The sequence below is a fragment of the Pseudoalteromonas sp. NBT06-2 genome, assembly GCF_002276045.1.
Lineage (GTDB): Bacteria > Pseudomonadota > Gammaproteobacteria > Enterobacterales > Alteromonadaceae > Pseudoalteromonas.
Genome location: NZ_NQMR01000070.1, coordinates 1 through 45,909 on the forward strand (window position 1 = coordinate 1; position 45,909 = coordinate 45,909).

Annotated in this window: 39 protein-coding genes and 1 tRNA gene; 13 read left to right on the top strand and 27 right to left on the bottom strand. The window is 34.2% G+C overall.

The window, feature by feature from the left end; genetic code table 11:
* Positions 1-183 precede the first annotated feature (183 nt).
* From CJF42_RS14175 to CJF42_RS14205, 7 genes are all read right to left on the bottom strand, one after another.
* On the bottom strand, positions 184-522 hold the full coding sequence (locus CJF42_RS14175; protein ID WP_095367321.1) for a DUF2149 domain-containing protein: 339 nt from the start codon (positions 520-522) through the stop codon (positions 184-186).
* A complete protein-coding gene (locus tag CJF42_RS14180) occupies positions 519-1,106 on the bottom strand; it encodes a MotA/TolQ/ExbB proton channel family protein (protein ID WP_095367322.1) in 588 nt (195 codons plus the stop codon). Before CJF42_RS14180 ends, CJF42_RS14175 begins: the two co-directional genes overlap by 4 nt.
* 117 nt (positions 1,107-1,223) lie before the next feature.
* Positions 1,224-1,847 carry a hypothetical protein gene (locus CJF42_RS14185; protein ID WP_095367323.1) on the bottom strand — a complete coding sequence of 208 codons (624 nt, stop codon included), beginning with the start codon at positions 1,845-1,847 and terminating at the stop codon, positions 1,224-1,226.
* Positions 1,834-5,940 (bottom strand): cobaltochelatase subunit CobN, encoded by a 4,107-nt coding sequence (locus CJF42_RS14190; RefSeq protein WP_095367324.1) that lies wholly within the window; start codon positions 5,938-5,940, stop codon positions 1,834-1,836. Before CJF42_RS14190 ends, CJF42_RS14185 begins: the two co-directional genes overlap by 14 nt.
* A gap of 50 nt (positions 5,941-5,990) precedes the next feature.
* Positions 5,991-8,240, bottom strand: coding sequence for a TonB-dependent hemoglobin/transferrin/lactoferrin family receptor (locus tag CJF42_RS14195; protein ID WP_095367325.1), 2,250 nt, complete (start codon positions 8,238-8,240; stop codon positions 5,991-5,993).
* 319 nt (positions 8,241-8,559) lie between these two features.
* Positions 8,560-11,601: an efflux RND transporter permease subunit gene (locus tag CJF42_RS14200; protein WP_095367326.1), complete on the bottom strand. Its 3,042-nt coding sequence runs from the start codon at positions 11,599-11,601 to the stop codon at positions 8,560-8,562.
* A 1-nt stretch (position 11,602) separates the two neighbouring features.
* Entirely contained in the window at positions 11,603-12,649 is a 1,047-nt protein-coding gene (locus CJF42_RS14205) for an efflux RND transporter periplasmic adaptor subunit (RefSeq protein ID WP_170940616.1), read from the bottom strand.
* Between the two features lie 169 nt (positions 12,650-12,818).
* Here CJF42_RS14205 and CJF42_RS14210 point away from each other — a divergent pair, with 169 nt between their 5' ends.
* Complete coding sequence (locus tag CJF42_RS14210; RefSeq protein WP_170940617.1) at positions 12,819-13,388, top strand: TetR/AcrR family transcriptional regulator; 570 nt, start codon at positions 12,819-12,821, stop codon at positions 13,386-13,388.
* Positions 13,389-13,834: 446 nt separating this feature from the next.
* On the top strand, positions 13,835-14,005 hold the full coding sequence (locus CJF42_RS14215) for a hypothetical protein (protein ID WP_252097616.1): 171 nt from the start codon (positions 13,835-13,837) through the stop codon (positions 14,003-14,005).
* A gap of 220 nt (positions 14,006-14,225) precedes the next feature.
* On the opposite strand, the gene CJF42_RS29325 is transcribed toward CJF42_RS14215, so the two are convergent.
* Together CJF42_RS29325 and CJF42_RS14225 are read right to left on the bottom strand one after the other, a co-directional pair.
* A complete protein-coding gene (locus CJF42_RS29325) occupies positions 14,226-14,534 on the bottom strand; it encodes a transposase zinc-binding domain-containing protein (protein ID WP_095367329.1) in 309 nt (102 codons plus the stop codon).
* A gap of 164 nt (positions 14,535-14,698) precedes the next feature.
* Positions 14,699-14,789: transfer RNA gene (locus CJF42_RS14225), tRNA-Ser, on the bottom strand.
* 288 nt (positions 14,790-15,077) lie between these two features.
* Between CJF42_RS14225 and CJF42_RS14230 the strand changes: the two genes are divergently transcribed.
* The 5 genes from CJF42_RS14230 (at position 15,078) to CJF42_RS14250 (ending at position 17,170) form a co-directional block, all read left to right on the top strand.
* Positions 15,078-15,743, top strand: coding sequence for a Bax inhibitor-1/YccA family protein (locus tag CJF42_RS14230; RefSeq protein WP_095367330.1), 666 nt, complete (start codon positions 15,078-15,080; stop codon positions 15,741-15,743).
* Positions 15,744-15,831: 88 nt separating this feature from the next.
* Positions 15,832-16,188 carry a sulfurtransferase complex subunit TusD gene (gene tusD / locus CJF42_RS14235; RefSeq protein WP_095367331.1) on the top strand — a complete coding sequence of 119 codons (357 nt, stop codon included), beginning with the start codon at positions 15,832-15,834 and terminating at the stop codon, positions 16,186-16,188.
* A 10-nt stretch (positions 16,189-16,198) separates the two neighbouring features.
* Positions 16,199-16,555 (top strand): sulfurtransferase complex subunit TusC, encoded by a 357-nt coding sequence (gene tusC, locus CJF42_RS14240; protein WP_095367355.1) that lies wholly within the window; start codon positions 16,199-16,201, stop codon positions 16,553-16,555.
* Positions 16,555-16,839: a DsrH/TusB family sulfur metabolism protein gene (locus CJF42_RS14245; RefSeq protein WP_095367332.1), complete on the top strand. Its 285-nt coding sequence runs from the start codon at positions 16,555-16,557 to the stop codon at positions 16,837-16,839. Before tusC ends, CJF42_RS14245 begins: the two co-directional genes overlap by 1 nt.
* Before the next feature lies 1 nt (position 16,840).
* Complete coding sequence (locus CJF42_RS14250; RefSeq protein WP_095367333.1) at positions 16,841-17,170, top strand: TusE/DsrC/DsvC family sulfur relay protein; 330 nt, start codon at positions 16,841-16,843, stop codon at positions 17,168-17,170.
* A gap of 129 nt (positions 17,171-17,299) precedes the next feature.
* Here CJF42_RS14250 and CJF42_RS27530 read toward each other — a convergent pair whose 3' ends face one another.
* From CJF42_RS27530 to lrp, 7 genes are all read right to left on the bottom strand, one after another.
* A complete protein-coding gene (locus CJF42_RS27530) occupies positions 17,300-17,455 on the bottom strand; it encodes a hypothetical protein (protein WP_170940618.1) in 156 nt (51 codons plus the stop codon).
* A gap of 445 nt (positions 17,456-17,900) precedes the next feature.
* Positions 17,901-19,193: a serine--tRNA ligase gene (gene serS, locus CJF42_RS14255; protein WP_095367334.1), complete on the bottom strand. Its 1,293-nt coding sequence runs from the start codon at positions 19,191-19,193 to the stop codon at positions 17,901-17,903.
* A 33-nt stretch (positions 19,194-19,226) separates the two neighbouring features.
* Complete coding sequence (gene crcB / locus CJF42_RS14260) at positions 19,227-19,619, bottom strand: fluoride efflux transporter CrcB (RefSeq protein ID WP_170940619.1); 393 nt, start codon at positions 19,617-19,619, stop codon at positions 19,227-19,229.
* Between the two features lie 6 nt (positions 19,620-19,625).
* Complete coding sequence (locus CJF42_RS14265) at positions 19,626-20,909, bottom strand: replication-associated recombination protein A (RefSeq protein ID WP_502694793.1); 1,284 nt, start codon at positions 20,907-20,909, stop codon at positions 19,626-19,628.
* 60 nt (positions 20,910-20,969) lie between these two features.
* Complete coding sequence (gene lolA, locus CJF42_RS14270; RefSeq protein ID WP_095367336.1) at positions 20,970-21,578, bottom strand: outer membrane lipoprotein periplasmic chaperone LolA; 609 nt, start codon at positions 21,576-21,578, stop codon at positions 20,970-20,972.
* 92 nt (positions 21,579-21,670) lie between these two features.
* Positions 21,671-24,310, bottom strand: a complete 2,640-nt coding sequence (locus tag CJF42_RS14275) for a DNA translocase FtsK (RefSeq protein WP_095367337.1) — start codon at positions 24,308-24,310, stop codon at positions 21,671-21,673.
* A 314-nt stretch (positions 24,311-24,624) separates the two neighbouring features.
* Entirely contained in the window at positions 24,625-25,116 is a 492-nt protein-coding gene (gene lrp / locus CJF42_RS14280; RefSeq protein WP_095367338.1) for a leucine-responsive transcriptional regulator Lrp, read from the bottom strand.
* 128 nt (positions 25,117-25,244) lie between these two features.
* On the opposite strand from lrp, the gene ald reads away from it, so the two are divergent.
* Complete coding sequence (gene ald, locus CJF42_RS14285; protein WP_095367339.1) at positions 25,245-26,363, top strand: alanine dehydrogenase; 1,119 nt, start codon at positions 25,245-25,247, stop codon at positions 26,361-26,363.
* 101 nt (positions 26,364-26,464) lie between these two features.
* On the opposite strand, the gene pssA is transcribed toward ald, so the two are convergent.
* The 3 genes from pssA to CJF42_RS14300 form a co-directional block, all read right to left on the bottom strand.
* Entirely contained in the window at positions 26,465-27,796 is a 1,332-nt protein-coding gene (pssA, locus tag CJF42_RS14290) for a CDP-diacylglycerol--serine O-phosphatidyltransferase (RefSeq protein ID WP_095367340.1), read from the bottom strand.
* 220 nt (positions 27,797-28,016) lie between these two features.
* Entirely contained in the window at positions 28,017-28,604 is a 588-nt protein-coding gene (locus CJF42_RS14295) for a YceI family protein (protein WP_095367341.1), read from the bottom strand.
* A 44-nt stretch (positions 28,605-28,648) separates the two neighbouring features.
* Positions 28,649-29,197: a cytochrome b gene (locus tag CJF42_RS14300; protein ID WP_095367342.1), complete on the bottom strand. Its 549-nt coding sequence runs from the start codon at positions 29,195-29,197 to the stop codon at positions 28,649-28,651.
* A gap of 106 nt (positions 29,198-29,303) precedes the next feature.
* On the opposite strand from CJF42_RS14300, the gene CJF42_RS14305 reads away from it, so the two are divergent.
* The 5 genes from CJF42_RS14305 to CJF42_RS14330 all read left to right on the top strand — a co-directional run bounded on the left by CJF42_RS14305 (position 29,304) and on the right by CJF42_RS14330 (position 36,236).
* Positions 29,304-30,182, top strand: a complete 879-nt coding sequence (locus tag CJF42_RS14305; RefSeq protein WP_095367343.1) for a LysR family transcriptional regulator — start codon at positions 29,304-29,306, stop codon at positions 30,180-30,182.
* Positions 30,183-30,700: 518 nt separating this feature from the next.
* Positions 30,701-31,972 carry an NnrS family protein gene (locus CJF42_RS14315; protein WP_095367345.1) on the top strand — a complete coding sequence of 424 codons (1,272 nt, stop codon included), beginning with the start codon at positions 30,701-30,703 and terminating at the stop codon, positions 31,970-31,972.
* Between the two features lie 25 nt (positions 31,973-31,997).
* Entirely contained in the window at positions 31,998-33,185 is a 1,188-nt protein-coding gene (hmpA, locus tag CJF42_RS14320; protein ID WP_095367346.1) for an NO-inducible flavohemoprotein, read from the top strand.
* Between the two features lie 141 nt (positions 33,186-33,326).
* On the top strand, positions 33,327-34,586 hold the full coding sequence (locus CJF42_RS14325; protein ID WP_095367357.1) for an MFS transporter: 1,260 nt from the start codon (positions 33,327-33,329) through the stop codon (positions 34,584-34,586).
* Between the two features lie 114 nt (positions 34,587-34,700).
* The gene (locus tag CJF42_RS14330) at positions 34,701-36,236 is read left to right on the top strand and encodes an FG-GAP repeat domain-containing protein (RefSeq protein ID WP_095367347.1); all 1,536 of its coding nucleotides are present in this window, start codon (positions 34,701-34,703) and stop codon (positions 36,234-36,236) included.
* Here CJF42_RS14330 and CJF42_RS14335 read toward each other — a convergent pair.
* From CJF42_RS14335 to CJF42_RS14370, 8 genes are all read right to left on the bottom strand, one after another.
* Complete coding sequence (locus tag CJF42_RS14335) at positions 36,225-37,265, bottom strand: sensor histidine kinase (protein WP_212668824.1); 1,041 nt, start codon at positions 37,263-37,265, stop codon at positions 36,225-36,227. The two genes, CJF42_RS14330 and CJF42_RS14335, sit on opposite strands and share 12 nt — an antisense overlap.
* A 214-nt stretch (positions 37,266-37,479) precedes the next feature.
* Positions 37,480-38,913 (bottom strand): sigma-54-dependent transcriptional regulator, encoded by a 1,434-nt coding sequence (locus tag CJF42_RS14340; RefSeq protein WP_095367349.1) that lies wholly within the window; start codon positions 38,911-38,913, stop codon positions 37,480-37,482.
* Complete coding sequence (locus tag CJF42_RS14345; RefSeq protein ID WP_095367350.1) at positions 38,914-41,325, bottom strand: ABC transporter permease; 2,412 nt, start codon at positions 41,323-41,325, stop codon at positions 38,914-38,916. It abuts the gene before it with no gap.
* Between the two features lies 1 nt (position 41,326).
* On the bottom strand, positions 41,327-42,046 hold the full coding sequence (locus CJF42_RS14350; protein ID WP_095367351.1) for an ABC transporter ATP-binding protein: 720 nt from the start codon (positions 42,044-42,046) through the stop codon (positions 41,327-41,329).
* 21 nt (positions 42,047-42,067) lie between these two features.
* Positions 42,068-43,318, bottom strand: a complete 1,251-nt coding sequence (locus CJF42_RS14355) for an efflux RND transporter periplasmic adaptor subunit (RefSeq protein ID WP_095367352.1) — start codon at positions 43,316-43,318, stop codon at positions 42,068-42,070.
* A 450-nt stretch (positions 43,319-43,768) separates the two neighbouring features.
* Positions 43,769-44,683: a sterol desaturase family protein gene (locus CJF42_RS14360; protein WP_095367353.1), complete on the bottom strand. Its 915-nt coding sequence runs from the start codon at positions 44,681-44,683 to the stop codon at positions 43,769-43,771.
* Positions 44,684-44,715: 32 nt separating this feature from the next.
* Positions 44,716-45,123 (bottom strand): MerR family transcriptional regulator, encoded by a 408-nt coding sequence (locus CJF42_RS14365; RefSeq protein ID WP_095367354.1) that lies wholly within the window; start codon positions 45,121-45,123, stop codon positions 44,716-44,718.
* 412 nt (positions 45,124-45,535) lie between these two features.
* On the bottom strand, positions 45,536-45,909 hold a 374-nt coding region (locus CJF42_RS14370; protein WP_141235563.1), incomplete at its 5' end, for an Hpt domain-containing protein.

Consider the following 45,909-nt stretch of genomic DNA (forward strand, 5'->3'; position numbering starts at 1 on the left):
CGATAAGCCGCAATCAAAATTTCTGAAAATCATTTTTTGTAGTACTTTCTTAAACCAAGCGGAATAATTCTGCTATACCTTTTAATGATTGGGATGGGATTAATGTTTTTTGACTCTATTTATTCATTCTTATGAACACATATAGTTATGACGACTTATAAAAAAGCCGTCATAACTTCTTTTTTATTCAGGTATATAGATTATTTCTCCATTATCTAATTGATAAGCCGCTCCCACGCGTTTACCTTTTCCCTGAGCACTTGTGGTAGATTCTTGTGCTTGATAACGCACAATCTTACCATTTTCTTTTGTTATTATTTGCATATCATCTTTACCAGGGTTTTTAACCATAGTGAAGCTGTCGTTAAATAGCATATCAGCAACATCAAGGTAACTTACTAAAGCGACCATCAAAGCAACAGAAAATACCATTGCTACATCGAACAGGTTTCCAACACTGTTCATTGGATTTAAATCATCATTATCACCAATCAGTCGGCGTCTTACTCTTTTATCTCTCATTGCTTTGACGCCTTAAAATCCAACAAATAATCGAGCAATGCTAATTCCTTAATTACTTGCCTTTTATTAATTTGATATAAAATAAATCCGATAGCACCAATAATTAAACCAATAACCGTTGTGGTGAAAGCGATTTGCATTTGTGATGCCAGTTGTTCAATATTTCCCTCTGCAAGTCCCTGTAAAGCAGGGCCCATAGGAATTAACGTGCCCATCAAACCAGTGATCGGTCCTAATTTTGCCAAATTGCTATACCGACACATCATCTTGTCGCTTTTAGTTTCAAATTGAGTGATTAAGTAACTACCATAAGCAATATCCGTTAAATCTAATAACGCTTTCACACTGTTTATGCACTGAAGTTGTAAGCAGCTAGGCGAAAAAGGAAAATCTGTCGAATTTACATTCATATTAGTACGCAATTTATCTGTTAAATGATCTATCGTACTATGATGATTTTTTTCGACTAAAATCTGACGGCCTAGCGCCATCACACTTTGTATAAACATGAATAATAAAAAGGCAATACAAGGGATAAGTAAACCCGATGTAAGCCAATATAATGAGTCTTGCAATAAATTCATTGTTGTTCCTAAGTAAATTATTTAAATTTCCAAAACATCTTTTCAATGTCACCTAAAATGAGTCAACGTTAGCTAAAACGCAATAATGATATGTTGCCCATTTAATCGATGATGTGCTTATACACGCTTTCGTTGATTGTATAAGTTATAAAGATATGTCAATGAGTACCCTACACATAACAATACCAATACAGTGATTGAACAATACACCAGTGCACGATAGTCAGGGGTGATCTCTAGTTGACGTGTCAGTGGCCATTTTGATGTTTGTAGCCATATTATGGCCACCGCGCTAAGTATTAATACCTTATCTAAAAACTCATATTTTAAGGACACTGTCGTTGTTAGTAATACAACACCTGAAACAACTAAACCAAAAACAAAGCCCTGAACTGTAAACGATAAACTGAACCATCCCATTTGGTAAAACAGCATTTGACCGTAGATAATCGCCCCTATCACACTCAACAGAGGCAGCTTGTAGTTCTTATTTAAAAAACAAGTGAGTAAGGTTTCCAGTAACACAATTACACACACTAACTCTAGTTCTGAGTATATTTTTTGCTGTAAAACAGTCACACTTTGCATCACCAAATATTCACTTAAAATAGTGCATAGTAAAGGGGGAAACACGATGATCAATCCAATAATCCAAGCATTAAAAGTGTCTTTCAATTGATAACCCTGTAACACAATGGCGAGCAGAATGAGTAAGATTAACCATTTATCAAGGCTGAACATTTTTTCGCCCTAACAAAGATATAATCAAACCTGCAATCGAGAAAAACAATAAAACCCACACTGTTGTACTAAGTGTATCTGCTTTTACTTGTTTATTATCTATTGCTTGTTGTGCTTTATTTTCTACTAAATCACTCACATCATTATCTCCTGATTGAGTATTAGTATTCTGGTATACTTTTGACTTTAATGGCTGCTCTTGCAAAACCAAACCTTTACTGACATCTCTTCCAATTTGTGCGGCATCAAGTTGCTTCTGATAACTTTCAATCAGAACTGGTTGTGTTAGTTTAGATTTAATAAAATCTTGAAGTAATGGGTTACCACATGTAAATGTGCCACAGCCAGCTTGATGCTCCTGCACTAATCTCGCATGTAAATCAGCTAAAGATTTAAGCTGTTTCTCGCTGGCCTGCCAAAGCCCTTTGCGCGCAGTTTCTAACATTACACCACTCATTTCCTGTAATGCAAAAGGGTTTTCTCGTGCAAAGAACTGTTTCAAATTCATGTTATTAATATCCTCAACATAAACTTGATATAGCTTATCCCAAACGACATCGTCAATGGCATCTGGTTTCATTACATTCCACCCAAAAGTATTGCGAAAAGTTTCAGCAAAATGCTCTGCGCTACTTGCTTCACCATTTATCATTGCTTTAATATATTTAGGGTTAAGCAAGGTTGTGCGCATCTCAGTCCAAAGCGCTTGGTTTAGCGTTTGTAAATTTGTATTATTGGGGTTTCTGAAATCATTAAAGTAGGCTTTTGGATCATTACCTGTCACTTCACGCACAGCTAAGTTAAGCCCTCCCATAAACTCATAAACATGATCTAAACTTAACATTCCCCAAGTATTACTGCTTCGAGGCTGTATCACAATTTCAGTATTTTGCAGCGCAGCTTCAAAAAGATGTGGAACAAACTCCCCCCAACTTTTATCATCTGCATAAACTGCTCCCATATTATTAATGTATTGTTTTGCAATTTGGCTGTCAGTTTCCCAACTTGCACCTTGTTCAACATGACTCATAATGCCTGTGCCATATGCACCATTAGCACCTCCAAAACTCCGTCTATAGGCATTATTTCGCGCCACTAAAGGCGCAATACCTTTATCGAGCAAATATTGCTCAGCATCAACAACGCCATTAGCAACAAAATTTGGATAAACATCATCATTTGCTTTAGCTGCCATTACTACAGCTTGTTCTATCAGAGCCAATCGAGAAGCGGCCAAATCTCTTAACTGCCCAGCCGATTGAACCACAATATCTATACGTGGCCGACCTAATGTTTTGCTATCTATCAAACGTAAAGTGGTAACTCGACCAAAGGGATCTCTTACAGGTTCAACCCCCAATAAATATAATATTTCTGCGATTGTGGCGCCATGGGAGTGAATAAATTCACTTGGCCATAAGGTAAAGCTCACCTTTTTAGGATAGCTTCCCGTTTCTTCCTGATGTGTATTCAGTAACATTTGTGCAAGTTTTTTCCCCACACTCCAAGCCGCGATACTCGGCGTTTTTTCGGCATCAATTGAAAACATATTTCTGCCAGTAGGCAATGCGGCAGGATTTACAATTGGATCTCCACCTGAGCTAGGTAAAATATAACCGCCATTAAATGCATTATTAAACGCATCCATTTCATTTTGAGCTCCTTGTAATAAATGAAGGCGATATTGGTTTACATTTGCTAAAGTTTGTTCAAACAATTGCTTCGTTTGCTCAAGTTGTTGCTGTACTTTTAGATCAACAGGCCCCACATTCATTTTTGCATCAGATAAACGATTGTCTTTAATGATTTCATTAACCATTTTTTGGCTATTACCACCGTTTAATACCTGTTCGATCCAATTTTTAGCTCTTTGTCTAAGCGCTTTATCATCTATTTTCTTTAGTTGATAATGTAGTGCCATTTCGGTATATTTTTTAGCCAATGTATCTATTACTATAAGCATTGCTGTTTGTTTTGCTTGATTTTGGGTAAATGGTTTTCCTAAGGTATATAGCCCCTCGGTAATTTTACTTTGTGCAATTGTTTCTAACCATTTAATAACCGGCTCAAGAACCTGTTGTTGCCATAAATCTTGTTGCAAAGATAGTTGCTGTATTGTCAATTGCAGGTCTTGATTTAGCTCTAAAGACATAATTAAATTATTTATTTGTTTTGCCAACGCTTGCTTTACGGCACCACTGGTTAATTGATATTCATTTATACTATCTGCTAAGGTTTTAAGTTCACTGTAAAGACCTGACTCTTGAAATGGTGGTGTTAAATGAGACAGAACAGTTGCATAAGTACGCCGTTTAGCAATGATTGCTTCACCTACATTACTCATTGTGTACACATAAAAATGCGGCGTATCACCTATTAGCGCATCTGCCCAATCGAACGATGATAGTGCAACTTGTTTACCACGGGTAAACTCTAAACTGCCGTGCGTTCCATAATGCACAATTGCATCAGCTTTAAATATCTCTTTGATCCACATATAGGGTGCAACATAACTATGTGGAGGGGCCTCATCTGTACCATGAACGAGTTTAAAGCTATCTTCACCTAACCCTGGCAGGGGTTGTGGTAATAATACAATGTTGCCATATTGTAGACGCGCAACACCTAAAAAAGGCTTGCCTGATTGGTGAGTTACCATAAAGTTACCTGGTGGTTTGCCAAACTTTTCACTTATTTGTTCACACATCCCTTTTGATAACTGCGTATAACACCATTTACTATAGGTAGCTACATCAATTAAAGCGGGATCTGCTTGCTCAAAGAATTGACTTAATAAACCTTTAGCATACGGTGCCATAACAGCACCTTGTCGATTTATGTCTTTTTTAAATTGTTGGTAATCATCTGGTAAAGAGCCTAAATCATATCCTTCATTTTTTAATTGATGCAGTGTATTAAATAAAGAAGGAACAACCTCCATATTGCCAGCAACCAAAGCATTTTTACCTGGGCCTTTAAAATACACTATCGCCAGCTTTTTTTTACTTTTTTGCGCATCTTTTAAAATAAACCATTGTTCAATCATATCAATGAAAGAATTTAAACGTTTTGGGATTGCTTTAAATATTTGTAAGTTCTGTTTGTCAGTAAACTGGGCATTAATAACATAGGGTACAACAGCACCATCTATTTCTGGCATAACGATATTCATAGTTAACATGCCACCACGATAACCTTGTGGATTATTTCGCCACGTTTTATGATTTTCAAACACAGACAAAGGAGCAAAAAGTGGGATGTTTTGTGACCGTAACCAATCAACAGCCGAAGAACCACTGCCTAATTGCAAACGTCCATGTGGCATCATTATCACAGCATCAGGCTTAATATCTTTTAACATATTCAGTCTGCGTTTTCGACTAGCCACTGGATAAACACGCATTCCCGCTTTTTCTAATTGATTAATTAATGCATCTAGATGATCTCGATTTGCATTAAAAGGCCCTGGCACACTGGTTAACAATGCGATTTTTTTACCATTAGGATTATATTGCGGTAGAGTTTGATAATACGTTTGATAATCTGCAACTTCTGTAAATTTTTTACTTTCATCTAGGTGGAACAAAACATCCCTATCAATCTTTTGAACTGGTTCTGCTGGTTCAACTCCAAAAGACTTATCATCTAAAATGGTACGGCTATAACGCAATAATTGTTTATAGTTAAAACTACCACCAAAACCTAAGTAAGCTGTTATTTTTGAGTAGTTTTCTTCATTTAAATTTGTAATATCCATTTTTGGATTATTAACTGCTTGAACGACTATTTTCACGCCAGCCTCTGAAGCATTTTTAAATGCTTCAATTTGGTGCTGATTTAATGATAAACCACGACCAAAAAGGTAAATCACATCATAATTTTGATATTCATCTACTGCTGATTTTTCAATTTTATCAATTTTAATCCAATCGTTTTCATTCGCTTTAATCATTCTTGCTATTTGAAAATCTCGGTAATTTATTAAGCCCACTTTCGTAGGAGATATAAATTCTTGATATATATAGGTAGCCACGAGAGCAAATAATATGGCTACTAATATAGCCCTTATATTGTTAATCATCTGTTTAAACATAAAAATTTCCTGATCACAAAAAATATGGCGGCAAAGCCGCCAAAGTTAAACTAAAAGCTATAATTTGCATTCAGTGATAAATTTCTACCAGATGCCACTGTTGCATCTAGGTTTCCTGTAGCATCTCTTCCTTTGTTATGTGACTCCCAATATTTTTTATCAAATGCATTATAAATACCCAAAGATAATGACATTTCGTTATTTGGTGTGTAGCGAATAGCAAGATCTTGTACCGCATAACCTGCAGGCTCAAATGCAGGTAAAGGACGGCCATGGCGTTTTAATGACTCTGCACCATCAGCCTTACTGATACCACGAATATGCCAATCAAACTGCCATTGCGCATTAGGTCTTAATGCAAAGCCGATTACTGCACTATTAGGCGAAACACTATTTAGACCTGAGTCATCTAATTTATTTTCACCATCAATTATGCTAATAGCTGCTTTAAGATCACCGCTCCAGCCTTGAGGTAAATACTGATCGATTATCAAACTTCCTGTTAACTCAAGCCCTTTAATATTAACTTCGCTTACATTTTTGTATTGTATTTGTCTAATCGCCGTTCTACCTGTAAATACAGGGAGTAATTCTCGATAACCAATTGTTTTGCTGTCAATAAAATCATCATATTGATTGTCATAAGCTGATATTTCTATACTGCCAACTTGATTATTCCAGCGAACACCTAATTCTATTCCGCGACTCTCTTCAGATGATAAATCATTATTTGGTACTATTTCATGGGGTACACCTGGTACAGGTATCAAGATAGATTTACTTTTGTATTGCTGGGCGATTGGTGGTGCTCTAAATCCAGTTGAATAATGACTAAATAATGACGTTTGCTCTGAAATATTCCAAACGACGCCTAAATGAGGTGATATTGAATCATCAGAGAAGGTTTTTGTTGTGGCATTAGCACGATTAAAGTTTTGGTAAGCTTCATCGGGATCTGGCTTATTCTCAAAATAGTCATATCGAATACCAGTGACTATTTTTATGTTATCTGTCAATTGAAAATAATCTTGGAAAAATGCGCCATATTGAGATATATCCGCATCTGGAAAAGATTTCCCTGGATAGCTATAACCATTAATAATGTTAGTTGATATACCTGAGTTTAAATCTTTTTGCTCTATATATGTTGGCCGAGAAAGCGTTTTATTTATTAGATCAATCCCCACTAAAATATGATGATTATTAATTTCTTTCTCTACAAGTAAGTTCAAACCAACTTGATCTTGTTTAAACTCTTCCCACTCAAACTCAATTGTATTTCTCGAAAAATCACTTTGTTGGCTTAGATCCGGTGCCTGAACGTGTTCTTGTTCATATTGCTCATAATTTGATTTTTGATAGTCTATTTGCCATTGCATTTTATCTACAAAACCTAAATCAAATATCTGATGCTTAATTCCTGCACGAAAAACAGATGATTGATCGTTAGCTGTTGATAATATAATGACAGAACCCGGTGGCCCTTTTATTGGACCTATATTGGTATTTAAGGTGTTATCAGCTTCTTGCTTAAAATAATCAGCTATTAAATCAATTACCTGATTATCACTTGGTCTATACTTCCATTTTAACAAAATACTATTTGATTCACCGTCTTTCGGATTGGTAACAAAATCACTATTGATATCTGTTTCTTGAAAATCTTGATGCTGTAATTGAACAAGTACTGAGCCACCAGCTGCTTTGCCTACTACACTTGTACCTAACCTATATCGTTCATCTTGTGAAAAGTAGCCAGCATTAACAGACTGCCTAACAGTGCCATCACTTTGCTCTAGTAAAGATTCAGGATCTGCTGATGTCATTAATACAACTCCCCCTAATGCATTACTGCCATATAGTGCTGATGCAGGACCTTTTAATATTTCTACTTGTTGTAAGTTAAATGGATCAAAATTACCTCGTCCTTGAGATGTACCTGCTGAACCAAAACCTTCTGGCATCACTATTCCGTCTTTAACAACTAATACGCGGTTACCGCCAATACCACGGATATTAATATTTGCATCGCCATGCCTATCACCAGATTTTTCGACTGTGATCCCTGCTTGATAACGAAGTAAGTCGCTTAATTTGTTTGGTGCAAGCTGCTCTATTTCCTTTTTATTAATAACTGAAATACTCGCAGGTATTTCATTTATTGTTGATTGAATTCTAGAAACTGATACTTCTATCTGTTCAATATCATCTGAATATGAATTAAACGCGATTGAATATAGTAATGATGCTGATACCGCTTTTGCTAATGGATTTAATTTTAACTTTGAAAAAATGTTCATATTTGCCTTTTGTTATATTATAACATCCCGATTTGTTATGTTATAATATAACAACAAGGAGCACAATGTCGTTTTGATTAATTTCATTAGAAACTAATTCCCTATTAATGACGATATTAAAAATATTTTTATCATAGGGATCATTTAATTGGATGTGCAGCAAAACAAGCAGTTGCTTCTCTTGAGAGTGCGTTTGGTAATGGAAAATTTACTTAACTATGTTTCATAATGATAAAATTTAATTCAAAAAAAACCTCACTATAATTAAAAGTGAGGCTTTGTATTCAAATGAATACGATCTTTAACAGTCAGAAAAATCTTAATTTTTGTTAACTTTTATTTTATAAAAAATACTGTACAACACAGGGACTGCAATCATAGTCAAAATTGTAGCAAATGCTAACCCGCCCATTATGGTTACTGACATATCAGCAAAAAATGGGTCAAATACCAGCGGCATCACTCCTAAAATGGTTGTAATAGCAGCCAGCGATACTGGACGCAAACGACTTAAACTCGCTTCAACAATAGCAACCGCCTTTTCCTTTCCTTCGTCAATTTGAAGATCAATTTCTTCAAGTAGTACAATCGCATTTTTAATTAACATGCCAAATAAACTTAAAAATCCAAGTAATGACATAAAACCAAACGGCATATCAGCTAACAATAAACCTGCTACCACACCTACAACAGCCATAGGCACAATTAACCAAATGATTAAAGGTTGTCTTACACGACCAAAAAGCAATACACTGACAATAAACATGATTAAAAAGCCCAAAGGTAAACCTTGACCTAATGCAGCCTGTGCATCACGTGAAGATTCATATTCACCTCCCCATTCAAGTTTATAACCATCTGGTAATTCAATTGCGTCTATTAATGGTTTAATACGAGAGAAAGCTTCACCTGTTGTTTCTTGGTAGCCAGCCTCAGCTTTAACAGTGAGTGTTCTAACACGATCACGACGGTTGATCAGTAACTCTTCACTTTGATAATTTATATTACCGCTTATTTGCTTAAAAGGAATATAAGTACGTTGACTACTACTCCAAACTAAACTATTTTCTAAGCCAAATAACTTATCTTGAGATTGATGCTGATTTTTTGCCACTATAGGATATAAATAATCACCATCTTGAAGTTGACCAATTTTAAGTCCATCTGTATAAAGTTTAACTGCATCACTAAAGTCACTACGACTTACGCCTGCAACCCCTGCTGCAATATCGTCAAATTCTGGAATAAGTACAATCCCTTTTTCGCGCCAATCATCTCTAATATCTCTAATTAAACCATCTTCACGAAATATTGTTTTAGCCTGCTCGGATAAGCTGCGTAAAATTTCAGGATCATGTCCAGAAAACCTTGCTTGAATTTTTGCACCCGCACCAGGTCCAAACTGCATTACTTCTGCAAAATACTCCACATTAGGGTTACTTTGCCTTAATTTATCTGAAATTTCTTTCGCTAATCTAGAGATCTCGGCAGCATTCTTTGCTCTAACAAGATATAAACCATAACTTTCGTTAGGCATTTCGGGACCAAAAACTAACGTAAACCTTGCTGAACTTTCACCTATAAAAGTAGATAATGACTCAACGCCTTTTGTTTCAAGGATCAAGCTCTCGCCTGCTTTCATGTGTTTTTCTGTCGCTCTTATATCTGAGTCTTGAGCGCCCCAGTAATGAACAAAAAATACAGGGGTATTTGAAGGCGGAAAGAATCCTTGTTTGATTAAACCAAAGCTTGCATATGCACCAATTGTAATAGCAATTAAAGTGGCTAAAGTTAAACCACGCCAATGAAGAGCTGCCCTAAGTACAATTAAATAACCTCGGTGCAAAAAAGAGTGCGTTTCTTGCTCTTGTGTTATTTTACCCACTTTATAAAAATAACGGCCTAATAATGGTGTTAAAGAGACAGCTAATACCCAACTCAACATTAGTGATATTAAAACAACAGCATAAAGTGAAAATAAAAACTCACCTGTCGCATCATCTGATAAACCTATACCTGAAAACGCTGCTATACCAATGATAGTGGCACCTAACAATGGCCATTGCGTTCGTTTTACAATAAAACTCGCTGACTCTAAGGCTGATTTCCCTTTTTCCATTCGCAACATCATGCCTTCGGCTACAACAATGGCATTATCCACTAACATACCCATCGCAATGACCATAGCTCCAAGGGAAATACGCTGCAACTGTAAATCGTACAACCACATAATTAATACAGTACCTAATACAGTAATTAATAAAGTGCCCCCGACAACAATACCTGAACGCCACCCCATAAAAATACATAAAGCAATTGTTACTACCGCAACAGATAATTCTAAGTTGAAAATAAAACCATCAACTGATTTTTCAACAACTTTAGCCTGATCATATATAGAAGCAACATTAATTCCTGCAGGTAACTGTTTAAGTACTTGTGCTAATTTTGCTTCTATTTTTTCACCCACTTTAACTATGTTGATATCATTTTGAGCAGAAATACCTAAAGTAATAGCTGGATGGCCATTATATCTTTTCAAACCACTCGGGATGTCAACTGCTTGAATAGAAAGTTTAGCGATATCTTTAATTTTAATTGAGGCATTTCTACCCGGTAATACAATTGATAAATTCTCTATTTCTTCTACGCGATTCGTGGAGCTTTCAACTGGAATTCTAATTTGTTTATCATCAACATAAAGGCGACCTCCAACAAAAGGTTTTAAATTACTCGCCAAAACTTGTTTTATTTCTGGAAAAGATAAACCCAACCCTGCAATTTGATAACTGTCAATCTCAGCAACAATTTGCTCTTGTATGATCCCTTCAACTTGAACCTTAGCAACCCCCTCTACGGCAAGTAACTCTCTACGGATTGTTCGAGAAAACTCTCTCATTTGATAAGCTGTAAAATCTGGTGCTGTTAATGAATAATAAATACCATACACATCACCAAAATCATCTATTACAACGGGTGCACTCGCCCCAAGAGGCAATGAACCTTGTATATCTCGTAATCGTTTTCTTAATTCATCCCATATTTGAGGTAATAACGGTCCATCAATCGTTGGTTTAACTTCCATTGTCACACGAGAAAATCCCGGCTTGCTGACAGACTCTAACTTATCCAGTTGCCACATTTGCTGAAGTGCAATTTCGACTTGTTCTGTGACTTCTCTTTCTACTTTTTCGGCACTGGCACCTGGATAATATGTAAAAATAACAGCTTGTTTAATGGTAAAAGCAGGATCTTCTAATCGTCCTATTTTACCCATAGCAATTACACCCCCTATTATAAAACAGAGTGCGATAAGCCATATATTTATTGGTTTTGTTAAAGAATAACGTGCGATATCCATATTAATATTCTGCCTTATATTCTTTAACTTTAAGCCCTTTACTCATTTGATTAACAGCAGCAGATACTATTTTGTCTCCGACATTTACACCGCTTGATACCACTGCAAACTTCCCTTTTAAACTTGCTATTTCAACAGATATTGGTTGCACATCATGGGTTTTTGGATTGAACTTCCAAACTTTAAAACCTTTATTTTTATCTCCCATAAGTGATTTGATTGGGATCAAAATAGCACTGTATTGTTCACTCATATTTTCAATTTTTACACTGGCTCTAGAGCCGGGATAAAATAAATTGCTTATCTTGCCATCTAACGCAAAAGTAACACCATAGGTTTGTGTTATCGGGTTAGGAGATGTTTTATGCTCAACATAATAAATATCAAATATATTTTGTTCCTGACCAATAATATACGCAGTCGCTTTTATGTTACGGTTTCCTGCGTTGGCAGTCATGACTCGCTCTGGCACATCAAATGTAAAGTAAAGCTTAGATCGGTCCTGTAAATTGGCGATTGTATCTCCTGCCGTGATATAACTATTGTTTTCAATATGTCTTGTTCCTACGATTGCATCAAAAGGCGCTTTAATTATTGTATAGCTCAAATCTTGTTTTGCATTAGCGAGTGCCAATTCTGTTATTGCGTATTGAGACTTAGCATCATCAAATGTACTTTGAGAAGCGACATTTTTTTTGAAAACTTCTTCAATTCTCGCTAAGTTTCGTACTGCATCTTCAAATCTTATTTTCGCTTCAGAAACTCTACGCTCGAAAGGCGCAGGGTCAATACGTGCTAATATTTCACCCTTTACTACAGAGCTGCCCTCAACAAGATTTTCAAAAGTTAATCTTCCTGATACTTGAAATTTAAGATCGACACTCTTAACCGCTGATACTGTTGCAGGAAATTCGTATTCACTTGCAACATCGACTTGTTTAGTTTTGAACAGTTGAACAACAACGGGTTCTTGAGTGTTAGTTTCCTTTGCTGGTTCAGAACAAGCTTGCAAACATAAAAGTAAAACACCTATAAATATTCGATTCACAATATCTCCAAATTACTATCATTACTAAGGTATTTATTACCCAAGCGGTCTATTTTGTGCAACTATAGCAATAAGTTTACACATTTACAATAAATGTAAACCTGTTGAGTAACGATCAATTGTAAGTTAAAATTGTTAAATAAAACCTTTATCAAACGAGAAATTAATTTTGCTTAGCTCTAGAGAGAAAATTCTTATAAGTGCAACTGAGTGTTTTTTTCAACATGGTTATGCCACCGCTAATATATCTATGGTAGCAAGATATGCTGAAATTTCCCGAGTGACAATACATAAACAGTTTAGAAGTAAAGAGACGCTTTTTCGCGCCGTTGTAGAAAAATACATAGCAGATAATAATATTCTTTTAAATGAATACAGACTTTCATCAGAAGACTTTTGGACTGAAACAGAAACCTTTATTCTAAAGAGATGTGATGGTTTATTTGAGGAAGTATCAAGCTCATTAATACGCACAGACCTACTGCATGCTGGTCAGAGCTACTGCCAAGATATCATTAGTGAAAATGAGCTAAAAGTACGTGAAATAATAAGCACTAGGATCATTAATGAAGTAAAAAATAAACGCATGACTTTAAAAAAGATAAATATCACAGTGGAAGAATTTGCCCGTGTTATAGAGACAGCCCCCTTTGGATTGGCACTTTCTAGTACGGAAGAAGATAACCAAGCTTTTGTTAAACATTTAATGAAAGTATTTAAAGCATCTACTCAGGGTTAAATTTTGTTCGAAATAAAAGCATTTTAGTCGCGGCGAGTCGTGTGTCGCCTAGTCATTCTAAGTAAATACGACTCAACAAAGAATAAAATGCTTTTAGCCGAATCCTTCGGACAGCGTTTGCTGGGCATTTTTACTGAAAAAATAATCTCGAAAGATCAACAGCCCCTAGCTTACTTTTAATATCTCAAACTAATTTAATAAAGCGCTCTCGCTTTAAGATTAATTATTTAAAACCACTTAAATTCAACCATATAGATACAAAATTTAAACATAAGGTTTCAGCATCGGTGAAAATAGTATCTAAATTATTACTATTGTTTTGATTGTTAAATTAAAAATGAATTATACGGTCGCAACTTGAACACCCAGTTAAATATGCAATAAATATCAGATAAGATAAAAAAAATACTAAATAAAAATACTAAATAAAAATATCAAAAGAAAAAATGAGTAAGTTGTCTTATTCACATATGTTTGGCAGTAAAACTCATCAAGTAGGCATTGATTTAGCTGAAAAACTATCAGCTATGGTGCCAGTAGAAAGTGCCAAAGTGTTTTTTGGTAACTCTGGCAGTGATGCTAATGATACGCATATAAAAAAATGGCTTAAATTATAGCAAAAATAATATGTAAGTGTGGATTATAGCAACCATTTCTTCCGTGCGTATGAATAAAGACAATCGTAGCGATTTTTAAAGACTTACAGCCAAATTTAGTTTGTATCATCTCCTCTAAACATTGCTGCGCTAACATCATGAATTGTGAATACAAACGGCTCTGTTGGGGATGATTATAGAATTTAATTCTTAGCTGTGCAGGTAAGGTTAAGACAACTTGTCAATAACTCACACCAGGAAGTAAACGTGCTGCTATCTTCGTCATACTTTCGCGCACGTAGCGCTTACCACACTGTGGACACGCTTTTCCCTTACAACTGAAATGAACTTTATGTTGTCCCTGACCGCATGATAGACATTGGAAAACTGCGGATCCTGTCGCTTCACTACCACAATCAAGCATCTTTTTTATTTCACGTTGATAATACGCACAATTGTAACGAGCATGTTTAGCCGCAAAAATTGACCAATGGTCACTAAAGATAGCTTTAAATCGTTTGAGTTTATTTTTTATTCCTTTAAAGTTCATCGCACGCACAACTTTTGTTCGAGAAATTTAAGAGTTTATAAATACTAGCTGTATATATTAAATTTAATAATAATTTCAGGGTTAGTATTTAAGATTGTTATTACTAAAGTATTACGAGGTGTCAATTATAAAGATTATATTAAGTAGAGCTAAGTTGTTGAAAGTGGCGGAGAGATAGGGATTTGAACCCTAGATGGGCTATAAACCCATGCCGGTTTTCAAGACCGGTGCATTCGACCACTCTGCCATCTCTCCGCAGCGGCGCGAATATTATTAAACTAATTGATGTTTGTGAAGTCTTTTTTTTATTTTTTTGTTTAAGTGATTAAAAAACAGTTAATTCGTTTAAATACATACCGTTTATGTTTATTTTTTAATCTTTGAAATATTATTGAACCCTTTTACTGTTTAATAATCAAAATTGTAGATAAACAACTTATTGCCCTAACTGCTTAAGCTTGTTAATCTTTACACTTCATTTGAAAACACATTGAAACTAGAAAACGTAAAGAACAGGAACGGGTTTCAACTAAGGAGACTATTATGGGTTTTAATCATACTTATACCACAGACAAACCTGTCAGTTCGGTATTAGAAACAAACAAAGTATTGAGAAATACTTACATGCTTTTAGGAATGACTTTGTTAGCAAGTGCTGTAACAGCAGGCATTTCTATGGCTTTAGAACTTCCACGTATGATGGGATTAGTATTTACCTTAATTTCATTAGGCTTAATTTTTGTTGTAAACAAAAAGGCTGACTCTTCATCTGGTATTTTTTGGATATTCGCTTTTACTGGCTGTATGGGTTTAGGTTTAGGTCCTATGCTTAACCATTATGCTGGTATGGCTGGGGGCCCAATGCTTATTATGCAAGCATTAGGTTCTACTGCACTCGTATTTTTCGGTCTATCTGCATACGCACTTACAACTAAAAAAGATTTCTCATTTATGGGTGGCTTTTTAACTGTGGGTTTACTAGTCGTAATTGTTGCAAGTATCGTTAATATTTTTATCGGTAGTTCTTTAACTTTTATGGTTATTAATGCTGCTGTAGTATTGATTATGTCTGGTTTCATTTTGTTTGATACAAGCCGTATCATCAACGGTGGTGAAACTAACTATATACGTGCAACTGTAGGCTTATACTTAAACATTTATAACTTATTTACGTCTATTTTAGCTTTATTAGGTATGTCTGACGATTAATAACATGCTTAAAGTGAATTAATTCACGTATAATAAAGGCCTCGTTAAATAGCGGGGCTTTTTTGTAACCAAAATTCATGGGGATAATGTGGCTAATTTTGTTTTATCTTTACATGCTTCACCTAGTGATACTGATGCATGTTTATCTTTATTTAACTTTGCTAAAGCAACATTGTGTGCAGGACATACGATAGACGCTATTTTTTTATATCAAGAAGCTATTTGGCATGCGAGCGAACATTTTATGATCGCAAAAGACGAAGTACAATTAAATGAGCAATGGCAATCTTTTGTTGATGACTCAAACACACCTTTACTATTATGTATTACAGCAGCCGAAAAGCGTGGATTGGATATTAAAAACACCGGCGCTTTTACAGTAGCAGGTTTAGCCGAGTTTGCGATGGCAGTTGCCAAAACAGATAAATGGATACAATTCAAATAGTGCTATGGATATGAAAAATATATTAGTAATACAAACCTATAGTCCATTTGATGGTGTTAAATGTAGAGAAGCGCTTGATACTGCACTTATTTTTGCCGCGATTGACCAAAATGTAAGTATTTTATTTAAAGATGATGCTGTGTTTTGCTTACACCCAGAGCAAAATCCCGCGTTAGCTAATTTAAAAGATTATTTTAAAACTTTAAAAATGCTTGAGTTATATGATATAGAAAATATTTATGCTTGTAAGCAATCTCTTCAATCAAGAGGGATTAATATTAGTAACTTACACTTAGATTGTATTATTGTAGACAATGCTCAAATTAAAAAAATTCTGCTTACACAAGATCATTTGGTGAATATGTAATGAATAATCAAGTAATAAACAATGCGACTTTACATATCTTATCTAAACCAATCACAAAAACTGAATATAAAAAATTACGAGATATAAAAAACGACTCCGACTGCGTTCTATTCACTCGTGATGCTTGTTATTCGTTATTAGCCCCACATATAGATATTAGCTCTGTTATCGCTTTAGATATTGACTGCGAAGCGCGAGGGATTAAAAATGAAGTAATTAACCTTATTGACTATAAGCAATGGGTAGATTTAGCTTTACAATATAAAAATATATTAAGTTGGTAGCATGATTGAATTTAATCAGTTAGAAATCGAAACAGATACACAAGGTTACTTATTGAATCCAAATGATTGGAGTAAAGAGCTGGCTTTTGTAATTGCTAAAGAAGAAAATATTGAATTAAGCGATTCGCATTGGGAAGTTGTCTATTTTGTACGTGATTTTTACCAAGAATTTAATACCAGCCCAGCTATCAGAATGTTAGTTAAAGCAATGGCTAAAAAACTTGGTGAAGATAAGGGCAATAGTATTTACCTTTATACTTTATTCCCTAAAGGCCCTGCAAAACAAGCGACTAAAATAGCAGGGTTACCAAAACCAGCTAGGTGCATTTAAATTGGAAGTGATTTTAAAATAGTTCACAGATTAATACCCGATGAGCTTATTTTAAATGTTAATTTCCAACTTCATCAAGTAATTTAGCTATGTTGACTACATTAATGGCATGTAATTCTTAAATTATACTTAGCTTTGCTGAACCTGATGTGTATTGCTATATACTGTTGTAAAAGCTTCAAAACCGATATATGCAGCGACTAATAATAATAACACCATTAATAATCGATAAAACCAACGCAAAGCGAGTTTAATTACATTTATCTTTGTGTGTTTCTTTGTCATTGTTAAACCTATCAAAATATTTATCTTTTTTGGTTATCGCCTGTCACGATTTTGTAATTAGTTCAGCAGAAAGCTTTATCAAAGGGAGTGTCATTCACTATCAATAACCCCGTCTCCCCCCTTTGAAATTAAATCGCTGAAAACACTTAGGAAATTACATTTATACCAATTAAAATAAATATGTGATCAATCTAAAAGGTATTATTCTTTAGCGATAGATAAATTATAGATTCATTTTAGATAAATAGGTTTTGTATTCGATAAAATAACAGAATGAAGCGATATATACCCATGATACTTCAAAATACACGATTTCAGCGAGAATTAAACAGGATTTAGGCAAGGCATTAATTGAAGATAATGGTTGTTTCATTATCAAAATTAATAACGTAGCATAAATCCTGTTTAAATTCGCCGAGACGGAGCTTTATTAATGGAAATGGTATTATTTACCTAATACTTCTATACCAGCCATATAAGGTTTTAATACCGAAGGTACTACAACTGAGCCATCTGCTTGTTGGTAGTTTTCTAATACTGCAACAAGTGTACGCCCTACAGCTAAGCCTGAACCATTTAATGTATGTAACAACTCTGGCTTTTTGCTGCCTTTACGTTTGAAACGTGCTTGCATACGACGTGCCTGGAAGTCATTCATTGTTGAACAAGATGAAATCTCACGATAAGTATGTTGCGCTGGTAACCATACTTCTAAGTCGTAAGTTTTACTTGAGCCAAAGCCCATATCACCGGTACATAAAATGACTTTACGGTAAGGCAATTCTAATGCTTGTAAAATTTGTTCAGCGTGACCCGTTAACTCTTCTAAAGCTTCAAGTGAATCTTCAGGTCTTACAAGTTGTACTAATTCTACTTTATCGAATTGATGCTGACGAATAAGACCACGTGTATCACGGCCATAACTACCCGCTTCACTTCTAAAACAAGGTGTATGCGCAGTTAATTTAACTGGAAGTTCAGCTTCTTCAAAAATTTCATCTCGTGCTAAGTTTGTGAGTGGTACTTCAGCCGTTGGAATTAAGCTGAATGTATTTTGATCTTCAGCAAGTGCTTCAGTATGGAACAAATCAGCAGCAAATTTAGGAAGTTGACCTGTACCGTATAAGCTGTCTTTATTAACTAAATAAGGCACATACATTTCTGTATAACCATTTTTTAGTGTGTGTGTATCTAACATAAACTGAGCAAGTGCTCGGTGTAAACGCGCCATTTGACCGCGCATAACAGTGAAACGTGCACCACTTAATTTAACACCCGCTTCAAAGTCTAAGCCTTTATCTAATCCTTCACCTAAATCAACATGATCTTTTACTTCAAAGTCATATGCTTTTGGTTCGCCCCATTTCAATATTTCAACATTTTCGTCTTCATCTTTACCTTGTGGTACAGATTCATCATGTAGGTTAGGTAAACTTAAAGCTATCTCTTTTAATTTTTCTAATACTTCGTCTTGTTCGGCTTTCACTGCGTCAAGTTCTGCACCTAATTGACCTACTGATTCAAGTAATGGCTTAATATCTTCACCACGTGATTTTGCTTGACCAATTGATTTGGAACGCGTATTACGTTCACTTTGTAATTCTTGGGTTTTTACTTGTAGCGCTTTACGGCTTTCTTCTAAAGCATTGATTGTGTCAACATCAAGCTTAAAACCTCTTTGTGCTAAACGTTCAGCTGTTTGGTTGATGTCCTGACGTAAATATTTTGAATCTAACATATTCTTCTTTTAACCTTTTGGGCACTACAAGTGCTATTTTTGTACAAACTGTATTACTAATTGCATCCCTAACCAAGTAACAAAGATACAACAGACTAAATTTAATGTGATATTTAACGCTACCTTTAACCACTCTCCTTGCTGCATAAGCAATAGAGTATCTAATGAAAAGGTAGAAAATGTTGTTAACGCACCTAGAAAACCAATACCAAGAATGGTTTTAGCTGGACTACCAACTAAGAATTCTTTTTCTAATAGGGCAAATAAAATCCCCATTAATAACGACCCCAGAATATTAACCGCCAAAGTACCAAAAGGGAATCCCCTACCCAATAGTTTTACCATGGTTTCGCTAATAAAAAACCTTAAGCAAGCACCACTGGCTCCACCTAAGGCGACAAAAAGGTATAGTTTGAATATATTCATACTATTTTATTCATACCTTTTAATTGTACTTTGTTGATCAAGTGCCGTTAAATAATCCAATTTTTCTTTTATTTTCTTTTCTAAACCACGATCTACAGGGTGGTAGTATTGCGTGTCTTTTAATGCTTCAGGAAAGTAGTTTTCGCCGGCGGCAAAAGCGCCAGATTCATCATGTGCATAGCGATATTCACTACCATAACCTAAGTCTTTCATTAGATTAGTAGGCGCATTTCTTAAATGATTTGGTACAGGAAAGCTAGGAAGCTCGTTTGCTTGCTGTTTCGCTTTATTGAAGGCAGTGTAAACAGCATTACTTTTAGCGGCGCTGGCTAAGTATAACGTGGCTTGTGCTATGGCACGTTCGCCTTCGCCTGGGCCAACTCTTTGATATATATCCCAAGCATTAAGTGCAACTTGCATCGCGCGAGGGTCTGCATTACCGATATCTTCAGTAGCAATCGCTAATAAACGACGAGCGACATAAAGTGCATCACCGCCACCAGCTAATATTCTACAATACCAATAAAGCGCAGCATCTGGCGCAGAGCCGCGCACAGACTTATGAAATGCGGATATTAAATCGTAATATTCATCACCACCATTATCATATTTAGCGATATGACTTGGCAAAATTTGCTCTAATACTGATTTATCTATTAATGATACATCGCCTTTTTCTATTGCTAAATCTGCTGCTTGCTCTAATAAATTGAGTAATTTTCTGGCATCACCATCTGCTGCTAAACATAATACTTTTTTTGCGTTATCAGGAATATCCAAAGATTGTTTAGCTAAGCCTTTATCACTTGAAAGGGCTTGCTCTAATACTTCACTTAAATCTTGCTCTGTAAGAGATTTAAGAACATAAACCCGAGCACGAGACAGTATCGCGTTATTTAATGCAAACGAAGGATTTTCAGTGGTTGCACCAACAAAAATAAAGGTACCATCTTCAATATGAGGTAAAAAAGCATCTTGCTGTGATTTATTAAATCTGTGGACTTCATCAACAAACAGTAAAGTACGTTGGCCATTAGATGCTAAATGGTTTTTAGCGTCTTGTACTGATTGTCTTATTTCTTTTACACCTGCAGAGACAGCTGAAATACGAATTAAATTTGCATTGGCATGGTGGGCAATAATTTCCGCTAGTGTGGTTTTACCAACACCAGGTGGACCCCAAAGTATTAAAGAGTGACAACGCCCTTCAATAATTGCCCTATAAAGCGGTTTATCAGGCGATAATAAATGACTTTGACCATAATAATCGTCTAAAGTTTCGGGGCGCATTCTTGCAGCCAGTGGTCGTACATCAGGGGCAAAGTCAAAATTAAAGTTTGTCACTTGTTGTTAGTTACCTGTTTGATCGTCTATTTCAACACCCGCTGGGATCTCAAATTTAAAAATATCAGCTTTTAATTCTGGGTTCACATTTGCTTTTGAAAAATTAAAATATGACGTTTGACCTGATATATCTTTGATTTCTAATCCTTGTAAACCTTTATTTTTACCTTCAAAACGGATCACTAGCGCACTAACTTGAGCATTTTCTAAAGACTTAGGACTGACTGTATAAGCACCTTTTTCCATTTTAACTGTGTATTGTTGCCATAATTTTTCGTCATTACTTGTTAGTAATATAAAAGGCGTACTTTGAATTAATTTTTCTGAATTAAAAATAGAAACTTGATCAGCAAAACTATCGAAATAATAGGTTTTATCACCATTTGATATTAATAATGTGTCGTCTTGTTGCCAGCTTATTTTATTTGGTTGTTGTAATGCAATTTCACCCATACCTTGTTGTAATACTTCACCTTGATCATCTTTTACGATTTGTTCGAAGTTCGCAGTAAAGCTACTTAATAAATTTAATTGGCCTCGTAATTGTTCTAGATCGCCCGCTGCAGTAGTAAAACTCATAGTGAACATTAAACTTAATATGCTTTTCTTAATCATTTTTGTATTACCTAAATTATTATATATTACTTATTATACCTAAACAAAAATGAACCTGAGTTTAACAAAGGCTCATTGATAGTGAAAATTGCCTAATTAGAATTAGCGTTTGGTACTAATAATTCACGGGCACCATTATGTCCTGGAGCACTAACAAGACCTGAGGACTCCATTTGTTCAACTAAACGTGCCGCTCTATTATAACCCACTCTCAATTTACGCTGTACGCTTGAAATTGATACTCTACCACCTTCAATTACAAAGTTTACCGCTTCATCATATAATGGGTCTTGCTCTGTATCATCTCCTTCAGGTGCTTCGCCTGGTAACAAGATTTCTTCTGTTGCATCACCATTGAGAATTTCTTCAACATAGTTTGGTTTACCACGTTTTTTCCAATCATCAACAACCGCATGTACTTCATGATCGTCAATAAACGCACCGTGAACACGTACTGGTACGCTTGTACCTGGTGGTAGGTATAACATATCACCCATACCAAGTAAGTTTTCAGCACCTTGTTGATCTAATATGGTACGTGAATCTATTTTAGATGACACTTGGAACGCCATACGTGTTGGTATATTTGCTTTTATCAAACCAGTAATAACATCTACTGATGGTCTTTGTGTTGCCAATACTAAATGAATGCCTGCGGCACGGGCTTTTTGTGCAATACGCGCTATTAATTCTTCAACTTTTTTACCCACAATCATCATCATGTCGGCAAACTCATCTATTACGACTACAATATTTGGTAACTTATCTAAATCTTCAGCCTCACTCGCCATGCCATCAGTGTCTTTAAATAATGGATCTTTGATAGGCATGCCCTGCTCTTTTGCTGCCAATACTTTCTGGTTATAACCATTTAAGTTACGAACACCTAATGCTGACATAAGCTTATAGCGACGTTCCATTTCGCCTACACACCAACGCAGCGCATTTGATGCTTCTTTCATATCAGTTACAACTTCACACAATAGATGCGGAATACCTTCATAAACAGAAAGCTCTAACATTTTTGGATCTATCATAATTAATCGAACATCTTCAGGTCCTGATTTATAAAGTAAGCTGATAATCATCACATTTACACCGACTGATTTACCTGAACCTGTCGTACCCGCAACTAATAAATGCGGCATTTTACCAAGATCAACTACAACAGGTTCACCCCCAATATCTTTTCCTAATACCATCGCTAACGGTGATGCACTTTGTCTAAATTTATCAGCATCTATCACTTCTGATAATCGAACTATTTCACGGTGTTTATTTGGCAACTCTAAGCCAACATAAGTTTTACCTGGTATGACTTCTACAACACGTACACTAACAGCAGATAAGGCTCGTGCTAAATCTTTTGCTAAACCTGTTATTTTAGCAACTTTAATACCAGGTGCTAAATCAAGTTCAAAACGTGTTACAACTGGACCGGGATATACACCTACTACTGCGGCTTGAATACCAAAATCTAATAACTTAACTTCCACTAAACGCGACACAGCTTCAAGTTCATCTTGAGATATTGGGTTTTTTGCTTTATCTGGACGATCTAATAACTCTAATGTCGGCAATGGTGGCATATTAGATTTATCCATTGTTTTTTCTGCTAGCAATTCTTCAAATTTTTCTTTTGCCGTTTGAGGATGTAAATGTTGAGGTATAACAGGCTTAACAATGTTTTGTGAAGCTGTTGGCTTTTCTACTTCATTTACTACAGATCCTACTTGAGTATACGAGTTTTTATCTAAAGAATTTAATGCGCTAACAGTATCAATGGGCTCTTCTTCAATAGCACTAAAGCTCATATCTTGATCTAAAATACTGTTGATTTCATCAAATTCAGAGCCAATTGGTTCAAAATCATCTTCAATATGCTCCCCTACTATTGGCTCAAAATCATTTATTGCTTCAATTGAAGATGCAACTTTTTTGTCATCGTCTAATACAGACTGCTCGATTTCAACCTGTGATACTTCTTGCTTTGTTGTTTCATTCTGTGACGATAATAAAGGATCTTCTATTAAAATATCAGGGACCGTATTCACTGATGTTGTTTTGACTATTTTTGATTTTAGTTTACTTTCTCTACTATCCACCCATTTCTGAGGTAACTTATGTAGAAAAGAAGCAAGTTTAACGGCATATTCTCCTAAAACATCGACAAATTGAATCCAAGAAATCCCCGTTAATAAGGTGAGACCTGTAAAAAAGAAACATAATAAAAATAAAGATGTCCCAGTGAAACTAAATGCAGGCAGCATTGCATTTGCAATCACATCCCCAACAAGTCCACCTGACAAAAAATGAGCGCCGCCAGATGAAGAATAAATCCCACTCGACGAAGAATAAAATAAATTGTCAAAATTGATACTACTAATTGCCGCTGCTGTCGTAATAAATAAAACTAAACCAACAACACGTAAACCTAATGTAAAGTAATCAAGGTGAAGTATTTTATGCGGCTTCTTAAATAAGATATACCCAAAAGCTTGGATTGCAACAGGTATAACAAAAGCAAGCCAACCAAGCCAAGATAATAAAGCGTCAGCTATCCATGCGCCTGTTGATCCGGTTACATTTTTTACTCGGGGAAATTCGCCAGTTTGTGACCATGAAGGATCTGATGGATCAAAACTAACCAAGGCGCATAAGATAAAAATTGCAGAAAATGTACTTACTATTAAACCAGTTTCAAGTAAGCGTTGTACACCATTTAGGCGCATATTAAAAAATCCTTTGCTTATTATTATTTATACCCAAGCCACTTCATGATTCGAGTTCCAAGCCTGCTGAGCAATTCATGATCTAGGCGTATCTTTGTATTAATAGGTTATTCCCTTGAAAGAAGTATAGAACAACGAACATAATTTACTCATAAGTCCCCACAGGGTTGGTTTAGAAACGCTTTATGCTGTGTTCTTGATTTTGATAAGGGAGAAATTATTCTCTACAATCACTGCCTAGACTAAAGCGCTTCTAACTCCAACTGAATCCTGAAGTCATTTGGGTATATATTATCAATACATATTGAACTTTATCAGGAATTTACTTTTAGTGGTAACATTTCATCACTTTTGACCTCTTCCATGACAACATATGTACGACTTTCACTCACTGATGGTAATTTTAGTAACACATCACCAAGTACTAACCTATACGCAGACATATCTGCTACGCGTGTTTTTAATAAAAAATCAAAATTACCTGATACCAAATGACATTCTAATATTTCATCGTGAAGTTTTACGGCTTGGCTGAAGTCTTCAAAAACATCAGGAGAGGTTTTTGTTAAAGTAATTTCTACATATACTAATAAAGCAGCGCCTACCTTTGCAGGATCAATAACAGCTCTATAACCCATTATAAAACCATCTTTTTCTAATTTTTTAACTCTCTCAAGGCAAGGTGTGGCACTTAAACCTATCCTTCTAGCGAGCTCTACATTAGAAACTCGTCCATCTTTTTGTAATTCGACTAAGATCTTATGATCGATTCGATCTAAGGTATAAGGCGCTTTGTTTTTAACCATATAAAACACTCTAAAATTTTAAAAAAAAGTTTAATAAACTTAATTATATACAAAATTAAGTGATTAAAACTACAAATTTACACATACAATAGAATAAAACATAACCTCGTTCAAAAAGGCTAATTATTATGATTATCGGTGTCCCTAAAGAAATTAAAAACCATGAGTATCGTGTAGGTATGGTACCAGGTAGTGTTCGTGAACTTATTAACCACGGCCACCAAGTATTTGTAGAAACTAATGCTGGTATGGGTATCGGTTTTACTGATACTGATTATACAACTGCTGGTGCAGAGATTTTAAATACTGCAGCTGACGTTTTTGCACAAGCTGACATGATCGTTAAAGTAAAAGAACCACAAGCTATTGAACGCGCGATGTTACGTGAAGATCAAATATTATTTACTTACCTTCACCTTGCACCTGATCTACCACAAACTGAAGACCTAGTTAAAAGTAAAGCAATCTGTATCGCTTACGAAACAGTAATCGATGGCCGCGGTGGTTTACCACTTCTAGCGCCTATGTCTGAAGTTGCTGGCCGTATGTCCATTCAAGCTGGCGCACAAGCACTTGAAAAATCCAATGCAGGTCGTGGCATGTTATTAGGTGGCGTACCGGGTGTTGAGCCAGCTAAAGTGGTAATTATTGGCGGTGGTATGGTTGGTAATAATGCAGCTCAGATGGCAATTGGTATGGGTGCTGAAGTTGTAATTTTAGATCGCAACATTGATGTTTTACGTCGTTTAGACGCACAGTTTGGCAACAAAGTTAAAGCGATTTACTCAACTGCAGATGCATTGGAAAAACATGTTTTAGAAGCAGATTTAGTCATTGGTGGTGTTTTAATTCCAGGTGCATCAGCTCCTAAATTAGTAACAGCTGATCATATTAAGCGTATGAAACCTGGTTCTGCAATCGTTGATGTTGCAATCGATCAAGGTGGTTGTATTGAAACTTCTAAAGCAACAACTCACGCTGATCCAACTTACATTGTTGACGAAGTTGTACATTACTGTGTTGCTAATATGCCAGGTGCTGTACCCCTTACTTCAACTTTTGCACTTAACAATGCAACATTACCTTATATCATTAACCTTGCTAATAAAGGTTACAGAAAAGCATTATTAGATGATGTTAATTTCCTTGAAGGCTTAAACGTATATAAAGGTAAGGTCACTTATAAAGAAGTTGCTGAAGGCTTCAACATGCAATATGTTGCTCCTGTTGATGCATTAAACGCATAATGATATAACCGCAGTTAGTAGTAAAAAAGCAGCCAATTAGCTGCTTTTTTATTTCTTATAAAAATCATAGCTAGAAATATGCCATAATCTAGAATATCTTATTAAATAAACCGTTTAAGAATAATATCACCCTTCACTCTTTTAATTTTACCTAAAATCTTTTGTACTGGCGCAGGATAATCAGACATAGTCTCAAGTTCATCATAGTTATTTATTTGTATACAGTGTTTTAATATTTGTACTTTTTCAGCTTCAATTCTTTGCTCTAAGGTTTTATTAGGATCATCTAATAAGATACCGTTTTCGATATCTAAACTCCAAGCTCTTGGATTTAAGTTATGACCTGACAATAAATGACGCTTACTATCTGAACATACACCTTTTAAATGAAACGAATTATCATTATCTTTCCAAATATATACTTTTAATAAACCTTGCTCTAAGTATTTATTGTGGCTTTTTAAGAATTTTTGTAAAATTGTTTCATAAAGATAAGGCAAACCACCTATGGTATTAAAAGGTTTTTCAGGTGAGATATAGAAATCGTTTGCTGTTTTATCACCAACCACAATCGTTACTTTTTTGCCATGTTTTAATAGCTTCCTTAATGAACGCATTAAAGGTGCTGGAAAATTAAAATAAGGGGTATATAACACAAGTTCTTCTTTAGTTTGATCAAACAGGTTTTTAATCAATTTGTTAAGGTCATTACCTCTTCGACCAAAGCCTAGAAACATTCTTGCACTTAGCTGGTTTTTATTACTGGCTCTAGGTTCTTTATATTTAGTTTTTTTCAAAGTACGCATAAGCTGTTTATGCGCTAATTTAATTTCACTATAATCTGCTATTGGGCGACTATCAATTCTAGGGGTTGCAGCAGAAACAAGCATTATTTCATTCATAAACGATTCTATGCTGTCACAAATACCTTTTTGATTTAAGACAAAATAACGGTCTAATCTATAGCGATCATGTTGTTGTACATAAACGTCGTTAATACTTGCACCGGTATAAAGTAAAATATCGTCAAATACCAAACCTTTTAAATGTAAAACACCAAAAATCTCTCTTGCTTTAATTGGCACACCAAAGACTTTTACATTTGAGTTGTATTTTTCATTATATTCGCAATAAAGCTTCGCATTACCTTCACTTTTACTTTCGCCAATACGACCACGACGTGCTCTGTGATAATCAACCAAAATAGTTATTTTAAGATTAGGTTTGGTTAATGAAGCTTGATGTAATGCAGCTAAAATTTCACGTCCAGCGTCATCATCTTCAAGGTAAAGTGCTGTAATGATGATTCTTTGTTCTGCTTTAGCGATTTGCTCTAATACTTGAGACTTATAATCTGCCGCATTAGATAATATATTGACCGCATCATCTTGAAGTCCAAAAGCAGCTGTTTTTTTCCAAAAATCCGTACGCACTAACTGTACCCTTTTATCAGGATTACTATATTTATGCTAAGAACATATCAAAAAATAACACTGAGGTCATGGATTTAAATCAAACAACCATGACAAATGCGTGATTTTAACGCCGTTTGTGCATTATACAAACAATATTGCATATTAAGTTTTTTAGTTAACTTGAGAATACAGGACATTCACCCCATAAAATGCCCATTATTTGTATTCAAAATGACTATTAAAGTCTTACACCTTCAATATGTAATGCCATTTCAACATGGGTAGATGCTGGACCTAAATTATAGTCAATACCATAATCAGTTAGTTTTAAGCTCGTATAGCCCGAAAAGCCCACACGATAACCACCCCAAGGATCTTTACCTTCACCTATTTTACTTATTGGAAATGATATTGTTTTTGTAACACCTTTTAAGGTAAAGTCACCTGTTATTATCGCGTTTGTATCATCTGAAAATTTGATATCTTTACTAACAAAATTAGCTTTTGGGAATTTATTAACATTTAAAAAATCATTACCTTTTAAATGTTTATCACGTTCTGCATGATTTGAATCTAAACTTTTAGTATCTATCTCAATATTTATTTTTGCTTGATTCGGTTTTTTTGCATCATAAAAAAAGTTACCATCAAAAGTATTAAACTCACCAAGTAACCAACTGTAACCCAAGTGTTTTATTTTAAATTGAACAAAAGCATGTGCACCTTCAACATCCACTTTATATTCTGCTGCTTGAGTAGAAATTGATGTTGAACCTAAAACCAAGCTCGTTGCTAATATTGTTGCTGATATAATTATATTTTTCATTTTGTTCCTTAATAATTTTTTTTATGAATTAGTTGGTTGCTGACTTAAAATACTTTTAACATACGTTTTAAAGTATCGTTTTTATTTATAAAGTGATGTTTAATTGCTGCTAAGCCATGTGCTGAAGCTAAAATGACTAAACTCCACGCTGAAATATTGTGTATGCTACCTGCTATATCTTCTTGATTCTCTATCGCTATTGAAAAAGCGGGTATTGAAATAACACCAAATACACTTATATCTCTGCCGTCAGCAGTGGATATTAAATAGCCGCTCAACATTAACATTGTCATCAATAAGTACAAAGCTATGTGTGCATAGTCCGCTGACTTAGTTTCAAATTTACTTGCATTAATAACCGCTGATTTAGGTTTAATATTAAATACTGTCCAACATATTCTAGTTAATAATAATGCCACCAGCACCATACCGATACTTTTATGTAAATCTAAAGAGCCTTTATACCAAGCATCGTAATAACTTAACTCAACCATATATAAACCCAAGCCAAACAAACAAAAGATTATCAGAGCCATAACCCAATGTATTATGATTGAAATATAGCCATATGATGTACTCGTATTCTTAAACATTTTTCATTCCCCTTTGCGTTAAGTCAATATTAGATGAATTTTAACTATTAAAAAACATCAATAAATGCGAAACTATTGTGCATATTTGCACAATAGTTAATTAGCTATGAAAAGAATCTCTTGGGACGATTATAAAGTTGCTTATCAAGTCACTCTGGATGGAAGCTTAAGCCAAGCAGGGAAGACTTTAGAAATAAATCATGCAACTGTATTAAGACATGTTAATAGGTTAGAAAAAGCTCTGGAAGTAAAGTTATTCATAAGACATCAAAGAGGTTATCAGTTGACTGATGCCGGTAGTGTTTTAATGGAAGAATTACCTGGTTTAATAGCGCAGTTTTCACGTTTAGAAAATAAACTACATAATGTGGAAGGACAAATAGCTGGAGAACTTAGGATCACAACTTTAAGTTCATTTTCTTCACAATTGACCCCTGCTTTAAAGACATTTAGAGATAAATTTCCTAAGATCAGAATAAAGTTGTTATCTACGGATGATATTGTTCCACTAGAATCTGGTGCCGCTCATATTTCTTTACGGGCAGGTTCAAAACCCAACGGTCCAGATTTAATTGTTAAAAACTTAACCGAATTCGCGACGCAATATTATGTTGCTCAGTCCTATATTGATAAATTTGGTTTGCCAAAATCTGCAAAAGAATTAAATGATCATTATTGGGCATTACCTACATCTGATAAATATAGAATTCCTTTTATTCAACATATTGTAGATAAGATTGATAAAGATAAAATTATATTCCAAAGTTCACATTTTCCAGATGTGAATCAAGCCGTCATTGAAGGCATGGGCATTGGACCCTTTACTGTGTTTCAGGCAAACCAAATAACAAATTTAGTAAAGGTGCCGATAGACCTACCGCAATATCAAGAGTCTATGTGGTTTGTCTATCATAAAGATTTGAAACACAGTGCGCGTATACAATGTTTCTACGAATGTTTAAGTGAGCATTTATCTACACTTTAAAATAATTTATTTTTAATTTAATTAACATTTAAACCATTCCAATATTTCAAATTTATCTCTTATTTCTTTCGATATTACAAAAAGAGTCTTAAAGACACGATAGTCTCTTTTGAACCTCAAAAACAACATGTCATTATGACTCACTTATCATAAATTAATTATAAGTGACTGTAATTAAGTAACTTAATTAATGGCATCACTATTGCTATGTGAGATATATCTAAATAAAGAAAAGTATCAGATTATGTACTCTCAATTTTTTATAAATAACAATTATCAATTTGATAGAACACAAATCAATTTTCAAAAGTGCATTATCGGCGGAAACTGGCTAATGCTTATATCTTTGTGCATCACATTGCTTTGCTTAACCATGACCTTCGGTTTTGATCATTTAGTAAATATGTATATTCAGGTTGCAGGTCATATTTTTACAATTGTTTTTGCTGGCATTTTTAAAGTTGGTTACGTTATTCGCTGCATCGGCGTTCACGGTTTAGGGTATAAGGTTTTTTAATATGATGGAAATACAAGATCCAGAGTTGATGGTGTTGAAATATAAACAAGATAACCAATCACATTCAGTTGTAGAACGTAATTCCTTTTTTTCTAGCATCTATCAACATGATATTTTTGATTTAGCTTTTAGACCATTTTTTCTTTTAGGTTCATTAGCATCGATTCTTAGCATGATCATTTGGGTACTACAGTTAAATTCAATTATCAGTTTAAATAACTCAGGTCTATCACCGAGTATTTGGCATATACATGAAATGATATTTGGCTTTGCTACAACTATCGCTGCTGGTTTTATATTAACAGCAGGAAAAACGTGGACCAAACAACCAAGTCTCACAGGTAAAAACCTGTGTTTATTAACACTTATCTGGATAGCTGTCAGAATTGCTATATATATAAATACAAACTCATCAATCGTAGTTGCTTTGCTTTTTCAAATTGTATGGTGGTTGGTAACTATTTTAACTTTTACCAAAATGGTTTACCTATCTAAAAATAAACGAAACTATCTTTTTGTCCCTTTACTTAGTGTAATGATGATAGTAAATATTGCCATCATTTTATGTGACATGATCAATTTAACAGGCCTTGCCATGCACCTATCCCGTGCGAGTATTCTATTATTTACCATATTAATATCGATAATAGCTGGTAGAGTAATTCCTTTTTTCACTCAAAATGGCGCTAAAACACAAAAAATAAATACCCCTATATGGATTGAAAAGTTAATTTTACCTGTTGCGATAACTGGTGTTGTTGTATTTATTTTAGGTTATTTCTTTAATCTGCCATTTACGCCAGCCACCATCATGTTGTTAGCAGGATTATTACATTTGCTACGCCTTAGCTTTTGGAAAAGTACTAAAACACGCAATGTACCTTTACTTTGGTCATTACATATCTCTTATCTTTTTATGGGTTTAGGTTTAATACTACTTGGCTTAAGTTATTTTGATTTATCTTTCATTAACATCAGTATTCCTTTTAGCAATGCACTACATATGATCACAATAGGTGCTATAGGCTTGATGATCTTTGCAATGATGAGTCGTGTATCTCTTGGGCATACAGGTAGAGCATTAATTTTAAATAAAATGCTGATCTTAGCTTTTCTCTTATTAATTTTAACTGCGCTTATCAGAGTCATTTTACCTTTATTTAATTTAACACAACTTGCTTGGAATCTGAGTGCCCTACTTTGGGTGAGTTCCGGCTTAATATTTATTTTTGTTTATTCACCGATCTTATTTGAAAAACGCATAGATCAATAATTAGTTTAAAATGTTAGGAAATTTTATGTTAACTGAAAAAGATATTACTTTAGTAAAAAGTACAATTCCATTATTAGAACAAGCTGGCACTGCTATCACAGAATACTTTTATCAACGTATGTTCAAACATAACCCTGAACTCAAAGATATATTTAATATGAGTAATCAAAAAACAGGTAAGCAAAATGTCGCCTTATTTGAAGCCATCGCCGCTTACGCTAAAAACATAGAAGACCTTGCTGCTTTAACCACAGCAGTAGAAAGAATTGCACAAAAGCATACCAGTTTTAATATTCAGCCAGCTCATTATCAAATTGTTGGACACCATTTACTTTCAACATTACGTGAGTTAGCACCTGAAGCTTTTACCACAGAAATTGAAGAAGCTTGGGCAAATGCATATCAATTTTTAGCACAAATATTTATATCTCGAGAAGAAGAACTTTATACCAAAAGAGCGAGTACTAAAGGAGGGTGGCGTGGCAAACGTCAGTTTAGAGTCATTAATAAATCTAAAGAGTCGGCATTAGTTACAAGTTTCATATTTGCACCCGTTGATAATCAAAATGTCATTGATTATCACGTGGGACAATATTTAGGTGTTGAAGTAAAGCCAAATGACACCGAAAATGTTGAAATACGTCAATACTCATTATCAAATAAACCTAATGATAAGCATTACCGTATTTCTGTTAAACGAGAGCAAGGTGAATATCCTGGTTTAGTGTCTAATTACTTACATGATCAAGTGGAAGTAGATGATGTTGTAAACCTTTATGCACCTGCTGGAGATTTTTTCTTTGTTGATCGTAAATCACCTGTAGTCCTCATTTCTGCAGGTGTTGGTGTTACGCCCATGCAAGCAATGCTAGAAAAGTTATCGAACAAGCAATACCAAAACACTGTGCACTATATTCATGCCTGTGAAAATAATGATCAACATTCTTTTAAAAGCAGAGTAAAAGAATTATGTGATAAACATTCATGGCAAAATAATACTTGGTATAAAGAAAAAGAAAAAAATAACAATGAAGAAAATATATATCAAGGCTTTATCAATTTTGACCAATTAGATCTCCCCAAGCAAAATGGAAACTTTTATATGTGTGGACCTGTTGGTTTTATGCAGTTTACAAAAAAATCATTATTAAATTTAGGTGTGTGTGAATCACGTATTCATTATGAAGTATTTGGCCCGCATACACATTTATAACCAAAAATGAGAAATATCACACACTCTAAGCGTATAGTTGATTAATGAGAGGAATTGATAACCGATTAAGTAAGGTTTTTTATTTACTTAATCGGTTTGAAATGTAATAGTGTTACGATAGTTAGAATTTAAATGACATTTATGAGTAATTCAATAAGCGATAAACTCAACATAATTAATGACCCTTTAATAATAAATAAACATAAAGCAAAGCAAATTTTATATATCACTTTATTAGTTACCTTAATCAGTGTTGCAGGTATTGCCCTACCTTATCCAATTTTAGCGCCTTTATTTTCACAAGGTGAATCTTCATTAACACAATTTTTGAATCTACCTTCAGAACTATTACTTGGTGTTGTACTTGGCATATATCCACTTGGCATTATTTTAGGAAGTAGCTTTATAGGTGCCATATCTGACCGATATGGTAGAAAAAGGTTACTGAGCTTAACTTTGCTAGGCAGTGCAATTGGTTATAGTCTCACCGCAGTTGCTGCAATATACGAAAATTTTCTATTATTTGCATTTTCACGACTTTTAACCGGTTTATGTGAAGGGAATATTTCAATTGCACGTGCTATCGCAGCTGATTTACATCCTATAATAAACAAAACACGTAGCTTTTCTTTAGTAAGCTCTATGGGTTATGGAGGTTACTTATTAGGTCCTCTTGCTGGCGGTTATTTAGTTTATTATGGTATAGATTCCGTTTTTTGGGCTGCAGCTTTTTCATGTTTAATTTGTGCTATTTTAAGCCACACTCTACTCCCTATCTGCTTAAATAAGACTGATAAAAATGCAGAAACGGGTTCAAGTTTAACCTTATTGAAACAACCTGATTTAAGACGTTTTTTTCTTCTTTATTTATTTTTAACCATGGGTGTTAATTTATATTACGAATATTATCCATTACATTTAGTACAACAATTTAATTATGTACCAGTTGATATTAGTTGGGCGACAGTATTTCTTACAACATGCATGATATTAACAAGTTTATTAATAAATCCAATAATACAAAAAAAGTTTACTCATGCACAGGCTGGGTTATTAGGTATCATAATATTTGCTCTGTCTTTGTCCATCTTACCTTGGCTTACAACTCATATTTATCTAATTACCTTTGTATTTTTAGGTGCAGGAATCGCAATTTATAATGGTTTTTTAACGGCATATCTTTCCTACAGTTATGAAGATCGCCCACAAGGAAAGCTAATGGGGATGTTAGTAACTATATTTTGCCTGGGTAATTTATTTGCAGCACTGATAGGAGGTGTTTTATCTATGTTTGACGTTTCATGGGCATTATTATTAGGCGCTATTATGAGTTTTATTGCAGGTTTATCGTTTTATCATGGTCATTATATTAGTAAAATCTGGCCACAGCCCAAAAATTAAATGATTCAATTTATTTACATTATTAATACTTTCTTACAGGTTTTACATTTTATGACAACAACTTATATAAAAAAAATATATAGTAAATAAAATCATTTGTCGAATGAGTTCCAGATGCTTCATTTTAGAAAAAATATATTAGTTTACAGTTTAATTTTAACTTCAATACTCAGTGCCAATAATACATTAGCTGCAACTAAGCAAAAAGATTCAAAAAAAATTGATTTCAAAGAATTAAAAATAGATGCTCCTTATAAGCTGTTCCAACCAGTACTTATTGCCGACTTAAAACCAGACAATGGCAAAGAACTTATTATTTTAGGAGTTGATGAAGATAAAAATAAATGGCTCGTTATATATCAATACGATAATTCTAAAAATACTTATTCTGTGATTAATAAAAAACAAATACCTAAACAGTTTTATAGTTTTGATATAAGTGAATATCAAGAAGGAGTTTTTCAAAATTTATATTTCATGTCGAACAATGTGCTATCTAAATATAATGTTGCGCTAAACACGTTTGAAACAATTTCAGATATTAAGTCACTCTTTTTAAAAAATGAACCTGAACATATTACACGCGCCCACTTTGTGAAAAATTTAAATAAAGACATATATGATGATATTTTGGTCAGTGACTTTTCAAATACCCATATATTAATTGGCCAAAAGGAAGGCACATACATATCACAATCATTGCCTATACCAGCAGAAGTCAACCTGCATAGCGATGGTGCAACCTATAAGCAAGCAAAACTCTATTTTGAAGATATCAATTTTGATAAAAAAATTGATATCGTCAAGGTAGGTGAAGGAAAAATGCAAGTGTTTTATCAAATAGACGATGCTAAATTCAAGGTAATACCTAATAACATTGCAATTGATAAATCTATTAGTGGTACTGAGTGGTGGAACAAGAAAGATGAAACAGGAGAAAGTTTAGATCAAAGTAAATTAACTTACCGAAAATTAGAAGAACTTCGCGATGTTAATTTTGATGGTATAACAGATATGGTAGTGAGATTCACACAAGTATCTGGTGTTTTAGACAGGGTAAATGACTATGAAATATATCTAGGTAAAAATACTAACCAACAACTCAGCTATGATAATAAACCTAATAGTGTGATTCATGCCGAAGGTACTTTAACTGATTTAGAATTTGTTGATATTGACAATGATAATAAATCAGAAGTGATGCTTGCTGGGTTTGATATTGGCTTATCTCAAATTATAAGTGCCTTCTTATCTGGTAGTATAGATCAAGATGTATACTTGTTTAAAATGGATGAAAATGACAATTATCGAAAAAAACCTCATGTGAATAAAGAAGTAGAATTAAATTTCAGTCTCAGTTCAGGCCAGTCAGGTACTGCAGTTGTTAAGCTTGCAGACTTAAATGGTGATGGTTTAAAAGATTTAGTATTATCAGATGGTGACGATGAGTTAGATATTTATTTTGGACAAACCGGTAAAAAGTTATTTAAACGACGCGCTGTAGAATATAATACACAATTACCCAAAGATGGAAACTTAGTATTTGTTAATGATTTAAATAATGATGGCAAAGATGACTTATTATTAAAGTTCAGTAAATTAGATGACAACTCTAGCGGTCATAACTTTACAATCTTATTATCTCAATAATTTTATATTTGCAATTACGCCAGTATTATCTGACGTATTAGAGATTGATAGCACACCGTTATGCTGCTCTATAATATTACGACTTAATAGTAAACCGATACCCTGACCATTTATTTTTGTAGTATAAAAAGGCACAAATATGTTTTCCATGTTTTGAATACCCGATCCAAAGTCTCTTATTTTTATACTGACATAGTTATCTTCATGCTCACTTATTATCATAATTTCAGCATCAGAGTTACTTGCCTGTTTGGCATTTTCAATTAAATTAATCAATACTTGCTCAAATAAAATAACATCAACATTAATATATTTTACCTGTAACTGAGTTTTAAAGTTTAACTCTTTATACAAGGTGAAAACTTGCTCAAAAAGTGTATTTAAATCTACTTTTTGAGCATTTATGTGATATTGCTTTGATAATTGTGCATATTGAGATACAAACAAATTTAAATTATGACTACGTTCCACTATAACCCCCAATACTTCTTTTTGTTGAGGATCCTTGCTAAATTGTAGTAACGTTTGTGCCAATGATTTTATGGGTGTCAGTGAATTTTTTATTTCGTGGCTGAGCACTTTTACTAATTGTTGCCATGAATCTAACTGCATTTTCCTCAGTTCAGAGCTGATATCTGTCAAGATAAGTAGTTGATGCTCACCATTGTTATCACTAAAAAAACTTGAACGAATTTTATATTGTGCTGATTTCGTTTCATCAGTGAAATACCAATTATGATTATCAAAAGCTAAGTTTAATGCTTGAACAGGCATTAATCTCACTAAACGCCAATCCTTTTTAAGCCAAGTTGATAATGCTTGATTACCTTGCACCAATTTGTATTCTTGATCAATTAATAATACAGGGCTATCAAGCTGCTGAATTAAACTATAAACCAATAAATTGCTTTCATTATATACATGTTTTTTTTCAGCCAATGTACTCGATAATACAGCTAATTCTTTAAATAAAGTCGCTGCGATCCCTTTTTGAAATGTGGTTTTTGCTTGTAAGGAATAGTCATCCACTTTAATGCCATCAACCAAAGCCAAGAGTGAAAAATATGGCGTGATAAGTTTGCTTTTAATGTTATCGCTAAACATATATAGCAATGGAACTAAAATCGCACAGAGCGTAAAAACAAGTAGAGTTTTTTTGCTTAATAGCCAAACGCTTAATAAAATAAAAAAAAGTAAAAGAAAGCTGACTATCAATAATAATTTATTTATCCACTTTTCTAAACTATTCACTTTCACGGTCTCGCACTATATAGTCTTTCGCAATAATTTGATATTTTTCTAAACGACGATAAATTGCGCTTTTACTAATACCTAATAATTTTGCAGCTTCAATTGTTTGACCAAAAGTTTGTGTTAATGCACTCCTAAGCAATTGTCTTTCTGCTGCTTCAAAAGTCATAAAAGGCATTTCTTTATTACTATTGTTTATAAAATTATTTACTGATGTTTGATTAAATTGTCGGTCAAGCTCTAAATGTTCTGCTTTAATATCAAAACCTTTAACATCTGGGTCATGCATAATCACAATGCGTTCTATAATATGGCTTAATTCCCTGAGATTACCTTCATATTGATAATCAACTAAAGCCTGTATTGCTTGCTCAGTGAGATGCATATCAGGTTTTTGATATCGTTTAATATGCTGATTTAAAAATATTAAAGCAAGGGTTGGAATATCCTGTATACGTTCATTTAAGCTAGGTACCTCAAGCTTTATAGTATTAAGTCGAAAGTATAAGTCTTGGCGAAATAAGCCCTGATATATCAGTTTATCAAAATCACCATTAGTTGCACTGATCAAACGTACATTTGTCATCTTCGTTTTACTGGAACCCACTTGTTCATATTCACCATTTTCTAATACTCTCAACAATTTCGCTTGCTGGCTTAAAGGAATATTGGCCACTTCATCAAGAAATAAACTACCATTGTTAGCGAGTTCAAACCTACCTATGCGATTTTTATCAGCTCCTGTAAATGCGCCTTTAATGTGACCAAACATTTCACTTTCGAATAAATTTTCAACGATAGCGCCCATATTTACACTTACTAAAGTATTCTTATTTTGTAATGATTGTTGGTGAATATAATGTGCTAACGTGCTTTTACCTGTGCCATTATCACCTGTCAGTAAAACATTGGCGCTTGTTTTAGCAACATCATCAAGCTTATGTTTTAAGGCTTTCATTGCTGGAGATAATGCAACTATTTTGACCTTTTTATTAAAATCAGACGTTTGCTGCTGCAACTGGGCATTTTGTTGCTGTAAAGCTCCTAATTTTAAATTTTGTTTAATAACTTGCACAAGCCTTTGGTTATCCCAAGGTTTTTCTATAAAATCTTGCGCACCTTGCTGTAATGCATTAACCACTAATGGTGTATTTGACCAAGCAGTGATCACTATTACAGGAATAAAATCTGCTAACGCTCTAATTTTTTTAAGACAATATAAACCCTCTTCTCCCGATGTGGTATCTAAAGAAAAATTCATATCAAGTAATACCAATGAAATATTTTCTTGTTTTAATACCTGTAAACCTGTGACGGGAGAATCAGCCTCTAAAATATCAAAACCATAGTTAGATAATAGAAACCGAGCACTTAAGCGTACTTCGGCTTTATCATCAATAATTAATATTTGTTGTTTTTTTATCATTTATTCATTTCTTAAAGCACGGATAGGATCTGCTTTGATTACTTTTTTAACGGGTAATATACAGGCCAACAGTGAAAATATCATTAACAATATCGTAGCAGCAACAACTTGTTTAAAATCAGGCTGACCTAATAACATTAAGGTTTCATTTGCGAATATCGAAATTAAAGCAGCTAAACTTAAACAAGCTATTATGCCTATTAAAATAGGCTTAAATGAATCTTTAATGACCAAATACATAATGCGTTTATGTTTCGCGCCTAAAGCAATTCTGATCCCTAATTCATATCGACGTATTTGACTAGCGTAGCTGATCACGCCATAAATTCCAGCGCAGGCTAACATAAGTGCTAGTAGGCTTAATGCCCCCGCCAACCAAGCCGCCAGATTATAATGGTACACTAAATCTTTTTGGGTTTGTTCAAGCTCTAAAAATTCTAAAATACGTAAACTAGGATCAACTTGATGTAATTGTTCTAATATCTCAATTTTGCTAAATAACATGTCAGGTTTTACTTTTAATAATATATTTAAGCGAAATGTTCTAAGTGGTAAATATATATTTCCTTGATATAATTTATGTGTAAAAGCATTAAAATGGTCACTTGTTACTCCTATCACTTTATAGGGTGAATTGGCTGAAAAACGAATACTTTCTCCAACAGCATTGGTTTTATTAAATACCGAGTTCGCAACTGTTTCACTTATCACTGCAACCTTTTGTTGCTCTGTTATTTCAGCTTTATTAAAGTTGCGTCCATATAAAATAGGCTGTTGTAATAATTCAAAATAATCAATATCTATCGCTGAAAAACCAAATATACCATAAGATTTATTATCACTATCAACTAAAGGGGCTGAAAAATCTCCACTACGAAGCGGCGAAACTAAATTCTTTGATACATTTTCAATGATAGGGTTGTGCAAAAATTTATTTTTAACTTGCTCTAGTAACTGTTTTTTTTCTGCTGGTGTTTTATATTTTTTACCTGCGTCTATTTGTAAGCTGATCACATTAGCAACATTAATCCCCAAAGGTTTATGAACTATAAGTAAAGAATTTTGCAATATCATAGAAGTCGCCAACAATAACAAGCCTGTAAAACAAACTTGAGAGATAATTAATAGTTGACGTATTTTATTCGATACTTGAGAACTTGTACCTTTACCGCTTGCTGTTAATTGATTTTTTAAAGCATCATAATTAACCACTTTACTGCCAAAATATGCTAATAAAATGGCAAGAAAAAGCGATACTATAAAACTGAATAACAAAGCACTCAAATCTAAATTCAGTTCATTAAGTCTAGGTAAAGTACCAGCGGCTATTTCCTTAATAAATATCATCAACCAAGCACTTATAAGTAATGCAAAAATAGCTGAAATAAATGTAATCAAAAAACTTTCGATAAATAGACGTTTAAATATAGCCTTTGGCGTCGCTCCTACACTTGCACAAATTGCTAAATGATGTTGCTTTTTTGCAATATGAGATAAATATAAGTTGACTACATTTGCAAAAGCAATAAACAATAAAATAATAGAAGCAATTAAGATACTCAAAGAAATTCGGCTGTTATCGCCTCTAATAGCGTGTGTAAGGGAAGTTAAGTGTGCTTTTACTTGGATGCCGGCGTAGCGCTCTCCTATTTTTGTCGACTTGATCTCTTTATCTATTATTTTACTTAATAAATGCTGTGCTTCAGCCTCTGTTTGTGTTGAATTAATTTTAATTAAACTTGCTAGGTTTCGCGGTATATTGTGCCAATCATTTTGCTTATATTCACTAAAAGCTATCGGTAATATAATCTGGCTTTTACCATAAAGTGCATAAGGCTTGGGTTCTGAAAAAGTATCGTCCATGACCCCTACAATGGTAAAGAAATCATCTTGAAATTGTACACTATGTCCTAGTATATCCTTTCTGCCTGAAAATTGTGTTTGCCATAAATCATAACTGATCACAGCCTCTGGTTTTGCATCTTTAATCTCTTTACTTAATGTAAAACCTTTGCCTTTGGTAAATGGCACATTTAACAATTCAAAATATTCTGCAGATACATATAGGCTAATCAGCATTGGTTCACTGGGTTCACTTATTAATATCCCTCTTGTTTGCGAGATCAAAGCCGAAGTTGAAAACGCTTTACCTTGCTCATATGCATTAAATTGTGCACCAACTAATTGACCACCCACTGAATTTTTATCAGCCCTAATTTCATTTTGTTTAAAAACATAAAGTTGTTCAACGTTTGGATATGGTAAATCTTTGAAACTTATTAATTGGTTTAAATTAAAAGCCGCTATCAAAGCACCTAAAGTTAACGCTAAAGTTAATATTAAAATAAACGTAAATCCAGGTGATTTTTTAAGCCCTAAAGCAGCATAGTTTATTTCATGTTTTAGTCGCATATTACCCCACCTCTTGAACTAATTTATTGCTAAAACCAGACTGACTTATGACACCATCAAGTAAATGTAAACGTTTCTCTGCAAATTCAGCATATCGTGGATCATGTGTCACCATGCAAATAGTTGTGCCTGCTCGATTTAACGATTTTAATAAACGCATTACGGCATCACCATTTTGAGAATCTAAGTTTCCTGTTGGTTCGTCTACCAATAATATTGCCGGTTCACCCACTAGAGCACGTGCAATAGCAATTCTTTGTTGTTGCCCACCCGATAACTGGTTTGGTTTATGCGTCATACGATGCGCCATATCAACATTTTTTAAAGCTAAAGAAACTGCTTTATTAATATCACTCTCAGAAATTTCTGGCTCACGGTACCGCAAGGGTAATGCAACATTTTCATATACACTGAGTTCATCTATTAAATTAAATGACTGAAATACAAATCCTATTTTTTGGTTGCGAATATGAGCTCTGCTATCAACAGATAACTGACTCACATCTTCACCTTCAATGATATAACTACCTTGAGTTGGCGAATCGAGTAAACCTAATATAGATAATAATGTTGATTTTCCACATCCCGATGGACCAGAAATTGATATAAAATCACCTTTATTAATCGTTAAGTCAATTTGAGTTAATGCATGTGTTTCAATATCTTTCGTTGAATATATTTTACTTATTTTTTCCATTTGGATACTAATTGTTGTATTCATTTCATTCCCCTTAAATTATTATTAATTTATTAAAGTTAGCTGAGCCTGTTTTTTAAACTTACGCATATCACTTAAGATAAATCGATCATTCACATTAGCGCCTGAAATTACTTCAATAAATTGACCACTTTGTTTACCTAGTTTCAGCCATATAAGATCTGCTTTATTATTTTGGTTATCTAATTTATATAATTGAATACTTGATGAAGGCTTACTATTAACAGGTGCTTTAAAATAAAGTACATTTTTGAGTGTTTTTAACAATATGGTTGCTTCTATATTCAACGCTGGTCGTGCGTTGTCTGGCAACTCACCCAATAATGCAATTTCTATTTCAATTTTTCCCTCAACAACAACAGGATCTATTCGCATGACTTTTCCTTTTGCGGTACCACCACGTGTATCTATTTCTACAGGCATGTTTATCTGAATATTTTGCACATCAGCTTGTGGTACTTGTACAATTGCTATTAATTCGTTGGTGCCACCTACCAATGCCAATTGATTACCATTTGCCACACTCTGTCCCAGTTTAACGGGTAATGCTTGCAGAACACCATTAAGTCCAGCTCTAACATTGAGACTTTCCTTTTTATTATTAGCCAATTTCAGTAAACTGCGTTTTTCTTCAATTTTTTCAATTTGAATTTTTTTTGCCTGCAAATGAAAGCGTCTAAGTTGCTTTAGTTTATTTTGTATATTGCGCTCTCGATTTATTAACTTTTCAACAAGTGCCTTTGTTTTCATTAAATCGAGTTGAGATACAATGCCTTTTACGGCAAGTTTCTTTTCAGCTTGCAACCGAGATCGCGCAACTTTTAAATCAATACTTAATTCAGAGGCACGAATTTCAATATCCAATTTTTCACGATTTTGTGTTAACTCAAGCTGTTTTAATACCGACTGTTCTGCATTTACGGCTAAATTTGCGGTGATCACTGCTTGATCAATTTCAGGGTTTGTCATCGTTAGAATAATACTATTCGGTGATACTTTTGCCCCTGGTTTTAATCGTATTTCAGATATCACAGCCGAAAACTGTGCCGTTAAATATTTTTGAGTTTTAGCCTCTAGAATGCCAAAACCTTTTGCTTCCCTTTGTAAGTCACCTTGTTTTATAGTATCAAACCAGAGGTTCTTTGATTCTATTTGCGTAGACTTATTTGGCTGACTCAAACCCCAGAATGTCAATAAAATTAATGACACTCCCACCATTAAACTGATTAAATATTTATGCTTTATTTTTGTATCGCGTTTTCGTTTAATATCCATCACTACACTTCATATTTAAAAGATTGTTGTAGTAATACAGCAAGTATCAAACCAAATCATAACAACTTGATTTTATTTGATTTTTAATTTTAAAGTGATTTTATTAAAGTTAAAATTCCCGAAATCAAAAATATAAAAAGATCGATTATGGGAATAATATAAATTTTACCCGTGACTCTATATCTATGTTATTTCAAAATGCAGGTTTTAGAGCTATCTGAGCGAGTCCAAGTCACGTGAGTTGATGCAGAGGTACCTTTCAAACCAATACAACGATGAATTTAGTTTGCTCATAAGCCCGTATCGGCGAGTATAAACAAGGTTGATGCGGCGTTATTGATTTTATAAGGGAACAACTATTATCTTCAATTAATGCCTTACCTAGATTCTGTTTAATATTCGTTGAAATCGCGTATTTTGAGGTATCATGGGTATTGACGGTGATCCCGATCATATGTGTTTAGTTGCACAGCAATTAAATTTCAATGATGAGCCAAGTTGTTTAAAGTAGCCATCACGCGTTGGATAGTTTGAATTTGATAAAAATAGACCTACCCGCTTTGGCTCATTTTTAGAATCACGTTCAAACCGAAAAGTGCCAAAAATTTGATCCCACAATACAATTGCGTTACCGTAATTTGAATTCGCCTCATGAGCTAAAGTTGAGTGATGCCAACGATGCAACTCGTTCGTGCTAAATATGTAATTTAACCAACCACTCCTGAGGTTTATGTTGGCATGTTGCAGCATCAATACTGGCTGACTGATAGCTAAGTATCCAAATAAAGCTTCAGCAGAAAAACCAAATAGCATCACTGGCAGTATTCCCATAAAAAAATTCAATCCATAATTCAATCCATAATTCAAAGGATTAAAACGTAGGTTATTGATAGCATAAAGTCTTTGGCTGCTATGGTGCATTGCATGGAGCCGCCATAAAGGCATAACAGTATGATGGAGCCGATGTGACCAATAGCGTCCTAGCTCAATAAGCAGTGTCGCTAAAATAATTTGTACCACTAATGGCAATTGTTGAGGGTTAAATTGCCCCATATCTTCCGATAGATTTAGGGTCGAATAAAAAACGATAACGATAAAAGGTGCTAAGAACTTTAGCAATGGATCAACTAATGCAATAAGTACCAAGGCACTTGTAAGGTCAGTCTGAATATCACCCTGACTCTTATTCCATTCAGAATAAAAAGGAGTAACACGCTCCAAGATTATGGCAAAAATTAAGGTCAGACTCGTTGAACCCAACACAGCAAACTCCAAATCCCATGCCAACGAATAAGCAATCGAGAAAATAGAAACACTTAACATTAAAGACAATAAAAGTAGGTGTTTTGATAAAAAATTGAACATAATAACCTCTTTAAATTAGCTAAAGGTTTATTCTAAAGTCTCTCTGTACGGGGAGAGTCAAGTTCAATTTTATTCAAAGAACAGGTCGGGTTATGCTCTAAGCAGTCCACAATATTTTTCTTGTAATTTAAAAGTTCTTCTTTTTGTTTTTTAAGATTGCTTAATTCGGTGTCAATCTGAGTTGTTTTAGTGATAATCATACTAAGTATACAAGCCCATGGAGCTCGGCTATTTTTTTGTTCGGCAAAAACTTTTATTTCTGATAATCTAAAACCGAGTGATTTTGCTTTAAGAATAAGTCGAATGAGTGTGACATGGTTTTCATTATAGACCCTGTATTTTCCTGATCTCATTACGTCATTTAACAAGCCAATCTCTTCGTAAAATCGAATTGCTTTAATCGATGCTCCCGTTTCTTTTGAAATTTTTCCAATATACATGCTGTATTTCTCAATTTATGGTGACGTGTGCTATTTATTAACCTTTTTATATTATGAACTAAACAGTACTTAATCAACCATTAGGGAACTTGATTGAAACTGTAAGCCGACATTCAATTTTGAATTTAATTACATTGTAATTTAGAATAAACAAGATATTTCTATTTTATATCATTTCAGCTTTATCTCGCCTTAATAAAACACAAAAGTATTCTGCATTATAAGTAATCCAAATTCTATTGTTGGAACGTCTAATTTGAATGCTGACTTACAAGTTTATATCAAGGGAAATACAGATTTCCCCTGAATATATAGTTAATATATTGCAGGCTATATCAATGTACACTAGCTCATTAGGCTTTGGTTGTGTCACTTTTGTTCAATTACTTAGCGTAAAGAAATCAGTAATGGATTAGCCTATCTTATTAAGTTGTTGTAATCCGGTTAATACAGATGTTAGCGCGGTTAGGGTTAGCCTGTATTGTTCATTAATCTCTGTTAAATCCCCCTCTTGGCATAGAAATTCTAATTTCTGTGCTTCATCCTGCACGTTTTTAGCACCCATATTCGCGGCTACACCTTTTAACGTATGAGCTAGTCGCTCCATGGTTTTTAGGTCCTTTGATGCGTAAGCCTGATTAAACTTGTATCCAAAATCTTCTTCCCCGTCTTTAAACTTTCTTAATAACCGCAAGTATAGAGCTTCATTATCTTGTGTGATTTTTAGCCCGACATTGATGTCTATACCTGGTAAGCTTAGTTTAGACAGTTTTGAATGTTTACGTT

Bases quoted from the DNA above. Each gene is read 5' to 3' on its own strand.
- CJF42_RS14340 (WP_095367349.1), bottom strand. From the start codon at position 38,913: ATGATAAAAAAACAACAAATATTAATTATTGATGATAAAGCCGAAGTA.
- lrp (WP_095367338.1), bottom strand. From the start codon at position 25,116: ATGGTTAAAAACAAAGCGCCTTATACCTTAGATCGAATCGATCATAAG.
- CJF42_RS14230 (WP_095367330.1), top strand. From the start codon at position 15,078: ATGGGTTTTAATCATACTTATACCACAGACAAACCTGTCAGTTCGGTA.
- CJF42_RS14355 (WP_095367352.1), bottom strand. From the start codon at position 43,318: ATGGATATTAAACGAAAACGCGATACAAAAATAAAGCATAAATATTTA.
- lolA (WP_095367336.1), bottom strand. From the start codon at position 21,578: ATGATTAAGAAAAGCATATTAAGTTTAATGTTCACTATGAGTTTTACT.
- ald (WP_095367339.1), top strand. From the start codon at position 25,245: ATGATTATCGGTGTCCCTAAAGAAATTAAAAACCATGAGTATCGTGTA.
- CJF42_RS14350 (WP_095367351.1), bottom strand. From the start codon at position 42,046: ATGAATACAACAATTAGTATCCAAATGGAAAAAATAAGTAAAATATAT.
- CJF42_RS14265 (WP_502694793.1), bottom strand. From the start codon at position 20,909: ATGCGCCCCGAAACTTTAGACGATTATTATGGTCAAAGTCATTTATTA.
- CJF42_RS14305 (WP_095367343.1), top strand. From the start codon at position 29,304: ATGAAAAGAATCTCTTGGGACGATTATAAAGTTGCTTATCAAGTCACT.
- CJF42_RS14300 (WP_095367342.1), bottom strand. From the start codon at position 29,197: ATGTTTAAGAATACGAGTACATCATATGGCTATATTTCAATCATAATA.
- hmpA (WP_095367346.1), top strand. From the start codon at position 31,998: ATGTTAACTGAAAAAGATATTACTTTAGTAAAAAGTACAATTCCATTA.
- CJF42_RS14190 (WP_095367324.1), bottom strand. From the start codon at position 5,940: ATGTTTAAACAGATGATTAACAATATAAGGGCTATATTAGTAGCCATA.
- CJF42_RS14295 (WP_095367341.1), bottom strand. From the start codon at position 28,604: ATGAAAAATATAATTATATCAGCAACAATATTAGCAACGAGCTTGGTT.
- CJF42_RS14215 (WP_252097616.1), top strand. From the start codon at position 13,835: ATGAGTAAGTTGTCTTATTCACATATGTTTGGCAGTAAAACTCATCAA.
- CJF42_RS14200 (WP_095367326.1), bottom strand. From the start codon at position 11,601: ATGGATATCGCACGTTATTCTTTAACAAAACCAATAAATATATGGCTT.
- CJF42_RS14180 (WP_095367322.1), bottom strand. From the start codon at position 1,106: ATGAATTTATTGCAAGACTCATTATATTGGCTTACATCGGGTTTACTT.
- crcB (WP_170940619.1), bottom strand. From the start codon at position 19,619: ATGAATATATTCAAACTATACCTTTTTGTCGCCTTAGGTGGAGCCAGT.
- CJF42_RS14195 (WP_095367325.1), bottom strand. From the start codon at position 8,240: ATGAACATTTTTTCAAAGTTAAAATTAAATCCATTAGCAAAAGCGGTA.
- CJF42_RS14175 (WP_095367321.1), bottom strand. From the start codon at position 522: ATGAGAGATAAAAGAGTAAGACGCCGACTGATTGGTGATAATGATGAT.
- CJF42_RS29325 (WP_095367329.1), bottom strand. From the start codon at position 14,534: ATGAACTTTAAAGGAATAAAAAATAAACTCAAACGATTTAAAGCTATC.
- tusC (WP_095367355.1), top strand. From the start codon at position 16,199: ATGAAAAATATATTAGTAATACAAACCTATAGTCCATTTGATGGTGTT.
- CJF42_RS14315 (WP_095367345.1), top strand. From the start codon at position 30,701: ATGATGGAAATACAAGATCCAGAGTTGATGGTGTTGAAATATAAACAA.
- CJF42_RS27530 (WP_170940618.1), bottom strand. From the start codon at position 17,455: ATGACAAAGAAACACACAAAGATAAATGTAATTAAACTCGCTTTGCGT.
- CJF42_RS14345 (WP_095367350.1), bottom strand. From the start codon at position 41,325: ATGCGACTAAAACATGAAATAAACTATGCTGCTTTAGGGCTTAAAAAA.
- CJF42_RS14245 (WP_095367332.1), top strand. From the start codon at position 16,555: ATGAATAATCAAGTAATAAACAATGCGACTTTACATATCTTATCTAAA.
- CJF42_RS14365 (WP_095367354.1), bottom strand. From the start codon at position 45,123: ATGTATATTGGAAAAATTTCAAAAGAAACGGGAGCATCGATTAAAGCA.
- CJF42_RS14185 (WP_095367323.1), bottom strand. From the start codon at position 1,847: ATGTTCAGCCTTGATAAATGGTTAATCTTACTCATTCTGCTCGCCATT.
- CJF42_RS14330 (WP_095367347.1), top strand. From the start codon at position 34,701: ATGCTTCATTTTAGAAAAAATATATTAGTTTACAGTTTAATTTTAACT.
- CJF42_RS14275 (WP_095367337.1), bottom strand. From the start codon at position 24,310: ATGCGCCTAAATGGTGTACAACGCTTACTTGAAACTGGTTTAATAGTA.
- CJF42_RS14360 (WP_095367353.1), bottom strand. From the start codon at position 44,683: ATGTTCAATTTTTTATCAAAACACCTACTTTTATTGTCTTTAATGTTA.
- serS (WP_095367334.1), bottom strand. From the start codon at position 19,193: ATGTTAGATTCAAAATATTTACGTCAGGACATCAACCAAACAGCTGAA.
- CJF42_RS14250 (WP_095367333.1), top strand. From the start codon at position 16,841: ATGATTGAATTTAATCAGTTAGAAATCGAAACAGATACACAAGGTTAC.
- CJF42_RS14325 (WP_095367357.1), top strand. From the start codon at position 33,327: ATGAGTAATTCAATAAGCGATAAACTCAACATAATTAATGACCCTTTA.